Origin of the sequence: Vibrio sp. V30_P3S12P165, from assembly GCF_009904905.1 — a bacterium.
Classification (GTDB): Bacteria; Pseudomonadota; Gammaproteobacteria; order Enterobacterales; family Vibrionaceae; genus Vibrio; species Vibrio fujianensis.
Window position 1 is genome coordinate 1 of the sequence record NZ_WXWH01000076.1, and the last position, 57,671, is coordinate 57,671.

Here is a 57,671-nt window from a genome sequence, read left to right on the forward strand (position 1 = left end):
ATAAGAAAAGAAAAAGATCGTCTCAATGACTTTACACAAGTCTCATCAGATTGGTTATGGGAAACAGATTGTGACGGTATGCTTGTCTTTGCTTCTGATAGCATGAAAAAAACACTACAAATGGATAGTAATGAGACTGTGTCTTTATTTGATATTTGTAAAAAATTTAATTTTAATCATTTAGAGGAAAACTTAAAGAAAAATAAACCCTTTAATTTATGTGAAGAAAAATTAGCCAGTGACAATATATCTGGGTCTCTTATCCTTATTTTTCAAGCTGTAATAAAAAATGATATCAATCATCAATTTTTAGGTTATCGAGGAACCGCGATTGACGTCACTGATCTCTATTTGGCGCAACATCAACTTAAAGAAATTAATCAAAATTTAGAGAAAAAAGTGACAGAACGCACCTTGGAATTAAAGCATAATCTAGAACAATTACAAAAAGCACAAACTCAACTCATTGAAACTGAAAAGTTAGCTGCATTAGGTAGTTTGGTGGCTGGCGTAGCACACGAAGTTAACACACCTCTCGGTGTTGCTGTTACCTCTAACTCAATTATTCAAGAAACGATTAATGACTTAAAAAGTCAATTTGAAACACAAACCCTTACTGCCGATCAGTTCAGCATACTGATAAACGAAATACAAGATGCAACTCAACTTCAAGAACATAATCTTAATCGCGCAGCCAAATTAATCAAAGATTTCAAACAAACCGCGGTTGATCAAGTTTCGGAGGTTAAAACTGAATATGTTATTTTCCAAGTTTTACAATCATTAATTAATAGTTTGCATTCTGAAACTAAAAAAGTTCCGGTTAGCCCCAAGCTTGATGGCGATCATCATCTAGTAATGTATGGTTTCCCTGGTATTCTTAGCCAAATATTTTCGAATTTAATTATGAATAGCATAAAGCATGCATTTAATATGCAAAAATCACCAGAAATATCGATCCGATTTTATCAAGAAGATAATGAGATCATCTTTATTTATCAAGATAATGGTTCCGGTGTAGCGCCTAAATTACATGAAAAGATTTTCGAACCATTCTATACAACACAACGCGCTCAAGGTGGCTCAGGGCTTGGGTTAAATATTGTTTATAACTTGATTAAAAAACAGTTAAAAGGTGACCTTAAATTTGACTCGGATATCGATCAAGGAGTGACTTACACCATTATATTGCCAAAATTATTATCTTAATTGTTTCTGTTTATATCCAAACAACTTGGAGTTGCAGGTAGGCGGCAAGTGAGTGAATCCCCATGAGCATAGACAGGCTATGTGATTGGGGTGGATGAACCTAGCCAACACTGCTACACCTTCAAGTAAGAAGAGCATCGATTGATGATTCAATCAGGATATTTATCTCTGATTGCAACAAACTCAGACCAATGTTCGATTAATAGATCAACGAGTAACGGCTCAAAATGTAGCCCTTTTTGTTTCACTATTTCAGTTTTAATATCGTCTTCAGACCAAGGCTCTTTATAACTACGCTTCGATCCTAACGCATCAAAAACATCCGCTAACGCAGTAATACGTCCACTAATAGGAATGCCTTGACCTTGCAAGCCATTTGGATAACCACTTCCATCCCATTTCTCATGATGCGTTCCTGCAATTTCTTTCGCTTTAATAATCAGTGGCCGGGTCGATTTACTGAGGATTTGCACGCCATAGTCCACATGTTTTTTCATTATTTCCCATTCATCAGCATCGAGCTTAGCGGGTTTATGTAAAATAGCATCAGGAATTGCAACTTTACCAATATCATGCAATGGTGAAGCATGTTGAATCATATAAGCTTCTTCTTCAGGTAATCCATACAATAAAGCGAGCTTTTCACAAAATAAGGAAACCCGCTGTACATGTGCTCCGGTTTCTTTGCTTCGAGCCTCAACCGCATTGGCTAAATTATGCACTAATTCACGGGAGGTTTCTCTGATATCAAGCTGCAAATTTAAATTATTAAAAGTCAAAGCGATATTTTGCATATAAATATCAAGTAAGTTTTTTGAGGCCTCATCTAAGGGTTCAATAAGATTAATATAAAGTAAATTCTCGTAGCCTCGGCTATCTAGCATATACAGTAGTGTTGCATCAGGATACGTTTGCGATTTTTTTTCCTTTAATACATCTTGGCATCGCTCAGCGACAAGTTTAGGTAAGTGATTAAAATTACACTCTGTATGTAAATCGACAAAACCACCAATAGCGGCAAGAGTTAAAGATGAAGCGCTATTGCTATCGTAAGAAGGTTTTACAACACAATAAAAACCGGATGCCGGTAAATGCAACAAGGAAGTCAATTGATGCAGAACCGCCTCGGCATAGTTTTTTAAGGTGGTAGTATTCTGAACATTGGCGGATGCTTCGATGACCCTTTTTAGCCCTTGTTTTTGCTCCTCAATCAGGCATAAATCACGATAAGCACGTAGCATAGAATACATTAAGGTACGTAATTTTTGAGTCGTCAATTCGGTTTTTTCTTTATAATCATCAATATCATATTGTTGAATGACTTTATCTTCCGGAGCTTGCCCAGCTTGGCCGGTCCGAAGTACTAAGCGGATATTATGATTATGATGAGAGTTACGAATATACTCAACTAACTCTAGGCCCGCATGCTCGGTTTCCATCACCACGTCAATCAACGCTAAAGCAATATCAGTATGGTCATCGAGTATTTTTTTTGCTTCTAGGCCAGACATTGCCGACAGTAATTCCAACTTTCGATGTTGAAATGTAAATCCCCTCAAGGCCATTTTGGTGACCAAATGAACTTGTTCATCATCATCGACTAACAGCACTTTCCAAGGCTTCAAAGCATATTTGAACGTGGTACCGTTTTCGGGATTATCCTCGGGAAGAGCTGGCTTAGTATCGGCAAAAAAATCCATAAATTTGGGCACTTAAATGATTTCACTTACTATAGTTGTAATACAAAAAGTACCATCTATACAACTTTCTGTATCCAAAATTGCTAACAGCTAATCAGATTTTTATGGTGAATCGCTCAGGTGACAACTTGATGACATTGAGGTGCATATCCATCATTTGTCACTCCATTCATGCATTAATAATCTATACCCAAACAACTTGGCGTTGCAGGTAGGCAGCAAGTGAGTGAATCGCCATGAGCATAGGCAAGCTATGGACTCTCGGCATGACTGACTTGCTCCCTCTACAACTCCTTGCTGTTTGAATATGCTTACATCAGTGACTTGCGTGTTACGGTGCCATATCCACTTCAACGGGCAAATAATGCTTTGGCTCTAAATGCAGCCACTCTGGCAAGACCGTACCAATCGAAATCGATGACCATGTCCCAGAAATAATGCCAATAAACATCGCAATGGCAAACCCTTCCAAAGGTTCCCCTCCCATCATCCATAACGCCGCCACGGTCAACAGTGTCGTCCCTGAGGTGACCATTGTGCGTGAGAAAGTCGCAATAACAGCTTGATCGTTAATCATGGCTGTTGGGCTTGTTTGTTTGGCTATCAAGAGTTCGCGGATCCGATCAGCAATAATAATCGAATCATTCAATGAATAGCCTAAAATGGCCAGTATTGCGGCAAATACCGTTAGATTAAATTCCATTTGTGTGATGGCAAAAAATCCGAGCACTAGCACAACATCATGGGCTAGGGCAAATAACGCACCGCTCGCTAATCGCCATTCAAAACGGAAGGACAGATAGCCTAAAATCGCTAAACAACAAATCAATAATGCTAATGCCCCTTGATCAACGAGGTCATCCCCCACTTGTGAGCCAACCATACTGTTACTAATCACTTGTACTGAAGAGGAGACCGTTTTGAGCAGCGCTTGTATATCTGGAGTGGTCTGAGATACCTCTATAAGTGGATAGCGAATCACCCAGCGTCCTTCTTCTCCTGACGGAGTGATCAGGGTTGAATCACCCAACACGGGCTTAACGACCTTAAGCAATTGCTCATGAGTGAGTGTTTTTTCGATCTTGACTTCGGTGACCATTCCGCCAGTAAAGTCGAGACCAAGATTTAAGCCTTTGATTAGAAATGCGCTTAAAGCCAGCAGTGTCAGAGCGATGGAAACAAAACTGGTGATATATCGAATTCGGCGAATGTGTGTTTTTAAATAGTTCAGCATGATTAAACCCTCACATCTCGGCGAGTATCTCGCCCCCAAACTAAATTAATTAGTGCCCTTGATGCAAAGACCCCAGTAAACATGCTCGTAAGCAACCCTAATCCAAGTGTGAGTGCAAATCCTTGAATCGGCCCATTACCAATACAGTACAACACGACCGCTGTAATCATGGTCGTAATATTGGCATCTAAAATGGTACTCAATGCACTACTAAATCCGCTATCGATCGCTTGGGCGAAACTTCGCCCTTCAGTTAATTTATCTCGAATACGTTCAAAAATAAGGACATTGGTATCTACCGCCATTCCGACCGTTAGCACCAATCCTGCAATGCCAGGTAAGGTTAAAACCGCTCCCGGTAGCAGTGCGATCAACCCAAGTAAGCAACCCATGTTGGTAATCAATGCGACGTTGGCAATCCAACCTAGGCGACGATACCACAATGCCATAAACGTCAGCGTCATCGCCATACCGAGGGCTAATGCAGCAAAACCATTTGCAATATTTTCCGCTCCGAGTGATGCACCGATCGTCCTTTCTTCCACAATAGTCACGGGCGCGGTTAATGAACCCGCACGAAGTAAAAGCGCAAGTTGTTGAGCTTCTTGATTAGAGCCCGCTCCCGTAATTCTAAATTGGCTGCCTAGCTGGGATTGAATCGTCGCCACGCTGATCACTCGTTCACTACGTTCGGTTTCCCCGCGCGCATTGGTTTTATATTCTCGATACACCGTCGCCATTGGTTTACCAATATGTTTTGCGGAAAAATCACTCATCACTTTTCCACCCGTGTGATCGAGCGAAATATTGACTTCCGAAAAGCCCATTTTATCCATCCCTGCACGGGCATTAATAATATGATCGCCGGTTAAGACGGGACGTTTATTTAAAATAACAGCGTGTCCGGCGTTATCATTTAAGATGATATCTTCTCGGGAAGCGATCGTTTTTACTTCATAAAACGCGAGACTTGCGGTAGCGCCAATCACATTTTTTGCTTGGGACGGATCTTGTACGCCAGGGAGTTCGATACGAATGCTATGCTCACCTTGACGCTGAACAAGTGCTTCTGTAATCCCCAGTTCTTCAATACGATCACGCATGATCTTTAAATTTTGTTGTAAAGTCGCGGATTGAAAGTCCAGTTTATTTTGTTGGCTCGGCTGAACCGTCACTCGATTTGACGCAACCTTGACTTCCCATCCCGCATAGTTTTCTTTAACAAACTTTTGGATTTTACTCAGTGAGGCATTGGAATTGACTGACACCATAAATCCATCATTTCCAACAGGCTGAATACTAGCCCCTCGAATCGATTCATTACGCAGCATATCGCGTAATTCATCGGTTAGCGCATCACGCTGCTCTTGAAAAGCCTTATCCACATCAACATTCAGGAGGAATTGCACTCCACCACGTAGATCTAACCCTAATTTAATTGGATGAAATCCTAACTCGCTCAGCCATCTCGGTGCCATTGAGACATAAGAAAAAGTAATACTTTCTCCTTCTTTAATCATGGGATCCAAAACTTGGCGAGCTTGCGCTTGTTCGGTCTCGTTACTAAAAACCAAAGTCAATGTATTCTCTTGTTGACGGATCTCTTGTGCCTGAAGCCCTTTTTCTTTAAGTATCCGGTTAAGGTTAACTATATTATTTAGTTGCTGGTTAGCGGATGAATATTGAATCTGAATCGATGGTTGTTCACCATACCAAGTCGGGATGGCACTTAAGATCAAGATAGCAACCGTCACCACCAGAATCAGGTATTTCCACATCGAATAATGATTGATTAGACGAGCGGATGCTTTACTACTTTTTTTCTGCATAACTCTCTCCTCGAGCTGAACGTCGAGTTAAAATAAATAAGAAGTGACAAGGTCACTGATAGAGAAATTAGACAGTAAAAAATTGGCTGTTAAGCGCCACATACATGGCATTAGTTTCTTTCCAACCGGAAAGACGATAGGAGGTATGAAAATGTTGATAGGGTGTAGCCAATAATGCAGCCGAGATTAATCGACATGAACCATTCAGGCAAGGAACGACATCTAATCCAGAGCCATCAATATCGCTGTCTTCATCGTCTTGCCAGAGCGTTTCACCCACACTCCAACGTGAAGAATAGATAATACCATGCTGCTGCGTCAGTTGAGGTATTTCAGTGATAGGAGAAGAAATCCCCTCCGATAAAGACTTTTCTGTTTTAGAATCAAGCTGCAATGGATTAAATAAAACAGATGCAGACTGCTCTATTTCACTGCTTATCGGTTGACCAAGTGGTGTATTGGATGCAGCAGAAAGGCTCTGCATAGGCAGCAGCGCACTTATTAACACCAACCAAAACAGACCCGTCAAACGACTAACCATAACAACACCACAAAAACAGACTGGCTCAGTTTAGGGCCGGGTGTGCAAGTACTCAAGTAAAATCTTTGCACTCAAGATAAAATCACTACTATTTTCGTTTAAGTCACTGTAAATCAATCATAACGCCCGTTACGGGTTTACTGATAAAAAATATCCCCACTTTGTACATTCAAATAAATTTTATTCGATTGATTTAAACCACCGCAATAGACAAAATAAACATCTCTATCTTGATAACGTACCGATCGAATCCACCCGCCTAACTCTTTAAAATCGACTGGAGAACACGAACCATCGGTTAACAGTTGCTCTGTTTTTTCAATAAATATTTCTTCAAATAAATCTAAATCATCGGAATCAGCAATATAGCTTAGTACGGTGTTATACCGTTCTTCAGCGGTAATACTCGGTGCTTGCTCACTCAACCCTTGTAAAGGGATCCATTCGGCGACCTCTGGCCCGCCATCTTGATAAACAAAATAGGGAGAAATCCGCCCCCAACCCGATTTCTTTTCATAAAGATAAACTTTTTCACCGCGATACAATAAACGATGAACAAATGCATTTATTTCCGGCGACTCACGAACCCCTATCGTTGTTGCGTCGACATAATAATCCATCACTTCAGGTAAAATAGGTACGTTCAGATCGTCACTCTGAGCCTTGGTTTCCTCTAACAGCATCGGGTCATCTTTCGGCAAATTTTCCTTCTGGGCCAGCTCATGCTGAGGTTTATAATAAAACAGGTAATAACCTGCACCAGCACCTGCTAGCCCCAACATTAGAATGAAGAGCATGAGTGTTTTTTTCATGATGGCCCGCTCCCTATCTGAGTAAACAATCCGTTACCGTTATAGTGCTCCATCGGCAGCCTACCCCCTTCTGACTTGCCGCCTACCGACAACACCAAGTCGTTTAGGTATAGCTCCTCTTTTTATAACGACCTTGATCCAATGAACTTTAACTGAGGAACTTTCACTGATGAACTTTAACTATAGTTGAAACGACAGCCAGGTTAAGCATGGGGCCCCATAACATAGCCAATCTACGTTGATCGGCACTCATTCACTGGCCGTCTACGACAATACCAGCTCATTTGACGGTAACCATTGGGCTTGAGAACTTATCTTATTAAGCCGATAATTTTGAAGCTAACCCTATATCATAACTAGAATTTACAATGTAAATTGTTATTCGTCATCTAAATATAAACTCACTTCCACGCTCTTTTCACTTTTGCACTTATGCTGTGCAAATGCCACTCTCATTGCACCTTACTTGGATGCCAACACTTTTGTGCTACCCGTCATTTTTGCTCAAGCTGGCCTCTATTTTTCTTATAACTGGCTAATATCAAATATAATAAGATCGAAAAACACATTCTGCGCCGATAACTTGGCGCAAAACTTGTACAGTTAAACCAGCGATTGCACAAAAACAGGGAGAGATAAGATGCAAGAAACGTTAGCCATTGTACTAGCCGGAGGTGTCGGCTCACGCTTATCACCTCTGACCGATAATCGAACAAAACCCGCCGTTCCTTTCGGTGGCAAATATCGCATCATTGACTTTACTCTCACCAATTGCCTGCATTCAGGGCTACGGCGGATTTTGGTTCTCACCCAGTACAAATCTCATTCACTGCAAAAACACCTGCGTGATGGATGGTCAATTTTTAATCCTGAGCTAGGCGAATATGTCACTGCAGTTCCACCTCAAATGCGCAAAGGTGGAAAATGGTATGAAGGAACCGCCGATGCGCTTTATCACAATATGTGGTTACTTTCTCGCAGTGATGCGAAATACGTTGTTGTTCTTTCTGGCGACCACATCTATCGAATGGATTATGCGGCAATGCTTGAGGAACATATTGAAAATAAAGCAATTTTAACAATTGCCTCAATGAAAGTTAGCCAACCCGAGGCGCACGCTTTTGGGGTGCTCGCGATAGATCATCACCATCGAGTTCACAACTTTGTAGAAAAACCAATACAACCGGCCAGCCTGCCGGATGATCCTGATCACAGCTTAGTATCCATGGGAGTCTATATTTTTAATATGGCAACACTGCAGCAAGCTCTCATTGACGATGCCGCTTTAGATTCATCAAGTCACGACTTTGGGCATGATATTATCCCTAAGCTCATACCAACCGAACGGGTGTTTGCTTATTCTTTTGGCAATGAAAAAGGCCGAGTAGCAAAAGACTGTTACTGGCGCGATGTCGGCACGTTAGATTCATTTTACCAAGCAAATATGGATTTGCTCGATCCTGTACCGCCAATGAATCTTTATCAAAAAAACTGGGCTATTCGTACTTATGAACCTCAATTACCGCCAGCCAGAACGGTATCTTCGGCAACAGGAAATGAAGGCATTTTTATTAATTCCATGATCGCCAGCGGAGTAATTAATTCTGGCGGTTCTGTACAACGTTCGATTATTTCCTCTGGTGTACGGATTAATGATGGCGCAACGGTAATGGACAGCATTTTATTTGATGGTGTAGAAGTTGGAGCAGGATGCCAATTAGTACGTTGTATTATTGATAAACAAGTTAAAATCCCGCCACATACGCACATTGGCGTCAACCCTAACGAGGATAAACAACGTTTTACCCTTTCGGATAAAGGCATTGTTATCGTTCCAGAAAATTATCAGTTTTGAGCAATGTTCATGACCAAAAGACCGCATAAAAGCGGTCTTTTTAGTAAGATTGCCTCGCTTAGCGGTTTACGGACAAGTCACTTCAGTCCAAAACCAGTTGCTCTGAGTGGGTGATTCCCATACTCCCGGGTTATTTTGAGCAATGAAACATTTATTGTTATACAGTACCGTCGTGCCATTAGCGACTTGGCCCACTCCCGGCTGCCATTGAATAACCGTACCGGGCTGAGTCTCGCCACCATCAGCTGGGTTATCTTCCCCAGTTCCGGACGAAAGATCGGCAAGAGGAAGATCTGGCTGTTCTGATTTAAAAGCATACTCTACCCCATTAATACGCACGGTATAATTAGCCGGCCCAGAAATCGGTAAATAATAAACCATATCCAATTCATAGCTTGCTCCGGCGGGTAACGCTTTCCATGTCGGTAATGAGAACGCGACTCGGTGCATCGTGCCATCAAGCCCACCAATATTATCAGCACGAGTATGACCAGATGCGATGACAGACAGTCCGCCACCCGATTGATCTTTCGCATTGTCAGGCGCTGAAACAGGAATATCGAACTGGAACTCAGTGCCCCCCGGAAGATCAACCGCCGTCTGGTTAGTAAACGTTAATGTCGGATTGATAGGATAGTTTTGATCGCCCACTTTAAAGCCATCAATCGAAACACCAATATCAACCGCTTCTAACGGTGTGGCTCCAGTCGCTAATTTATTGCCGTAAGGTGAGGCCGACTTAAATTTATCGAACATGGCTTTAGTCATGGTATTCCCCATATGATATTCACCATGACCACTGGCACAAGCTCGCTCTGACAGATCCACTTCGGTACGTTGACCATTTTCATCAAGAATATAGCAGTTATAGTCACCAGCTAGTTCCCAGAACATAATGCCGCCGATCTCTTTATCGATGACATAATCCGCTTTGATATCAATTGACTGCTGATCTTCTGTGGATAGGAATACACGTTTGTCAGCGTTCCATAGCCAAGGCGCAACAGCTACGCTATCAAAATGGCGTTGATATTGACCAACCCAAGGTGCATTGTCTGGATTAAGCCCATAAGCGGCTAGGTACGAACCCCAAATACCTTTTTCAAGGTTTTTCGCATGCCACATGGGGTTAGAACCGGCTCCCATTTCATTGCCATTTACGTCTAAGTCATGCCACATGTTCTCTAAACCGGTGGCACCATATCCGCAATTATTTTTTTCACCTTCCCCAGTTCCGGCTGGGCATTCGCTTTGATTTGGCAATGCCGCCCGTCCCCAAAGCCCATTTTCACCGCCCGTTACTCCTTGCCAGCCACGGGTATAATAAGGCACACCAATATTAATCCGGCCTGCGGGCATGGAGCCGCGGAAGTAGTGGAAAGCCCAGTCGGTATTGAGATAACCAATGCCGCCATATTGAGAGGTGGTATAAACGCCCCATTGCGCTAGCTCTGAGTCCTTGCCTGTATCATAAAGTGCAGCGTTATGACCGACATGATCATTCCATGCTCCGTGCAAGTCATAACTCATGATATTGACGTAATCGAGATACTTGGTGACTTCCATGGTTTCCATGCCGCGCAATAGATAAGCTGACGAAGGGGCGGCAATGGTTAACATATAATGAACCCCATCTTGTTCACTGGCGACATCTAACCGCTCACGTAATACACGCATCAGTTCATGATAGGATCGCATTAAATGAGGGCGACGAGACTCCGCAAAATCTTTATCATCTGGATTGCCCGCTCCGGCCATCGATGTGGGATATTCATAATCAATGTCGAGTCCATCAAAACGATACTGACGCATCATTTGAATGGCAGAATCAACAAAGGTTGCTATCGCTTGATGATTAATCGAGCCATCGGCATTGGTTGTCATGGTATAAAAACCACCGTCTGCTACGCGCTGGCCATTGTCATCAAAATGCCCGCCGGTTTCAGCCCAACCGCCGATCGAGATCAACGTCTTCACTCCATAACGTTCTTTATAGGTTGCCAACGCACCAAAATGGCCTTTAAACCCTAATGCAGGATCAACCTCAACGCCATCCCACTCTTTCCCTACCGCAGGATTTTCTGGGTCATTCACATTGCCAATGTTAACTTTACCATCAGAGCCAATACTGACAAAAGCGTAGTTAATATGGGTTAGATGCTGCCAAGGAATGTCTTTAACCAAGTACGAGGTTTGTGGATCATCACCAGAGCGCCAACTGGTAAAGTAACCAATCACACGTCTTGGTTGGCCTCCAGCCATGATTTCACGCCCCTCCTCATCATAAATCGTACAATAAGGAACGTTTACCCCTTCGGTTTGATATAATCCATCCGGTCGACAAGTACTAGCGACTGGCGCACGCTTGACTGTCAACGTCATTGAGGCTGAAGTGCTCACCGCCCCGTGATCATCGGTCGCTTTCGCTAACACGGCTAAAGCACCCGCACGTTCAGCGGTATAATCATACGTATAAGGCGCTTCAGTTAAGCTTGCAACAAGGCTTCCGCCGACAAAAAATTCCACTTTCTCGACTTGTCCATCCGCATCATCTGCATCGGCAGAGAGCGTCACCACTTCACCTTGCTCAATCGTATTGGTAGATAAAGCAATCTCTACTGTTGGTGCTTGATTACCCGGTTGTGATGATGCTTCAACATCAACCGTCACGCTGCTGGCTTCACTAGCAAGATCTTTATTATCATAAGCAATGGCACTAATGGTATGTAAGCCACCAATAGCCAGCCATGTAGCCTGATAAGGCGCTTGTGTCGCGCGCTCTACAACCACGCCGTCGACCAGAAAATCAACTCGTGCAATCTCGCCATCAGTGTCGCTAGCGTCGGCCGCCAGTTTCACCGCTTGGTTTACGACAATCGATAGGCTAGCGGAAGGAGAAGTCAAAGAAACGGTTGGAGCAAAATTGCTAACCTCTCCGGTTGCACAAGTATCTAGGATCCGCCACTGAGCATGATCACCCGAAAATTGGTCTGGACTGTTATTTTGCGTCCAATAATTGGCTTGATAAACGATACCTTGGTACTGAACTTGGTCACCACCGTGATACACCGTGCCAGACTGCCAAGGGTTTAAATTTTCGCAATCCATGGCGGCATAGCTGTTAAACGCCATTAAACACGATGCGGTGAGCGTGCTAAGCGTCAATACACTCTTAGGCACGGTTGCTTGCTTTAAGCGCATAATATTTTCCTTAAGTTGTTGTTTCCACGTTATTAAAACCATCAGTCCTTACTCTGACAGTGTTAAATTTTGTGTAATACCACTGTAGAACAGCGCCACAATTTGGCATCTGATAATGTGTAAAACTTAAGAATCACTCGCAAACTACAGCCACGAATCAACAATGATCACAGGTTAATTTGGCAGCAAACACTAACTTATTGATGATAAAGTCAGCAAAAAAAATGCCCGTTATAAAAACGAGCAATAAATATAAGCATATATACCCAAATAACTTGGCGTTGCAGGTCGGCAAGTCAGTGACAAATTTGTCTGGAACAAATTTGAACAGCCGTAGGCTGGCCTTTGATGAGAGCCACGAATGGCTCTCATACCCCTTGCGCATAGACAGGCTATGGGATTGGGGTAAACGAACGTAGCCACCCCCCTGCAACTTCAAGTAGGAAGAGTATAAACAATGCCTATAGGGGGAAAGCCATTATCAAATAAGAGTAAGAAAACAAAAAGAGTAAATGTCTTGCTTTCTCTTTCCTCTTTTGCCTCAACAGTTCAGCACGCGCTGTACCATTCATCCTGACGAACGATCAGAATCACACATGAGGTAACGTGCCTCGCGGAGTTTGATTAAAATGACGTTTATACTCACGGCTAAACTGTGACGGACTGGTGTATCCAACCAGCCGAGCGGCATCACTGACTCTTTTTCCCTCCACTTGAATCAGCTCCTTTGCCTTATTCAGACGAACTTTTTTAAGATATTGCAAAGGAGAGGCTAAGGTAACATCACGAAAAGCTTGATGGAAAGCAGAAACACTCATGCTCGCCTCTTCCGCTAAAGTATGTACCGTCAGACGAGTAGCGTAATCTCGATGCACGCGGCTTAATGCTTTGGCAATGCGTGCATAATGTCCTTCTTGGTGAGCCAACTCAAAAAGCACATGCCCCTCCGAACTGGTTAGAGCACGAAAGACCATCTCTTCTAACAAAGAAGCGCCTAATAGTTGAGCTTCTAAACCGTTTAATAAAGCAGCAATCAGCCTTTTACTACTGGCCAGCATCGCGTCATTCATTTTTACGCATTGGAGACCGCATGCGTTATCTCTTGAGTTGGCATTAGGCTCAAAGCCATACTGCTCAAGCGCGGCCACCTGTTTGAGCAACAAGGAATGATCAATATCTATCGTTAGCCCTAATAGTGGCTGATTGTTTTTTGCTATCGCCTCGCATTCCAAAGGCATTGGAACCCCTACCACCAAATAATCGTTTGGGCCATACTCCACTGAAGTCGCTCCCAAGTGAACCTGCTTATAACCTTGCCCGAGAATAATAATGCCGGATTGATAAATAAAAGGCTGTCGTTCATTACCTTGACGACTTCGGTAAAACCATACCCCCGGTATCGCAGTTTCAATGCATCCCTCAAGTTGTTCAAGTTGGTATTTTTCCACATATCGTTGCATTAACGATGCAAGATCGTCCATATCAACATCTTGCGTCATTCTCCACCTCCTATTGAGGATATTGTAGGAATAGGCAATAAATTTACAGGAATTGCGCTATAAGTACGACCATTACTCGACTATTATGCATATAACAATCACATCCCCACCATCATTACAATCCGAATTAACGGTCGCTCTCTGGGTGGTTATCCTAACAATAAGAGGTAAAAGGAATGAAATTTACTTATGTTAATCCGACTCGAATTTATTTTGGTCAGCAACAGATTGCAGCAATAGAACATGCCATTGCACAAGATAAAAAAGTACTGGTCATTTATGGTGGCGGGTCGATTAAACGTAACGGTGTATATGATCAAGTCGTCGATGCACTGAAACATCATACTTGGTTAGAATTTTCTGGCGTGGAAGCAAATCCAACAAAAGAAACTTTGGATAAAGCGATTACTCTCGCTAAACAACAAGATATCGACTTTATCCTTGCGGTTGGTGGTGGTTCGGTCATTGATGGTGCAAAATATGTTGCCGCCGCCGCTAAATATGACGGTGACGGCTGGGATATTATGCTGGGTAAACATACGGTCATCGATGCAACGCCAATCGGCGTAATTTTAACGCTGCCAGCCACAGGCTCAGAGTCCAACTCTGGCGCAGTGATTACCAAAGCAGAAACCGCGGACAAGCTGGCATTTTTATCGCCACATGTGCAACCTCAATTTGCCGTCATGGATCCGGATGTGATGAAAACACTCCCCGATCGGCAGCTGATTAATGGCTTAGTGGATGCTTGGGTTCACACTTGCGAACAATATCTGACGATGCCAACTCAAGCCATGGTTCAAGAGGGCTATGCCGAGGTGTTACTGAAAAATTTATTAATACTGGGTCGCGACTTTTCCAAGCGCGATGATGACGCATGGCGCGCCAATTTAATGTGGACAGCAAACCAAGCATTGAACGGCTTAATTGGTAGTGGTGTACCACAAGACTGGGCAACCCATATGATAGGCCATGAATTAACGGCGTTATGGCATGTTGATCACGCTCGCTCACTTGCCATTATTCAGCCTTCTTTATTGCGTAACCAATTAGCGGTAAAAAAAGCCAAATTAGAGCAAATGGGGCAACATGTTTTTAGCCTCACTCCCGGAGAAGATCTCGCCCTTCGTACCATTGATGCCATCGAAGCGTTTTATCATCAGTTAGGCGTCGACACTCAATTCTCTGCACCGAATGTAACCCGTGAACAAGCCGTGGAAATGGTCATTAATCAGTTGCAAGCTCACGGCATGGTTGCCCTTGGCGAGCATCAAGCCATTCAATTACAGCAATCACGAGAGATTCTTTCTCAAGCATTGGTCTAAATTTTCTTCCGAGCGGCGCGAAAGCGCTGCTCTATATCTCGCCCTAAACAGCCCTTCTCTTAATATCATTTAATTTACTCGTTTTAGATCTCAGTTAGAGTTTCCACTCAAAGTGATTGAATAAGCGTATACTTTTCGTTATGAAAGAAAAGTAACTAAATATTAGGAACGATTGTTATGAAGAAAATTACACGCACCATGGCGGCCCAAAAACACGTCGCTTTAGTTGCTCACGATAACTATAAAGGTGAGCTGCTACGTTGGGTGATAGAAAATAAAGAAAAATTACAACATCATCAATTATATGCAACAGGCACAACAGGCCATATGCTAACCAAAGAAACAGGGCTTCCCATCACCAGTATGATCAGCGGCCCAATGGGAGGGGATCAACAACTGGGAGCAAAAATTGCCGAAGGGCTGATTGATGTCTTGATCTTCTTCTGGGATCCGTTGAACTCCGTTCCCCATGATCCTGATGTTAAAGCACTACTTCGTATTGCCAGTGTCTGGAATATTCCGGTTGCCACCAACCGTGCCACCGCAAAGTTCTTATTCAATTCCGTTTTAATGGAACAAGATGTTGATATCGAAATTCCTGACTATCATGCTTATCTTACCGACCGCACTTAATCTCCCCTCCCCAAAGGTATTTTAGCGGCGTGGATATAAGAGGGCAGACAAGCCTCATATTAAAATGGCAGCGATATAACCAAACGTTGCCATTGCTAAATTGAAAGTGCCCCATTCCGTATTGACTCCGATGACTGAAAGTACATCGGCAACCTATTTTAATCATAAATAAACTAATGGTTAGGCACAAGACTATAGACTTAGTTCCTTTTCTGTCTTGGCTCTAGCTCTAGGTTCGCCGCTTATTTAGATAGATCCACTCAACTTGAAGATGCAGGTTTTAATATTTGAAAATTATCCGTAATTCTAGATACGAGTACTTTTGCCACCTCTGGTAGTAGATGACGAGAAACCGTCGATTCGTGAATACGTAGCGCTTAAGAAATCATTGTCTAACTCCCGCTTACAGAAGTGAGCAAAACCGCTTTATTACGGTTGCGCATTCGACCATCACGAGTTGGATCGTGCATTTGGTCGAGGTGCTACTTCTGTTGGGGAGTCAGTATTATTTTCATAGTACGTAGAAACTTTTCTTTTAGGAATTAGCTTTTTTCAATTTAAACTCAGAAATGTCTTCTTTCAATAACTCTGATAATTCACTAATTTTTAACATTGAATCTCTATTTTCTTCCGAAATATCAGCTGCTCTCTTACCACTTTCTGTCAGTTTACTTATATTTTCTGCCACATCTTCAGAAACAACCCTTTGCTCTTCAATTGCGCTGGCTAAGGAAGTCATACGGTCTGATATGTCTGTAAAGCGTTCTAAAACTCCTTCGATGTCCTGTGATGTCTGTTTAGCTTGATTCGAAGCCTTACCTGCTAACCTTTGGGATTCATCACTTAACTTTGATGATAACTTGATTTGTTGAAAAAGCTGTGTGGTCATATTATTGATTTCATTTGCAGATACTTGGGTTCTACTTGCTAATTGTCGAACTTCGTCAGCGACGACCGCAAAACCTCTCCCGTATTCACCTGCTCTAGCTGCCTCTATTGCAGCATTTAGGGCTAATAAATTAGTTTGATCTGCTACATCGGTGATAACCTTTAAAAATTGATCAATCTGAGATGCGCTCTTTTCTACAATATCGAAAGTACTGTTTGATTCATTGACAGCATCAACTAAATCGTTTAGTTCACCCATCATATCGTCTAAAGCATTCTGAGAATTTTTAGCTCCCTTATTAATTAAATCAGATAAAGAGCTTACCTCCTGGACATCTTCGGCAATTGAAGCAACCGTATTAGACATTTCTTCAATAGCAGTAGCAATAGTCTCAATTTTTTCTGTTTGGTCTTCTACGATTTCAGCAGAACGTATAGCTTTTTTTTCTGACTTATCAGTGAAATCATCCAAGATAGTTGCTGCTTTATCTATATTACTTATAGTTTTATTTAGTTTATCAATCGATCTAGAGAAGTTCTTATACAGAGGGTAGAATTCATCTTTGTCATAAGCAGAGATCTGGTAAGTAAAATCACCATTCCCGAGCGCATTGAGAGCTGTAGTCAAATTATTACAAAGTAAATGAAGTTTTTTATGAACGAAATAGTTGTAAAATAAAGTAAATAATATAATTGTGCTACATGCAGCGATTTGACTAGTTAAGCTGTTGTCTAGTACTAAAATAATAGTTGCTATACTGACAAAAAACATAAAGACAATAGTAGCAACTTTAACGGAAACTCTGTTCATACTTTCTCCATGTAAAAACATGATTACATTACAATCAACACCATAAGTTAAGGTAATGGTCTTGTGAGTAGACTTATGGACGGTGCTTTACGTACCAACATGAGTATCATTCCTGAACGCATAAGATACGGATTGCTTAGTTACAAAGTTCGATGTCTATTCATTGAACCACTCATTTAGTATAGTAATGATTTTTTTGTTGTGGAAATTACTATTCTTATTTAATAAATTTCTATCACGTCACAAGTACGCTCTGTAATCACCCTCCGAACGACATACGATCAAACATTCAACCACTGGGGAGGTTCTAAATAGCAAAAGAATCTGTCTAATTCACTTCGGCACCGACTTTTCGATACTTACACTAATTTATGAGTTACTAAATTAGCAAAGCCACTAACACGTTTTTGTCCAAAAACAAGTTAAGTTGACAATAAAGCTCTATCCGCTCATACCAATTTAAGTAGGAAAAGAAGCGTTTCATTTTTCAAAAAAACGCTTCTTTTTGTGGTTGTCTAATACACTTTTTGTAAAAAAGAGGATGATACCGTCAACTGACAACCGGCCGCTTGCATGGTGCTCCAAGCCGCTTGAACATCACCGTCATGGAGATTAACCCCTCGGCAAGCATCTTGGATCACCCATGTTTTAAAGCCTAATGAAATCGCATCCAAAACCGTATACTTAACACAATAATCGGTTGCTAGCCCGACAATATAAAGCTCTGTTACTGCTATTTTATGTAGGTAATCCGCCAGACCTGTCGCTTGATAACGCTGGTTATCAAAAAAACCACTATAGCTATCGATCTCAGGGTGAGTCCCTTTATATATCACCCGTTCAATCGCATCGAGATTGAGCCCAGCTATAAACTCAGCCCCGTGAGTTTCTTGCACGCAATGATCCGGCCAAAGGATCTGCTCAATGCCAGCCAGTATCATCTGCTCTCCCGGTTGTTTTCCCTGCGTTGAGGCAAAACTGGCGTGCCCTTCTGGGTGCCAATCTTTGGTGGCAATCACATGGTCAAAATGGGGCATCAAAAGATTAATCACAGGCACAATCGCGCCACCATCAGGAACAGGTAATGCACCATCGGGCGAAAAATCATTTTGCACATCAACTAAAATTAACGCTTTGCTCATCGGTTCCTTCCTTTATACATCATAAGGTTACTTATATTTGATCACCGGATAGTCATCATCGGCTAATAACTCTTGAACAAAGCAAGAACCATTACCACTGTAGGTTACCCAAACTTTTTCTTTTGCTCTGGTCATTGCAACATAAAATAAGCGTCGTTCCTCTGCATAAGGGAAGGCCTTTTCTGGCTGGTTAAGCGCGCTATCGAGATGAAGGCTTTTCACTCGTGCAGGGAATTGACCTTCATTCACTGCCAGTATAATGACATAATCCGCTTCTTTTCCTTTACTGGCATGACAAGTCATAAACTCCAATTGCAGCGATAAATAGCGCTGCTGCCAATCTGATAAGTGCTCTGGTCGATGATAATGGTTACGACCGAGTAATAAAACACGTTTGGGTGTTTTGGTTTTTCGATTGAGCTGATCCAATACTTTCTCAACCTGAGCACTCTCGCTAAGATACACCGCTGGTTGTTTTTGTTTTTTAAAACTATTGAGCGTTTTCGGTAATTGGTGGGGATTTTTTTGCACAAATCGATTGGCCACAGCACCGATCTGATCATTAAACCGATAGGTTGTGTCTAGATGATGAATCGTTGAATGTGGAAAACGGGCCGAAAATTCCGTCGTTAAATTAACATCGGATCCTGCAAATTGATAAATAGATTGCCAATCATCGCCCACAGCAAATAAGTTCGGGCGAATTGGTTCTTGTTCACACAAAGCTTGGATCAACTCGAGCCGTTGCGGCGAAATATCTTGATATTCATCCACCATGATATATTTCCAAGGTACAGAAAATTTACCTTTACGCACATATTCAGCAGCTCGGCTGATCATGATATTAAAATCGATTTGGTTGCTGTCTTTTAGTGTCTGTTGCCACGCTTGAAAACAGGGCCAACATAATGCTAACTCACTATTTAGACGAGCATAGTCAGGGTGATCAACCAATTGCTGTTGAATGGCTTTTTTGCTAAGAGCTAACTGTGCAAGGAGATCAAGCTGCCTCTCTAACCAAGCGATCAATTTAGGGTCTTCAACATGGCTTCCTAGCTCATCGTCACCAGCAAGATAAGCGATGGGCCATTGGGCTAAATGTTTTTGCCACCGTTTAAAATGAGTCGGTGTCATCCAGTGACGCTTCAGCCAATCGACACACCATGCTTTTTTTAGTTTCTCATTTAGAGCCAGTGGAGAAATCGTCACCTCATGCGTTTCAACTTGGTTGATAATAAATAATCCCAACTGATGAAAAGTATTCACGCGTAGATGATCAGCTACTGATCCTAATGTATTTTTTACCCGCTGTGCCATCTCATTCGCTGCATCTTTACCAAAAGCGATCAGCAGCATCTCTTCGGCTTGAGCAAGCTGACTCTGTAGTAAATAAGCCGTCCGAGCCGTCAGAACACTTGTTTTACCAGACCCCGCGCCTGCTAACACTAAGTTATGATCATCATTCAGCAACACCGCTTGTTGCTGAGAAGTATTCAATGGGGAAGACTCTAATTGGTCAAATAATACGTGCCAACGGTGTCGTTCAGCTTCTAACCACTGTTGATTACGAGCAAGTAGCACTTGGTTGGTTTCTAATAGCCAAGGGGTTAACGGAGCCATTGCTTCGGGCAAATGATGGCAAGCTTCCGCTAAACTCATTCCCATGTCAGAAAGGTCGGCAAAGACTTGATTGACCCATTGTTCAATGTGAGAGTGGGATAAAAAAGTCGCTGAATCGACTCGTTCATGTAACCTCTGTTGCCAGACGGGTAAGTGGCTCGATAACGCAACACATTGGCGATTAAACCAAGCCTGATAAGCCGTAACAAGCTGATGAGCAAACTGACGCGCCTGAGGCCAAGGTAACCCTTGAACCAACCATGATCGTTGAATTGCTTGTTCTGGATGAGCAAAAAATTGCAGTTCTGCCCATAACAAACCTCGACGAACTTTGACTTGTCCATTCCATACCGTAAAAGGAATACGTTCTTCACTCTGTAATGAGGTTAATACCAGACGTTCGTTTTCTAGGCTAATTTGATGGTATTCATTAGCAATAAAAAACTGTGCAGTTTTGCTTGCACCTAGCTGCATATTGACGGCCCTGTAATTTCATCAGTTAAATATCATAACCTAAACCATCATTGCAATGAAAAATTAATGTCAATAATGAAGTTATATTAAGCGATTTTCTTATTTTTGATCAGACCCTTAGCATTAAATTCTGCTACACTAAGCGTTTTATTTCTTGTATTGATGATTCCCGTGAAAAGACTCCACCGAATCCGGCTTTATTGGGCAAATAAAACCATTAATTATTGCCTACTGATCCTTATCACTTTATTAGGTGTCGTCATTCCTGCATGGCATTACAACCTGAATACTTGGATTACACCACTGATTTTAGGGGTGATTGCCGCCGCGCTCGCTGAACGAGATGACCGTTTCTCAGGGCGCTTAAAATCTATTCTATTAACTTTTATCTGCTTTGCGATCGCTGCTTTTTCGATTGAGATTTTATTTAATACCCCATTACTGTTTGCGATTGGGCTGTTCATTTCAACCTTTGGTTTTATCATGCTCGGGGCTATGGGAGCACGCTATGCGAGTATTGCTTTTGGCTCCCTGTTGATCGCCATCTATACCATGTTAGGTGCTCATCAAAGTACCAATATTTGGTTTCAACCCTTGTTACTGCTTAGTGGCAGCGCTTGGTATTATCTCTTATCGATGGTGTGGCATGCCTTTTGGCCGATGCAGCCTGTACAACAAAATTTAGCCACGGTTTTTCTTCAATTAGCCAATTATCTCGATGCTAAATCACAGCTTTTTTATCCCGTGTCTAACTTAGTGCCACAGCCCTATCGAATTGCAGAAGCTAATTTAAATGCCGCAACCGTCAATGCGCTTAATCAATGTAAGGCGACCTTATTAACTCGTTCCAAGCGAGGCCATGTTGATAGTGCCAGTGACCGTTTCTTAAGCCTCTATTTCTTAGCCCAAGATATTCATGAACGGGCCAGTTCAAGCCATTATCGATATCAAGAGTTAGCCGAGCATTTTGGCCGGACCGATGTGCTGTTTCGTTTTAAATATTTGCTGCATACTCAAGCACAGGCCTGTCGTGATATCGCACTTTCGATTCGTTTAGGACAGCCTTATCAACATCGTGATCATTCTATCCTCGCGCTGGATGAAGTGTTTCTATCACTTACCCATTTACAAGAGCAACAACGTCCTGAATGGAAAAGCTTATTAACTCAATTAGGTTATCTTTTCAATAATTTAGCAACGGTAGAAAAACAGCTTAATAATGTCAGTAACCCAGATGTGCATAAATCTGAAGATGATGTGCTCCACGATACCGAAGCCCATTCTCTCAAATCGATGTGGCAACGGCTCACCGCTAATTTCAACTCGGATTCTCTGCTCTTTCGGCATGCGATTCGAATGTCTATCGCGCTCACCACCGGCTATGCCATCTTACAAGGGTTAGGGTTAGAACGGGGATATTGGATTTTATTGACCACGTTGTTCGTTTGTCAGCCAAACTATGCCGCAACACGGCAAAAACTGGTATCACGGATCATCGGTACGTTAGCCGGTCTATTGATCGGGGTTCTTTTACTGACGTTATTCCCATCACAAGAGAGTCAACTGGTCTTTATTGTCATCTCTGGGGTGATGTTTTTTGCTTTTCGCCTTAATAACTACGGCTACGCGACTGGGTTTATCACGCTATTGGTTCTCTTTTGCTTTAACCAATTAGGAGAGGGTTACGCCGTTGTACTCCCTCGCCTTGCTGATACCTTAATTGGTTGTATTTTAGCCGTATTAGCGGTGATTTTTATTTTACCTGACTGGCAATCTAAGCGACTACATAAAGTCATGGCGGAGGCAATTGATGCCAACAAACACTATTTGGCACAAATCATTGGCCAGTACCGCATCGGCAAAAAGGATAATCTAAGTTATCGAATCGCTCGGCGCAATGCACATAATCAAGATGCCGCCTTGTCTGCAGCGGTGAGTAATATGTTAGCGGAACCAGGGAAATACCGAGCAGCAACTGATGAAAGCTTTCGATTTTTAACGCTCAATCACGCGCTATTAAGTTATGTCTCCGCTTTGGGTGCCCACCGGACAAGGATCGATGATGAACAGATCCATCAATTAGTACTGGATTCTCATCGCGTGATCCACCAACACTTAGACATACTGTACCAGCAATTATTCAATCATTGTGACGAATGTGACACTCGTAATATTGACGAAATGAATCTTGAGACAAGATTGGCTGAATGGCGAGAAGAAGATGATAGCTCGGCACGCATGGTGCTGCAGCAGTTGCATCTTATTTACCGAATGCTACCAGAGCTGCATTCATTAGCCAGTAAGTTTGCGGTTCGAGTCAACTGATGTACATGGATGCCTCTCAATCCTCTCGAAGCATCCACGTTATGACACTAAAGCACTTTTGACGTTCTTTGCTGTGGTTAACCTTGCACATCAAGGAAGATAGACATAAGATTAATTAAACAGTGCGGAGAAAAACGATGTCTATTTCAGCCATTTCTTCTGGATATCCCATCATTCAGCAATCGTCCAAGATGGCTGAAGAAGCCGCACTGGATATTCAAAAAAACCAAGCAGAAAACGCTAAGCCAAGCCCACTCTCTTTTAATCAGGTTGATGATCAACCAATCGAAAAAAAAGCACCAGCTCCGGTTGATAATACCCAAGCCATGGTTAACCTCAATCAGGCTCAGCAATACCATCGTGTCGGAACCAGTGTCATTCAGCGAGAGCAGGCCATGATCGGTAGCCTGCTAGATATTCGTATATAAATCCAACGATTCTTCTTACTGCTGGTAAAAAGTCACATTTATACTATATGGAATCGGTTAACAATGGCTCAAAGTAATATCTCGCTGAGCGACGCTCACCCCCTTGATCTGAGCATAAACCGATGATCCTACGCTAAGTTGTAGATCGTCTAATGCCCACTCCGTAATCGTTGACCATAAAAAACAGTTTTCCGCTAACGCCAATTGCAACGCCACACTTTTTCTATTTTCTCCCTGTTGGAGGTGCTCAATAGCCCTTACCTTCGCAGGTAATATATTGCGAATAGAGGTTTTCTGCGGCTTTTGTAATGTGACGGACACATCCGTGGCTCGTATTTTTAATCGAATGGCGGCATTAAGCTCACCGTCAACCTGTTGTACCCAGATCCCCACGTCATCGGCCAGCATAATACAACTCAAACCATATTCTGTTTGGTGCTGAGCAATATAACCTGAGAGTAAGGTACTTTGTTCACTAAAGGCTTGCCAAGGCCGCATCACAGCAGACGACCAAACCGGTTCAACCGGCCCTGAAATTAATTCTTGTCCGTTGTCTAAAACCACTAAATAATCAGCAAGGCGTAAAACCTCATTCATACTATGGGTAACGTATAAAACAGGAATATTAACCGATAGTGTCAATTGTTCCAGAAAAGGCATCACTTCACGCTTGCGAGGAATATCAAGCGAAGCCAACGGCTCATCCATCAATAACAAATCCGGTTTACTTAGTAAGGCTCGCCCAATAGAAACACGTTGTTTCTCGCCACCAGATAAAGCATGGGGATAACGTTCTAATAATGGTTGTAATGCTAAAAGTTGTACGACTTGGTGGAAATAGGCAGGGTCGTTGTCAGTGACACCATAGAGTAAGTTGCCACGAACGCGGTAGTGAGGAAATAATCGCGCATCTTGAAATACATAACCAATTTTTCTTTTTTCAACTGGCACATTTATTTTTTGCTGAGCATGAAACAAGACCCGATGAGGAAGCTCAATTTTTCCATCATCGGGAGTGGTTAACCCACTAATTAAATTAATTAATGAAGTTTTTCCAGAGCCAGAACGACCAAAAATAGCGGTTATGCCGGTTGCGGGTAAATGTAAATCGACACTCAGTGCCATCGACCCAAGCTGTTTATTCACTTGAATATGCAACGAATTCATGCGCTATGTACTCCTAAACGACGTTGCATACGTCGGTTTACCCATTCAGATACAAATAATGATAGCAACGCAATGATGATAGAAATCAGACATAGACGAGCCGCTTCCATCTCTGCCCCTGGCGTTTCTAAAAAGTTGTACATCGCTAAAGGTAAAGTTTGTGTTTCACCCGGAATATTAGAGACAAAACTAATGGTTGCACCAAACTCACCTAAACTACGCGCAAATGAAAGCATGGTACCGGTAATAATCCCCGGTAATATCAAGGGAAGCGTAATGGTAACAAACACTTTCGCTTGCGAAGCACCTAAAGTTCGAGCGGCTTGTTCTAGCTTAGGATCTACGTTTTCGATACTTAAACGAATGGCTCGAACCATCAAAGGTAACGCGATAACCACACAAGCTAAAACTGCACCCCGCCAACTAAAACTAAACGACAAACCCAACCAAGCCGCAAACCATTGGCCGATAAAACCTTGGCTCCCCATTGAAATTAACAACAGATAGCCAACCACAATCGGTGGCAAGACCAATGGAAGGTGAATCACACTATCTAGCAAAGACTTACCGATAAAGGTTTTGCGAGCCAGTACCCACGCAAGGAATACACCAATCGGCAGTAACCATAATACGGTATAACCTGCCACTTTTAAGCTCAGTTGTAAGGCCATCCACTCATAGTCACTGAGCAAATTGTTCATGCGCTATATCCGTATTAAAACCATAAGAGGTTAAGATGCCTTTTGCATCAGAAGAAGTTAAAAAGGTCATGAATGAAGCACTGCTTGGTTTATTATTCAATTGAGCCACCGGATAGTGGATTGGAGAATGTAAAGCGCTGTCAAACTCTAGCACAATCGCAACCTTGTTACTCGTCAACGCGTCGGTTTTATATACCATGCCTAGCGGAGCTTCTCCCCGTTCAACTAAAGCTAACGCCAAACGAACATTATTTGTTTGCGCCAACCGTGAGCGCACGGTATCCCAAACACCTAGGGTTGTAAGTACCTGTTTAGAATAAATACCAATCGGAACGGCATCTGTATTACCAACAGCCAAACGTTCCCCAGTTAAACGTTGTGTCCATTGCTGAGAGTCTGCCACATCAAACGCCGTTAAATTTAAATTAGCCGGCTGGATCAAGACCACTTGATTACTGGCTAATAACGCCACCTGCGCTTCCTGCACCTTATTTTTTCCTATAAGGTACGTCATCCAGTCATCATTTGCGGAGAGAAACACGTCAGCTGGCGCGCCATGTTCAATTTGTCGAGCCAAAGATGAAGACCCCCCAAATACCGCAACAACTTTAGTATCATGGTGCGATTGATAAAGACGAATAAGATCATTAACCGCATTGGTCATTGAGGACGCAGCATAAATATGGACGGTTTCTTGTGCCCAAACCATCGGGCTAAGAAGCAAGGCGATGAGCATGTAAATTCGTTTTTTCATTGTTTACTCGTATCGTGCAATTAATATGTATTGGCGTTGTTATAAACAGAACACAACCACCAGTCGTGCCTATTTTAACCCTAATCTCTGTGATAAAATGGAATAATTTACAGAAATGGCCTGAAATTGGCATAACATTGTTGTATCTTTACGCTTTCCTCGTTTTAGGATGAATCTAATATGCTCAAAATAACCTCTTTAGCTGGTGTTTTACTTTTATCGACGCTTCTTCCCACCACCGCTTCAGCGAATAATTTTGACTACAATTTCTTTGAAGTAAGAACCGCCTTAAATCCTGAATCGATGGGGGCAGAATTCAACACCTATTTTACAGAAAACTCGCACGTTATTGCTCGGATTGATTCTCGCTTTGAAGGTGATTGGGATGCCGCTGGCGGTATTGGCTTTAATGGCCCGATCAATCCATTTGCTGATATCTATGGTCAAATGCTAGTCCATAGTGTCCGTAGCAGTAACGATGAAGGCAATAAAAATGATCTGATGATGGAACTCAACATCGGCACTCGAGTTTGGCTCACCAACCAAATTGAAGGCCACCTGCGTATTGGTCGAAATGAAGACAGATCCGTGTTTATCGGCGGGCTACGCTTCCATTCAACTCAACAGATGACGATTTCAGCAGAAGCGCGCAATGCTGGATTGTGGGGGCCACAGATCAGCATGGGAGTCCGCTTTCAATTTTAGGTTATGATAAATCAATTAAGGTGATAAACCGATGAGAGTTACTCTCATCACCTTACTGATCCGAAAGTCAATTTGCTTTAGCGTACCCCAAACAACTTGGAATTGCAGGTAGACGGCCAGTGAGTGACACATTTGTCTGGAATAAATTTGAACAGCCGTAGACTGGCCTTTGGTGAGAGCCACGAATGGCTCTCATAATCCCCATGAACATAGACAGACGATGCGATTAGGGTGAACGGCATGTATAGGTAAACGAACGAAGCCAACACCGCTGCAATTTCAAGTAGAAGGAGTATAAGTTAATTGATCCAGAGAGCAAGTTCCGGCAACTAGGCTCTCTTTGTCCTTTTTATTCAAACGCTTAATCTGATATTCCAACTGCAACGCTTGGCTCTTATTGGAGCCAACCTCATACTGCCACACTAAAGTCAGTGGCCCCTTGCCTCTTAATGCTTTAGCGCCTTGTCCTTGCTGATGTTGCTTCAAACGGCGCTCAGTGTCCGTACTAATGCCACAATATAAGGCATTTCCGGAAGTCCGAATCAAATACACCCACCAACACGGGCCAGCAGCCGTCAACGAATTCACCACCTTTTAGTGCTGGCGTTCAATCAGTGCCCGTAGCTCTGCGACTTCTTCACGCAAAGCAGCCACTTCTAATGCTAATGTTTCAACTTGAGAAGAGGCGGGTTCAGCCACAGAGCTTGCTGAAAAACTGGCCAGATCAACCTCACCACAAAACAAGTGATGGTATCGAGACTCTCGTTTGCCAGGCTCACGCGGCAATTTCACCACGAGATCTCGTTCAACTAACTGATCTAAGGTGGCTTCGGTTTGCTTAACATCACTAAAGCTGCATAAACGATTGGTGCGAGTTCTCAATTCACCAGGGGTTTGAGGCCCTCGCAGTAATAAACAGCACACTAATGCAAGTTCTTGTTCATCTAGTTTTAAATCACCAAATTCTGTATTACAAAAGCGGTGCTGGTATTTACGAGTGCGGCTATTAAAACTACTTTCATCACTAACTAAACGACGTGCAATGAGCGCTTCAACCGTATCTTGCACCTCTGCTTCTGACAATGAGAGAACAGGATCACGGTTACTTTTCTGATTACAAGCTGTCGTTAAACTATTAAGCGTTAGCGGGTAGTGATCCGGAGTGGTAATGGCTTTTTCAATCAAACAGCCAATAACTCTAGCTTCTAAGTGGGAAAGTTCATTCTGCATTTCTGTTTCCTTATTATCTAAGAGCGTCACGGCCCTAAAATTAACTTTTGGGGTCACGACTTTTCATCTTGCTCAGGCATCAGTACTCACTAATGCTTAATGCTCTAGAATGCAGGCTAGACCAATTAACCGGCCATATTGATCGAGCATGACAATACTAGCGCGGTTTAATTCTATTTCGTGTAGGGCAATGTTTTGCCGTTCATCTAGATAGGCTTGGCAAAATTTCTGTTGTTGCTCAGTCAGGCAAGACTTCGCTTTTGAGCTTGGAACAACAATTTGTGAGCATGACATAATTAAATTAGTTGTTTCATGTTTCATAAAATACATGATATAGCGCCTTCTGATTGATGTACACTAGCACTATATCTAAGGCCCTCAAAAACCACACATTCTGGTGATTTATTCAGCAATATGTCATGAGGTTTGATCTTAGGTCTGTTATGCGTCTTAACGATGTGCTTTAATCTCTGGTAGTGGTATTTATGATAGGAAAAGGGATCTATGAACAGCGTATTTGAAATTGTGAGCTTAGCTCGTCGTAAAAACAAACTGAAACGTGAATTGCTCGATAACGAAAAGAAAGTTCGTGATAACCGTAAACGTGTAGATCTACTAGAAAATTTAGTCGACTACATTAAACCAGACATGACTCAAGAAGAGATCATCGAAATTGTCAAAAAAATGAAATCAGACTACGAAGATCGTGTCGATGACCACATCATTAAAAGTGCTGAAATTTCTAAAGAGCGTCGTGAACTTAGCCGCCGAATTCGTGAACTCACTGAGCAAGATAAGCTCATGACTCAAGGCGGTAAAAAATAAACTCACCTCTGAGTACTTCTTTGTCGATATAAGTCCGCAATAAGCGGACTTTCTTTTTCGAGACAACTTCTCTGAATAGTTCAACAGATAACGTAATAACAAAACTATTATTAGCGTTAATCGTTTGCGTAATCGCTAACCTTCTCCGAAGCTCTTTTTAACGGTTTTACCTCAGATTAACCATTGTTATAGTTTCGATTAGAAAAATTAATTTCGCCCTTTCGGTAAGGCTTTGTCCATTTTCATCATGAAAAACAGCGTGCCACTACTGACCCGGTTTGGGCCAACAGCAAGAGGATAAATAATGGATGTGATTGAAATCATGGGCTACGCTGCCTCAATTATGGTCGCTATCTCCTTAACGATGAAAGACATCGTTAAACTAAGAATATTAAACTTTATCGGTTGTGCTTTATTCGTTGTTTACGGATTAATGATTGATGCTTGGCCTGTCGTGGCAACCAATGCCTTTATCGCTTGTGTTAATGTCTACTTTTTAGTGAAGATGCAACAAGCAAAAAAGGCTGAAGGCGTACAAAGCGCCGCCTAAATACCCCAAGCAAGATAGCAGAGTCGGTGGTAAAGATTCAGTGAACCCGATGCACCATAAAAACGATGCAAGTGGAGCAAACCAATACAGCCAATAGCACTGCTATCTTCAAATAAAAAAACGATAGCCCGACGCTCTGCCGGGCTTAGTCATCATGAGCCATTATTACTCGTCTTCGTAATGTAATTCAGCCCAAGACTGAGCGCATTTCACGGCACGTTTCCAACCGCGATAGCGACGTTGACGCTTCTCTTCATCTTGATGTGGCATAAATGAACGATCAATTTCTGCTTTATTCTGCAGCTCTTCTAACCCATCCCAGAAACCAACGGCAATCCCCGCTAAGTAAGCGGCTCCCAATGCGGTCACCTCTGTAACTTTAGGACGATGAACTTCCGTATCAAGCACATCGGATTGGAACTGCATTAAAAAGTTATTGGCTACCGCCCCTCCGTCGACACGCAGCGCCGCCAATTTAATACCAGAATCCGCCTGCATCGCATCCAACACATCACGCGTTTGGTAAGCAATGCTTTCTAATGTCGCACGGATAATATGGTTAGCATTCACGCCACGTGTTAATCCAACAATGGTACCGCGCGCGTACGCATCCCAGTAAGGCGCACCAAGCCCAGTAAAGGCAGGAACAACGTACACGCCATTCGACGTGTCGACTTTTGTTGAAAAATATTCTGAATCATGAGCATCGGAGATCAATTTCAATTCATCACGCAGCCACTGGATAGAGGCTCCCCCCATAAAGACCGCACCTTCTAATGCATAAGCTGGTTCGCCTTTCGGGCCACAGGCTAATGTGGTGAGCAAGCCATTTTTAGAGATCACTTTTTCTTGCCCAGTATTCATTAACAAGAAACAACCTGTACCATAAGTATTTTTCGCCTGCCCCGCTTGCACACACATTTGACCGTATAAAGCCGCTTGTTGATCACCGGCAATACCCGCAATAGGGATCCGTGTTCCTCCCTTGCCTCCAATGTTAGTTTGGCCATAAATTTCAGAAGAAGATCTCACTTCTGGCATCATATTAAGCGGAATATCAAATTCTTTTAATATTTTCTCATCCCAGTGTAATTTATTGATGTTAAATAACATGGTTCGAGATGCATTGGTATAATCCGTCACATGAACTCGGCCTTGAGTCATCTTCCAGACCAACCAAGTATCCACGGTTCCAAACAATAACTTACCCGCTTCGGCATCTTCGCGTGCCCCTGGCACATTATCCAGAATCCATTTGATTTTGGTGCCTGAGAAATAAGGGTCAAGCAATAGTCCAGTATTTTCTCGAATATAGGCTTCTAGCCCTTCACGCATCTTCAATGTTTCGCAAATTTCGGCCGTACGACGGCATTGCCACACGATGGCGTTGTAAACCGGCTTTCCTGTTTCTTTATTCCAAACAATCGTTGTTTCACGTTGGTTAGTAATCCCGATTGCCGCAACTTCATCGCTACGAATACCAGATTTACCCAACACTTCAACCAAGGTTGACGTTTGAGTTGCGTAAATTTCCATTGGATCGTGTTCAACCCATCCCGCTTGAGGATAAATTTGAGTAAATTCACGCTGAGAAACGCTGACAATATTGGCATCATGATCCAGTACAACGGCTCGAGAACTGGTGGTGCCTTGATCAAGGGCAACGACATATTTTTGCTCAGTCATGGTGTGTTCCTTATTATTTCACGTTCGAATAAATCGACTAAATAGCATAATGTGTGGCATTTATACGTGTGCTTGCTCGCTTTCTTCTGCTTTATCACACTGATTAGGAATCGTACATCCTGTCCCCACTTTCGGAAGATAAACCGCAATAAATTTCGGATACGCCCAACCACCAAAACAGGCACCAGCGATCGGTGCGACAATCGGGACAATAAAGTAAGGAATATCTTTAGCACCGCTCAAGGCATAATCCCAGCCAGCAAAATAAGCAAATAGCTTAGGCCCAAAATCTCGCGCTGGATTCATCGCAAAACCTGTCAATGGGCCAAGCGACCCACCGATAATCGCGATTAACACACCGATCAGAAGTGGATTTAATGCGTTACGGTGCGCACCATTGTTTTCATCTCCTAGAGCCAAGATGCCAAACATCAACACCGCGGTAATGACAAACTCTACCGCCATGGCACCAGAAAAAGAAAGAGACGCATGCGAATAGGTAGAAAAAACCCCCGCAGTAGCAAGTGCTTCTTGGCTATTGCGGGTGAAATTATGAGCGATTTCGTAATCAACAAAAAGGTTACTGTATAGACTGTAGACTAACGCCGCTGCACAAAAAGCGCCGAGTGTTTGTGCAATGATGTAAGGGATTACTTTCGCTTTATCAAAGCCGTGAAATGCGGCCAGGGCTACCGTCACGGCAGGGTTAATATGAGCCCCGGAAACGCCTGCGGTGCAATAAATAGCAATCGCGACTCCGAGCCCCCAAATGATACTGATTTCCCATTGGCCAAACTGAGCATTGGTTAAAACTAATGCCGCAACGCAGCCGACCCCAAAAAAAATGAGCAAACCCGTACCGATAAATTCTGCGATACACTCTCCTAATAGAGTATGTTGTTTTGTTCGCGCCATAGTAAGCATCCTTGTGTTTATTTACAGCTTGAGTGGTTTACACGTTGTTTGTGTGCAGCACAATCTGCCACAGAACCATCAACTCGCAAATAAACAAAGATTACTAATGAGCGTTCGAGCACATAAATGTTAATGTTAAACTCGTTTTTTGTTAAACAACGCAATTTTTTGATCAACCCATTGCATGAATCACTCATAAAAAACAACGCTAAATAAAGTAAAAACACAACCGCATAGAAATCATCTTTTAGTGTTACACCTTTTTAAATCAATCCCATTGTCAAGCGTCAGCAACATTTTGCTAGACAAGACTTTTACCACTTCAAATGTAATCAAAAGGTTACACAGACTACTATCGCCATTCTAAAGTGTTGCTACATTTCACCATCACACGCTAAAAATGAACTTTCCCTTTGGTTGTTTGTTTCGTTCGAGCTTTTGTGAGCAAGGTTACGAACACAAAGTTATAAAAATGACACAATAACTATTAGTACAACGAATAACGATCAGCATAACGGATAAAAATAGGGTAACGGTCATGACGGCAAAGCAACGAATGGAAACTGACGTAGTCATCATCGGAGGTGGCGCAACGGGTACGGGAATTATGCGCGATTGCGCATTACGAGGTATCCCGTGCATTCTTTTGGAAAAAGACGATATTGCTTCTGGTACGACAGGCCGAAATCACGGCTTGCTCCACTCAGGCGCTCGTTATGCAGTCACAGATCCTGAATCAGCTAAAGAGTGTATCCAAGAAAATCAGATTCTCAAAAAAATTGCCAAACACTGTGTAGAAGCAACCGACGGCTTATTTATTACCTTGCCGGAAGATGACTTAGCTTTTCAAGCACGTTTTATCGATGCCTGTACTCAGGCTGGAATCGAAACTTCCCGCTTAACACCCAAGCAAGCATTGGCATTAGAGCCAAATGTCAACCCTGCTTTGGTCGGTGCTATTAAAGTTCCCGATGGAACGATCGATCCTTTTCGTCTCTGTGCATCCAATGTCTTGGATGCCAAAGAGCGGGGAGCACAAATCATTAATCGCACCATCGTCACTGGCCTTATCCGCCAAGGTGACACTATCTTAGGTGTCCACTGCCTACAACTAAGCACTCATCAATCGTTTGATATTTATGCAAAACAAGTCATTAATGCGGCGGGAATCTGGGGACAAAATATCTGCGAATACGCCGATCTGAATATCAAAATGTTTCCAGCAAAAGGCTCTTTGCTGATTCTGGATTATCGAATTAACAACCTTGTGATCAATCGCTGCCGAAAACCGTCGGATGCCGATATTTTAGTCCCTGGGGATACCATTTCGTTAATTGGCACCACCTCAGAACACATCGATTATGACCAAATCGATCACTTACACGTCACCGATCACGAAGTGGATGTATTACTCAAAGAAGGAGCAAAGTTAGCTCCAATTATGGCAAATACACGCGTTTTACGTGCTTATGCTGGCGTACGACCTTTAGTTTCAGTCGATGATGATGGAAGTGGACGCAATATCAGCCGAGGAATTGTACTGTTAGATCATCAAGAACGAGATGGTTTGAATGGGTTAACGACCATTACCGGCGGCAAATTAATGACCTACCGATTAATGGCTGAATGGGCAACTGATCTCATCGCAAAAAAACTGGGGAATCAGCAACCTTGTACGACGCATCTACAGCCACTTCCTGGTTCAAATGAAACCCCAAAAGAGGTCAAAAAAACCGCCAGTATCGCCAAACCCGTTTATGAGTCGGCCATTTATCGTCATGGGGAAAGAGCAAAAGCCTTCTTAACCGATGAGATGAAAAACCAAGCCATTATTTGCGAATGTGAAATGGTCACTGCCGGAGAGATTGAATACGCGATTACCCAGCTCGATGTGAATAACTTGGTCGACTTACGCCGTCGAACTCGTCTTGGAATGGGGCCTTGTCAGGGAGAGTTGTGCAGCTACCGAGCTGCGACCCTCTTTTCAGAATATGGCCACTGTACAGGTCAGCAGTCTAGCCAATTACTTACCGAATTTCTTGAAGAGCGCTGGAAAGGAATTAAACCCATTTTTTGGGGAGATGCTCTACGAGAAGCCGAATTTAGTTACTGGATTTATGATGGGCTACTCGGCGCAGGAGAGCTGAATCAAGCCAATAATCATAAGGAGAATAACCAATGATGCACTATGATATTGTGGTGATCGGCGGCGGAATTGCAGGATATACGGCGGCAATTCGTAGCTTACAAGCAGGAAAGAAAACCTTATTGATCAACCAAGGGCAAAGTGCGTTACATTTTTCTTCCGGCTCAATTGATGTACTCGCCAAACTCCCGGATGGTAGCCCTGTGACTCATCCTTTTGAGGCACTCAACCAACTGAAACAGCAAAATGACCAACATCCTTACCACCTTGTAGGACAACCATTATTAATGGAGGGGCTGGACTGGTTCAAACGTACCATTACGGATGCTGGGCTCCCAATGCTCCATCACCCACAAGGAGCGAATCATCAACGCATCACTCCGTTAGGTACATTGAAAGCCACTTGGCTTTCCCAGCCGTTCGTTTATCAACACCATGATGCCCTCCCTTTTAAACGTATTGTGGTTATCGCTATCGACGGTTACCGAGATTTCCATCCACAAATGTTGCAGGATAATCTTCGCCAACACGTTGATTTTGCCAATACACACATTGAACATAAAACCATTACCTTACCCGGCTTTGATGCGTATCGGCGTAATCCAAATGAGCTTCGGTCGATTGATATAGCGCGTTTTCTCAAACAACAAAGTGCATGGGATCACCTGTGTCACGCATTAACTGCGCTCGCAACACCTGATGATTTGGTGATCCTACCAGCCATTATGGGCAACGGTGATGGGCTAATCTTGATGAATAAGCTACGTGAGGCAACACAATTACATTTTCATGAAGTACCCACGATGCCGCCCTCTCTGCTTGGTATTCGGATTGAAGAAACGCTTAACCGTATCTTTATTCAACTGGGAGGCACTCAGTTGAAAGGAGATAAAGTCGTTCGCGGCACATTTACTAACGGTCAGTTAAACGAAATTTATACCCAAAATCTACGAGATATCCCAGTACAAGCACCATACTTTATCATGGCGACAGGAAGTTATTTCAGCCAAGGATTGGCAGCCACGCAAGATCAGATCTCTGAACCAATCTTTGGGCTGAAGGTCAGCTATCCTCAACAGCGGACGTTATGGCGAAATAGGAACTTTTTTGCACCTAAGGCTCATCCATTTATGACCTTTGGCGTACAAACCAATGCACAGCTGAATCCTTATCAACAAGACATCGCGATCAAAAATCTATATTGCTGTGGTTCGATGCTATCTGGCTACGATCCGGTATTTGAAGGTAGCGGTGGCGGAGTAGCGATTGCAACAGCTTACTATGCCATTAAACAAGCGCTACAAATTGATTCTACTATTTATTCGACTCTGGAGGCGCGAGTATGAACACCCCCTTCTCTCAAGCAGCTCCTCAAAACACCAGTTTTGATCAATGTATTAAGTGCACCGTGTGTACCGTTTATTGCCCTGTAGCAAAAGCTAACCCCGATTATCCGGGCCCCAAACAATGTGGCCCAGATGGTGAACGTTTACGTATTAAAAGCCCTGAATACTATGATGAAGCCTTAAAATATTGTACCAACTGCAAACGCTGTGAAACGGCGTGTCCTTCTGGAGTCAAGATCGGTGATTTGATTGCTGTCGCTCGCGGTAAATATGGTAAAAAACCGCTAAATCCCAAACTTGTCCGGGACTATGTATTGAGTCACACCGATTTATTTGGCTCTCTTGCCACACCGTTTGCTCCTGTGGTCAATTTCGCAACAGCTTTACCCGTGGTAAAAAAGATCATGCACAAAACCATTGGCGTACATGATCATAAAGCACTCCCTAAATATTCACAGGGTACTTTTCGTCGCTGGTTTAAACAAAACTGTACCCGTCAACCACTGTATCAACGGCAAGTAACTTACTTCCACGGCTGTTATGTGAATTATAACCACCCCCAATTAGGCAAAGATTTAGTACGCGTTCTCAATGCTATGAATATTGGGGTGCGCTTACTCGAAAATGAAAAATGTTGTGGTGTACCTTTAATCGCCAACGGCTTTCACGACAAAGCTCGAAAAAATGCTTTGCTCAATATCAAACATATTGAATCCGCAGTTGAAGATTACCAAACCAAAATCATCTCTACATCATCGACTTGTTCTTTCACCCTTCAGCAAGAATATCCTCATGTACTCGGAGTGGATAACAGTAAAGTGGTCAATGAGATTGAATATGTCACTCGCTTTTTACTCAAAGAATTTATGAGTGGGAATGCTCCAGCAATGAAACCGCTTCATTTAAAAGTGGTCTATCACACCCCTTGTCATTTAGAACGAAGCGGTAATGTAATGTTTACTATCGAGTTGCTGCGTATGATCCCTGGGCTGGAGTTGATCGTGTTAGAGAGTGAATGTTGTGGATTAGCCGGTACGTATGGGTTTAAAGAAGAAAACTACGACGTATCGATGAAAATTGGCAACCATTTATTTAGCGCCATTAATCATTCCGAGGCAGATTTTGCAGTCACAGATTGTGAAACATGTAAATGGCAAATAGAGGAAAACACCCAACAAGAGTGCCTACATCCCATTAGCTTGCTTGCCATGGCGCTTGCTTAACCCATTAGCCTATTTCAAGCAAGCCGACTTTTCGAGCTGGTTTTTGTCGCTGTTTGAGGCTTCTTTCTACACGGCTGAGGCTTTGAAATATAGTGGCTCTACATAAGTAGTGGCTCTATATGATAAGTCGATAACGCCGTAGAAAGAAGCCATCTCGGCTCCTTACAATCATTTATTCTATTGATGTGATAGGGGCCGTTTTTGACAATGTTCAATGGCTTGTTGCAATAAAGCTAACGCTGTTTGTTCACAAGGAGGTAATTGTGCATCACTCTTGGCCAGTGGGGTTACACGTTCACCCCATTTTATATGGCCTGCTCCCCAAGTGAGTCCAGCGCCAAAGGCGGCAACTAGCAGATCATCGCCAGCCGCCACTCGTCCTTGTTCGAGTGCTTCACATAACGCAATAGGAACGGTCGCTGCTGAGGTATTGCCATAGTGTTGAATATTCACAAATGCTTTGCTTTGATCAATGCCTGCTAGATCACACAAGGTGTGAATAATACGGATATTAGCTTGATGTGGAACCATCACATCAATATCTTGCTGAGCCAGCCCACTACGAGCTAAGACTTGCTGTACTGCTGCCCCCATACCTTTAACCGCCCGCTTAAAGATCTCTTTACCAACAAAATCAAATGCCCAATAACCATTATCAGCAGCGAAGCGATCCATCGAACTGCCAAACTTAGGTACCGCAAGAATATCTCGCCCTTGAGCATCGCAGCCAATTTGAGTGTGTTGTAGCCCTAACGGTTGCTCCGTTTTACTCAATACCACCGCACCAGCACCATCACCAAATAAAACGGCGGTATCTCGCTTAGTCCAATCAATGTAAAAAGAGAGGTGCTCGGCACCAATCACCAATGCATGGCGATAGTAACTGGCTTGCATCAAACGAGTCGCCGTTTCAAGCCCGTAAATAAACCCAGTGCAAGCGGCATTCAAATCAAAAGCAGCAGCGTTATCAATCATCAAGTTTTGTTGAATTTTGGACGCAATATTAGGAATTAATGAATCTGGAGAACAGGTCGCAACAATAATTAAATCGATATCTTGAGCATTAATACCAGCACAAGCGATGGCGTGTTGGGCCGCAACGGTTGCTAAATCAGAGGTATCCACATGACTGATACGGCGCGCTTCAATCCCCGTTCGAGTCCGGATCCACTCGTCACTGGTGTCAAGAAACGTACTTAAATCTTCATTAGAGAGCGAGGCGGGAGGTAAACATTTACCCCAACCAGTAATTTCAGCATAATATTGAGTCATTATCGTCCTGCTTTGTTGTTGTCATTTTTCAGGGGGAGTCAACTGATGTCGTAATCTACGCCATTCATACCCCGCCCTTGATACAGAAAATAGCGATTTTTTGTTAAAATCGTGCATAAAGTTCTCAGTATACGCCGATTTAACCGCTCAAGTTAAGTCTGAGTCACTCACAATGATGATAAAGAGGAAGTTATGTCAACATTCACCACTCGTTGCTCTGCCTGCCATGGGCTAAATAGAATCCCATCAGATCGCGTTTCCGAAAGCCCTCGATGTGGCAAATGCCAAACCCCATTATTAGATGGTGCCCCGATTGAAGGAACCTTAGCCAATTTCGATACGCTTCTAAAAAGTGCTCAACCCGTCGTCGTCGATTTTTGGGCCCCTTGGTGCCACCCTTGTGTTGGATTTGCCCCCATTTTTGCAGAAGAAGCCAAAAAGCAACAAGGCCGCCTCCGGTTTATTAAAATCGATACCGAAGCACAGCCCGAATTGGCGAAAAGATATCAAATTCGCAGCATTCCAACCATTATGGTGTTTAAACATGGCCAAAAAATAAATATGATCAATGGTGCACTAGCAAAAGGACAATTTAATCAATGGATAAATCAAACTACTGAACAATAATTCATTCAATAAAACGAGCGGTAAAGTTGGTCTATCCCCTGCAATTAGTCCAACTTTATCGTTGTTTATTCACAAGGAATGATTGATAGATTTATTTTATCGTCAAGAGCATTATTTTTCATTTTACCTTTCTAGCTTAAAGTCTCATATTCGCCGCGAATCTCTTCCACCATCCACATCCTGTGAGGCGAAAACTATGAACATGCATCCAACTTCCGTTCATCGTATTTCTGTACCGGTTATTGCGTTAACTCTTTATGCGGTCGCCTCCGGATATTTGATGAGCGTCATTCCGCTCATGCTTTCCCACTATGGGTTAGAATCCTCGCTCGCCAGTTGGTTAGCCAGTGTTTTCTATGCGGGTCTATTGCTGGGGGCGCTATTTATGGAACCGCTGGTGAATCGCTTTGGTCACCGCAATGCTTTTATTGGCTGCTTGCTTCTTTTGCTCGCTTCTATTGTGATTTTGCCAATCAATCACCACAGCCTAGTTTGGCTAACTGCACGCTTTATTGCGGGAATTGCTGTGGCGGGCGTATTTGTGGTGGTGGAATCTTGGCTACTACATGGTAACGAGTCAGGCCGAGCAAAAAGACTCGGTATTTATATGGCATCACTTTATGGCGGAACGGCCATTGGACAATTGGGCATTGGTTTTCTCGGTGTCGCGGGCTCAATGCCTTTTATCGCAATTTGTTCACTCTTGATACTCGCAACCGTGGTATTGATTTATGGTAAGTCAGATCAACCCTCAACAGAAGCCGGGCAAAGCCTGTCATGGAAACAAATAACCAAACTCAGTCACGCCGCAGTGATAGGTTGCTTAGTTTCTGGTTTAGTGTTGGGAGCGATTTATGGCTTGATGCCCGTCGAGCTAGCCGAACGTGGGATCAGTCACACAGAGGTTGGTCGCTTAATGGCTTTAGTCATCCTTGGCGCAATGGCGGTACAACCTCTGGTTCCTTGGTTATCAAAACACCTAGGACGAACTCTGCTTATGGCACTGTTTTGCTTGTTAGGTGCAACGTCAGCGGTACTGCCATTATTGGATAACCAAATGGGCACACTGGCCGTTAGCTTGTTTATGCTTGGCATGGCGACTTTTGCACTCTATCCGATTGCGATTAACCTAGGCTGTGACAAGCTCGATGCTCACTATATTGTGTCTGCGACTCAAGTGATGCTATTTAGCTATAGCATTGGATCCGTCGCTGGCCCAGTTCTGGCTGATTGGTTTCTTCAAACCAACCAAAGCTTACTGGGTTATCTATTTGTCACCTTGCTAGCAACCTGCTTGTACATGCTCGCTGCCAGCCTAAAAACCAAACGCCAATGGGTGGCCGGAGAGTAACACTTAAAAAGGGTAACTGAGGTTACCCTTTTTTGTTATTCACTTTCAATCGCTCTGCTGACGACAAGCTGTATTGACCATACTGCGACTATTTTATCGTCGGTTAATCCCTTGTCGCTAAGTATTTTTCATCCATCCTTACGAATAGATTGAGTTGAACGATAAAAACTCGTAAGCTCACCATCCACGACTTAAGCGGCTAGTCACTCACATGAACCGTAAAAAACGAATTAATCAAATTTTAAAATCTAAGCAGAAGAAGCAAAATGCCAAGCTACATAAAAGTGGCAAGCCTCGTTATATTGCTAAGGCTGAGCGAGAACAAACCGCACTATCACCATCCGATGAAATAGAAGGCCAAGAAACTTCCCTTACCGATTTAGAGCGGTCATAAAACCGCCAAAATGCGTTCCCCCACCGCCAACACCAACGAATGGCAAACGCTAGAGCAATAGAGGCAGCTCGATTGCTTGATACTCATCTGCCACCTCGATTAAGTTTTTAGCGGTTAACCCCGGCACACCATACACGATCACCCGAGTGCCAAAGCGACGTTGAATTCGTTCAACCAACAACTCAAAATCACCATCACCTGAGACTAAAATCAAGGTATCCACTTGTGAAGCTAGCTCATAAGCATCCAGCGCAATGCCAACATCCCAATCACCTTTAGTACTGCCATCTCCACGTTGAATAAACGGTTTTAATACCACTTCAAAACCAATTCCGCGCAGAATATGGTGAAACTGTCGTTGACGAGTATCGTGCGTAGCAATCGCATAGGCATTGGCTTTTACTACCTGTCGCGTTGCTGTCGCCATTGACCAAAATTGATTGTAGTTAAAGTGCCGCCCGTAACGTTCGCGGCAGGTGTAATAAACGTTTTGTACATCGACCAATATGGCGATCTTTTCCATCAGTATCTTCTATTCAATTGAAATTAACTCATGCCTTCGGATTCAATCACCCAATGAGTAAAGAGAAAGATACTTTAACACACTCTAGTTCTGACCCACTATCCTTTGCTGAATTCTCTTACTCATAGTCGCACCTCATTGAGCGAAATCGTGTTACCACTTAAGCAAAAAACCAAGCAAAAACCTTTCGTACACATACCTTTAATTATAAGAAAAAACAAACAAAAAAAGTAAAACACTTACCGAGTATGACAAAAATTAAAAAAGCGGTATGATTAGCCCGTAAAAATAATTTGCACTCTAATTATTTAATTCACTTTTAACGCATTCATCACTTCTCTAACTGTAGAAAAGTGACGAATGCGATACTGATCGAGTCATACGATGGAAGACGCATTAAAAAAATACAGTATAGAAACCACCGACTACCGAGTGGGACAAGATAACGTTCAGAAATGGGGGTTTGATGTTCATAACCCTGTTTTTGGCATCAGTGCCGGATTAATCATTTTCTTTTTAATTTCAATTATCTGGGTTGGCCCAACGACAGCGAAAGAGGTGCTCGACACCCTAAAGAACAGCATTATTCAAGAATTTGATGTTTTCTTTATGTGGATAACGAACTTCTTTTTATGCTTTGCTTTAATCTTGATGATCTCTCCACTGGGTAAAATTCGCCTAGGTGGAAAAGATGCCACCCCGGATCACTCTCGTCCCTCATGGCTCTCGATGCTTTTTGCCGCAGGAATGGGCATCGGCTTACTATTCTGGAGTGTGGCTGAACCGACCGCTTACTATACCAATTGGTGGGGAACTCCTTTTAATGTCGCAGCCAATACTCCTGAAGCGAAATCATTAGCCATGGGCGCGACCCTATTCCACTGGGGAATTCATGGCTGGTCCATTTATGCCATCGTCGCTTTATCGCTCGGATTTTTTACCTTCAATAAAGGTCTCCCTTTATCCATTCGTTCAGTGTTCTATCCCATTTTTGGTGATCGCGCTTGGGGATGGCTAGGCCATGTTATTGATATTATGGCTGTATTAGCAACCTTATTCGGGCTGGCGACTTCATTAGGTTTAGGCGCTCAGCAAGCCACAAGTGGCATTAACTATATCTTTGGAACGAATGGCGGCATCGGTATGCAATTTACCGTTATCATTTTTGTTACGCTTATTGCCATCATCTCCGTATTTCGAGGGATCAATGGTGGTGTCAAAGTGCTTAGTAATATTAATATGCTGTTTGCTTTTGCACTGTTGATTTTTATGATCATCGTCAGCTTTACTATCACTTTACAGTCGATCCCTGATACCTTCATGGCGTATGTTGAAAATATTCTTCCGCTAAGTAATCCTCATGGGCGGGAAGATGAAATCTGGATGCATGGTTGGACTGTATTCTATTGGGCATGGTGGATTTCATGGTCACCTTTTGTCGGCATGTTTATCGCACGAGTGTCAAGAGGGCGAACGGTTCGTGAGTTTATCCTTGCGGTGGTCTTTATTCCTACGTTATTAATTTTAATTTGGATGTCTGTTTTTGGCGGTGTTGCGCTCGATCAAGTTGCCAATCACATCGGTGAACTAGGAGCCAATGGACTGACGGATATTTCATTAACATTGTTCCATGTTTATGAACAATTACCGTTTGGCAGCGTTATTTCTCTCATTTCTATTGGATTGATTTTAATTTTCTTTATTACCTCAGCCGACTCAGGATCACTTGTTATTGATAGTATTACCGCTGGTGGTAAAGTCGATGCGCCCGTTCTACAACGTATTTTTTGGGCTATTATTGGTGGGGCGATTGCTGCGGTCATGCTTTGGGTTGGCGGCCCAGAGGCACTACAGGCCCTGCAATCTGGAGTAGTCGCTACAGCGTTGCCATTCAGCTTTGTGCTACTCTTAATGTGTTTCAGTTTGATCCAAGGGTTAAGAACTGAACAAACCTTATATCGTTAATACATGCATAATTAATACAAGGCCAGCGATTGTTGGCCTTTTTTGATTATCCCCTTGCTACTTGAAGCTGCAAGAGCGTTGGTGACGTTCGTTCACCCCAATCACATCGCCTATCAATGCCGTAATTCTGAATGCTCACCATTAACCGCCATCATTGATACGATAGCAAAGTAATGGTAAAGGTGACCTTCGGATAGAAAAAGCAACGTTGCTGCTTACGAAAGATTCTAGCAGTGAAAGTGAAGCTAGGTTGAATAGAGGGCGAATTTATTCACATAAGTGAAATAAATCAACGGATACACCGGCAACCGCCTTGCCAATTAGATTAAGAGAAAGGCTAAAACAAAAAAACCAGCTCAATGCTGGTTACGATTAATAACAGAGATTGATAGTAATGGAGGCGCGTCCCGGAGTCGAACCGAGGTCCACGGATTTGCAATCCGCTGCATGGCCACTCTGCCAACGCGCCTTTACTGTCTTTCGATAGATGGTGCCCCGGGCCGGACTTGAACCGGCACGACTCGAAAGTCGAGGGATTTTAAATCCCTTGTGTCTACCAATTTCACCACCAGGGCAACGCGCATTACGCTAGGCTCACACTATCTATTCCCGTTTCGCCTTGGGAACGAGACGTACTTTAACGTATTCAGCCATAAGGTCAATAAAAAAATCACTAAAATCAATCAAATGGTTAATAAACACCCCAAGCAGTATAGATAGGCATCAAATAGGATGATTCTCAAACAGCTTTGTGCAATAACGTTATCTGCTCACACAAATTAAACTCCGGATGTATGACGAAGAACTCACCATCATTTATTAATACCTCCGCTTGATCCTTAAGTCAAAACGACATTAAAACCAACCAGCAAAGAAGCGCTTAATGCTATCGAACAGACGTTTAAACCAGTTCCCTTCTTCCACTGTTTCCAAAGCCACTAGCGCGGCTTCTCCAACTTGATGTCCATCAACTTGATAAATCACTTTGCCAATCACCTCGCCCTGTTTCAGTGGCGCTTCCAGCTCCTTATCTAATTCAATAACACCGCTGAGTTTTGCTAATTCACCTTTAATAAGCGTTAAATAAGTCGTGTGTGCAACCCCGACCGCAACTTGATCTTGCTTCCCGCTCCAAATTCTGACGCTCTCTAGCACTTCATTGTTTTGATGGGGTGAGATGGTTTCAAAAAACCTAAAGCCATAGCTGAGTAATTGTTTACTTTCTGATTCTCGTGATTTTTGGCTATTTGCTCCCATGACAACCGAAATTAAACGCATATCACCATCGGTTGCTGAGGTTGCTAAGCTGTAACCAGCTCCGCTGGTAAAGCCGGTTTTCATTCCATCGACATTCAAACTGCGATCACGTAACAGTCCATTACGGTTGTATTGAGTAATGCCGTTATACGAGAATGACGTTTCGCTATAAAGCGGGTAGATTTCCGGTAAATCACGAATAATCGCTTGGGCGAGTTTGGCTATATCATAAGGCGTGCTGTATAGCCCCTCACTATCGAGGCCATGAGGATTGGTAAATGAGGTGTTTTCTAACCCCAGTTTTTGGGCCCATAAATTCATTAGATCCACAAAAGCACTTTCTGAACCTGCAACATGCTCAGCAATGGCAACGCTAGCATCATTGCCAGACTGCACAATAAGCCCTCGATATAAGTCCATCATGTTGACTTGCTTTCCAACCTCGATAAACATCTTTGAAGAATCTGGAAAGTTTTTAGCCCAAGCTTTATGGCTAATGGTCACTTGATCAGCTGCGCTAATTTTACCTTGCTTAAGACCTTGTCCCGCCACATAGGAGGTCATCAATTTTGTTAAGCTAGCAGGGTTTAGCCGCTCATGAGCATGATGTTGAACCAATACCCTTCCCGTGTGGTAATCCATCAACACATACCCTTTCGCCGAAAGTTGAGGCGGATTCGGCACGACAATGGGTGTAGAATGACCCAGACTTGGCAAAAGAGACAATCCGATCGTAGACAACACGATTGACTTGATATTTTTCATAATCTATATCCCAAAAAATCATGCAAAAATAAATCACTGGCTTTAGATTACCTTGTTTCGAGATCGGTATTAAGACCGTTATGTAAACGAACGTAACAAACCGATTCATTTCCTACGCTTGATTAAAAGTTAGGTAATTTTGGACATTAAAAACTGATAAAAAAACCGAGCGTACACAAGCTCGGTTTCCATCAGCAGCTAACGTCTAGTTATTCTATTTCTTGACGAGATGCCCACACATAAAGCAGCTCCAAGGCAATCGTTGCTCCCGCTAAAGCGGTCACATCACTCTGATCATAAGGAGGAGACACCTCTACGACATCCATCCCAACCAAATTGATGCCTTTGAGTGCCCGAATAATTTTTAAAATTTTATCGGAATTTAAACCACCACACACCGGGGTACCGGTACCGGGAGCAAACGCAGGATCTAAACAATCGATGTCAAACGTCAAATAGACCGGCTTATCGGCAACAATCTGACGAATTCGCTCAACAATCTCCTCAACTGGCATGTCATTGGCTTGCATCGCATTAATCACATTAAAACCGTGTCCTTGCTGTTTATACTCGGTTCGAATACCAATTTGGACCGAATGTTTCGGTGAAATCAATCCTTCTTTGGGAGCATGATAAAACATCGTCCCATGATCATAAGCACTGCCATTAGCATAAGTATCAGTATGCGCATCAAAATGAATCAATGCCATTTCACCGACATGCTTGGCATAAGCACGTAAGATCGGCAAAGTAATAAAATGATCGCCCCCTAATGCAAGTAACGTTTTACCACTTTTGACGATTTCATTTGCGGCCGCCTCTAGACGATAAGTAAAATCTTCCGCATCACCGCAATCAAACACTAGATCACCGGCGTCAATCACCTTGGTTTGCTCAAATAAATTGAACTCCCAAGGAAATTTTTTGCCTTCCCACGCTAAATTCACCGATGCACGACGAATCGCATCCGGCCCCATTCTAGCTCCCGGGCGACCCGATGTAGCCATATCAAGCGGAACCCCAAGTACAACGACATCGGCTTCAGTATCGACTGGGTTTCTCACATACGGGCGACGGACAAAAGTCATCGCATTGGAGTAGAGTGAATAATCAGTTTTCGTAAACAAATCATTCATTTAAAAATCCTCTAAATAAGTATAACCACTCAGGCCTTGTTCTAACTCTTCCAGCACGGTTGCCTGCTCTTGCTCTGCCACTCGCTGACTGACTAGCTGACGATAATTGGCACGAATTGCATCGACATCAATATGAACATAACGCATCATATCCGCAACCGTATCGCCTTCATTGATAAAGGTAATTTCTGACTCACCTTGATCATTGATATGCACAACCACGCTATGAGTATCGCCAAATAAGTTATGCATATCACCTAAAATTTCCTGATAGGCTCCAACTAGGAAAAATCCCATCAGATAGGGCGTATCTTTCGACCAAGCAGGAACGGGTAAGGTGGTTTCAATACCCTGTCCTTCGACATATTGCTCTATTGCGCCATCTGAGTCGCATGTAATATCCAACATCACCGCTCGCCGATCGTCGACATGCTCTAACCCCGACAAGGGCAATACGGGAAATACTTGATCAATTCCCCATGCATCTGGTAAGGATTGAAAAAGTGAAAAGTTGACAAAAAATTTATCAGCCAACCGTTCTTGTAACTCATCTAAAATGGGGCGATGGAAACGGTTTTTCGTACTCATTTTTAAACGTAGTTCATGATAAATACGTAACGAAAGTTGTTCGATCCATGCGCGATGGGGTAAGTTAATCACCCCGGACGCAAAGAGCGTGTGCGCCTCGGATAAATCACTCTGGGTATCATTGTAAATCTCAATTAACGCTCGAGCATCGGTTCCTTCTCGTAATGTTTCCCAACTACGCCACATATTTTGCATCAATAACGGAGCATCGGCATCCGGCTCACTGATCGTTTCAGGGCTATAAATCTCTGTTCCAATCACATTGGTAATTAATACCGCATGATGAGCAGTAATTGAACGGCCCGATTCAGAAATAATGATCGGTTTCGGTTGTTGATAAAGAGTGCACATATCCGCAACAACACTGACAATATTGCGTGCATACTCTTGCAGACCATAGTTCATAGAATTGGAAGACTGGCTGCGCGTGCCATCATAATCGACCGCCAAACCTCCGCCTACATCAAAATAGTCAATTTGTGCCCCCAGCTCTCTTAGTTCACAATAAAAACGAGCGGCTTCATTGACGCCATTTCTGACGTCACGGATATTGGCCATTTGTGAACCAAGATGAAAATGCACCAGTTGTAACGTATCTAACTGTTGCTCTACTTTTAAACGCTCAATCACTGTTAATACTTGTGCCGCCGCTAAACCAAATTTTGATTTTTCGCCACCACTCGACTGCCACTTTCCTGCTCCCTGCGAAGCTAAACGGATGCGCAAACCCAAGCGCGGTTGTACGCCAAGGCTCTTGGCTTCTTTGAGCACAAGCTCCAACTCTGACAGTTTTTCTAATACAATAAAAACTTTATGCCCAAGCTTTTCACCAATTAGTGCTAACCGAATGTATTCTCTATCTTTATAACCATTACATACAATCACCGAACTGGCTTGCTGAGCCATAGCAAGAACGGCCAAAAGTTCAGGTTTACTTCCGGCCTCAAGCCCTAGCTGCTTTGTTTCTAACTTAGCTTGGCTAGCCAGTATTTCATCTACCACTTCTTTTTGTTGATTCACTTTTATCGGATACACCAACAAATATTGGTTGGGATAATCACATTCTTCTATTGCTTGGTTAAAAGCATCACAAATATTATGAACTCGTTGGTGCAAAATTTGTGGGAAACGCACAAGGACGGGTAAATTGAGATTACGAGCCTCCAACTGTTGAACAATCGAACTCAAGGCCGTTGAATAGGCTCGATCTTTACGAGGAGAAACATACACTTCACCTTGATCATTAATGCCATAAAATCCTTGGCTCCAGTAATGAACGTTATAATCCGCACGAACGCGATCCAATTTGGATGATTTTTCCACTTGATATCTCACAAAAACAAAGAGAATGTAGTGGCGACTCAATACAAGTCGCCCTCCCCGACACCCTGAGGGTCTCGCGCTTTATCCGCGAAAAACCAAGGTGTGTCTAATGATAATAATTTGTCGTTAAGACAACACTTCGTTATGCGTTAAACAGCTCGGCCTATCCCCAAATAACTTGGCGTTGCAGGTCGGCGGCAAGTGAGTGACAAATTTGTCTGGAACAATTTGAACAGCCGTAGGCTGGCCTTTGAATGAACGTAGCCAACACCCCTGCAGATTCAAGTAACAAGGGGATATACCATAATCATAAAAAATTAACTGATATTACCGCTAATTAACGCATCAAAACGTTTATTGCCATATAAAGATTCAAAGTCAGGCTCATCAGCAATCAATTCTCGCAACGAAGGGCTGATATCCGTAGCTCGCTGAATATCTTCCAACGCCTGTTCTTCAGCCCCTAAACGAGCATAAGCACAAGCTCGCTGATACAGTGCAGGGCCATTACTTTCATCCAACTCGAGCACTCGATTACATAAGCTCATTGCCCAATGGTACTCCTGCATCTCCATGACCGCATCAGCTTTATAAGTTAATGCTTCTAGATCGCCTGGGCGAATCTTAAGAATTTCATCATACACTTCGATTCGTTGCTCGGCTGTTTGTACATTCTGCGAACGCAACCACAAATTATGAATCTCATTGATAATTTCAATTTCTCTGTTATTTTCACTGATGATGCTACTTTTGCGTTTAAGATCACGCTCTAACGCGACAAATTTCCGCTCATATTCTTGAGCTATTTTATTAAGTTTTTTATCGGCCATTTCTCGAGTGTTATGCTTTACCTCTCTTAATGATTGCCAACCAATTAAGGCGACCAGTGAAGCGACCCCCGCAATTACATAGAAAAAATAGGTCACGGTGACATTAGAATAATTGAGAGATTTGTCAGCAACAGCCAACTCTCGATCCGTGATCTGAATCGTCAAACGCCGTTCTAGATCCTGTTGATCCTGACGTAACGCTTTTAACTCATCTAAAATATACCGTTCCACTAAGGGCCTATCTAATATCGGTGATTCCGAGTAAGGCACGGCTTGTTGCTCTTGAGCAAAAAGGTTTGTCGTACTGCCCAACAGCAAAACCACTCCATATAGCACCATCCAAAATTGTCGCACGCGTTACGCTCCTCAATTACATCAATTTCACCGTCACATCATACCGCTAAATCAGTTTATATGCAGGCGCAGTGAGAAAAAACCACCCCACCCAAAACATTCTACCTCAAATTAAAACACTTTTTTTTGTATTTTTTATTTTCTTTAAAAAACAACATGTTAACTAAAATTACACACTAGCAGCACCAATAAAAACTTGAAAAGCCATAAAACAATGTTTAGTGTTCTATGCATATTTTCTATTTTCATTGTGTCATATTGACAAAGATAAAGGATATAAAGATGTCAACTATGCTGGAAGTGAAGAACCTTTATAAGGTGTTTGGAGAGACACCAGATGAAGCGTTCCCTCTCATCGAAAAAGGCCTGAATAAAGATCAAATCTTTGAAAAAACAGGCCTGACCGTTGGGGTTAAAGATGTGTCATTATCGATTAATGAAGGGGAGATTTTTGTGATCATGGGGCTTTCAGGCTCCGGAAAATCGACCCTTGTTCGATTATTAAACCGTTTGATTGAACCGACCCGAGGGAGCGTTTTACTCAAAGGAAACGACATTGCCACAATTTCTGACCAAGCGTTAAGAACCGTTCGTCGTCAAAGTATCTCCATGGTGTTTCAAAACTTTGCCCTCATGCCACACATGACCGTGATAGAGAACACGGCTTTTGGCCTTGAATTAGCAGGTGTTGATGAGAAAGAGCGCCACCAAATCGCCCGTCAAGCGCTTGAGCGAGTCGGGTTAGAAGCTTACTGTGATTCCTACCCTGATGAACTTTCTGGTGGTATGAAACAACGCGTTGGGCTCGCCAGAGCGCTCAGCAATGATCCCGATATTTTATTAATGGATGAGGCTTTCTCCGCCCTTGACCCTTTGATTCGTAGTGAAATGCAAGACGAACTGATTCGTCTACAAAATGATGACAAGCGCACTATTGTTTTTATTTCTCATGATTTAGATGAAGCGATGCGCATCGGGGATCGCATCGCTATTATGCAGGATGGTGTGGTGGTACAAGTCGGCACTCCGGATGAAATACTGCATCAACCAGCAAATGATTATGTCAGTTCCTTTTTCCGCGGCGTCAATATCGCTAGCGTGTTCAGTGCAAAAGATATCGCGCGTAAAAAACCTGCGGCGGTCTTTAAAAAACATGATAACGATGGCCCAGCAACCGCCCTGCAATTGCTACTAGATAATGAGCGAGAATTTGGCATTGTGGTTGATCGCACCAATAAATACACCGGTATTGTTTCACTTGACTCGCTAAAAGCCGCCAAAAAAGAGCAACGCTCTCTTAACAGCGCTTTATTATCAGACACGGTGACCATTCACCCTGATGTTTCCGTCGGCGACTTAATTAGCCAAGTGGCCAGTGTGCCTTATGCTGTTCCTGTTGTGGATGAACAAGGGAAATATTTTGGCGTCATCACAAAATCACGATTACTGCAAACTTTAGATAGAGAATAATTATGACCACGGAAACAAGTCATGCCGCGGCAAACGCCGCAGATCCTTGGGGAGCAGCGACTCAAACGGTCAGCAGCGACCCATGGTCAACCACCTCAAGTGCCACCGCCGCTAATGATTGGCTCAATGCCGCACCAGTCACCACCGAACCGTTTGATTGGTTACACCCATTTAAAGAGGCCCATATCCCTTTTGATCACTGGGTAGAAACCGCCATTAATGGACTGGTTCAGCATGGTCGGCCATTATTTCAAGCCATTCGTGTGCCTATTGATTTCATACTCAGTTCATTCCAAACCACACTGATTTCAACACCAGCTCCACTTATGCTGTTGATTGTATTACTGATTACTTGGCAGCTTGCTGGGCGACGTTTGGGTATCGCCTCTTTCGTCTCATTGCTTGTCATTGGTCTTATTGGTGCTTGGGATGAGGCAATGGTCACTCTAGCCTTAGTCATGACCTCAGTTTTTTTCTGCCTTCTTATTGGCCTTCCCACGGGGATATGGCTCGCTCGTAGTGAAACTTCAGCTAAGATCATTCGGCCCATGCTAGATGCCATGCAGACAACGCCTGCCTTTGTCTACTTAGTTCCGATTGTCATGCTGTTTGGTATTGGGAATGTTCCGGGTGTCGTCGTCACCATTATCTTTGCACTGCCTCCGATTGTTCGTTTAACCATCTTAGGTATTCAACAAGTTCCTGAAGAGCTGATTGAAGCTGGGCACGCTTTTGGGGCTAGCCCAAAACAAATGCTCTACCGAATTCAACTGCCACTGGCTATGCCAACGATAATGGCGGGGGTCAACCAAACCTTGATGCTTTCACTCTCTATGGTCGTGATTGCCTCAATGATAGCGGTCGGCGGTTTAGGACAAATGGTGTTACGCGGCATTGGTCGTCTCGATATGGGTCTCGCGGCTGTCGGTGGCTTAGGCATTGTTATCCTCGCCATTTTACTCGACAGACTTACTCAGACGATCGGCATCAACAGTCGAGATAAGAAAATACGTTGGTACGAAAAAGGCCCGGCCTTACTCGTGTACCGACTTAAGCCAAAAAAATAACTTGATATAAATCAATTACTAGGAGAATAGAAATGAATAACGCATGGAAGACGCTGCTCACGACTGGGCTCACCGTCAGCGCAACCTTATCTGGCTCTGCTTGGGCTAAACTTCCCGGCGAAGGGATTACTGTACAGCCAATACAATCCACCGTTGCAGAAGAAACCTTCCAAACTTTAATTGTCAATAAAGCCATGGAAGCTTTGGGTTATCACGTACTGCCTACCAAAGAAGTTGACTACAACGTAGGCTATACCTCAATTGCAGAAGGTGATGCGACCTACTTGGCGGTGAATTGGCAGCCATTGCATGATGATAAATACCTCGCCTCTGGTGGTGATGACAAATTCTATCGTCAAGGCACATATATCTCCGGAGCCGCTCAAGGTTACTTGATTGATAAAAAAACCGCTGAGAAATATCACATTACCAACATCGGTCAGCTCAAAGATCCCAAAATTGCAAAACTCTTTGATGCCAATGGTAACGGAAAAGCCGACTTAACCGGTTGTAATCCAGGCTGGGGATGTGAAAGTGTGGTTGAATACCAACTCGATACTTTTGGCCTACGTGATACGGTAACCCACAATCAAGGCAACTACGCAGCTATTATTGCTGATACCATCTCTCGCTATAAAAAAGGCGATCCGATTATTTACTACACATGGACACCTTACTGGGTGAGTGGTGTTTTAGTTCCAGGAAAAGATGTGGTGTGGCTAGAAGTGCCATTTTCAGCGCTACCAGGGAATCAAAAGGGAATTGATACGACGCTACCAAATGGTAAAAACTACGGTTTCCCAATTAACTCGATGAATATTATCGCCAATAAACAATTTGCTATGGAAAACCCAGCAGCAGCGAAATTGTTTGAAATCATGAAATTAAGCATCAACGATATCAGTGCACAAAATATGCTGATGAGTCAGGGTAAAAATTCAGCACGAGATATTGAATCTCATGCCAATGGTTGGATCAAAGCTAACCAAGCATTGTTTAACTCATGGATAGCAGCTGCCACACAAGCAGCGCAATAACTCGGTGATCGTTAATAGAGGCTGCTTGAGCAGCCTCTTCCTTATGGAGGAAAAATTGGATATTCACGAAGAAGTACTCGTATCAGTGCGACAAATTATTCGCGCGATTGATCTACATTCAAAACAGTTGAATAAAACGTTTGGCCTAACGAGCCCACAACTGTTATTGATGCGAGCCATTAATAACTCGCCTAATATGACCATTCGCCAACTGTCAATAGCAACCAATATGAGCCAAGCAACAGCGACCAGTATTTTAGACCGCTTAGAGAAACGGCAGCTTGTCCTGCGTACACGAGATACTGATGATAAAAGAAAGGTACATGCGATGCTCACGACCACTGGACAAACCTTGCTACAAACTGCACCACAGCTTATGCAACAAGACTTTATTCAACGATTTCAATCATTAGCTGGTTGGGAACAAACTCTACTGCTCTCTTCACTACAACGCCTCTCTAAAATGATGAATACCTCTGATTTAACTGATGATCCATCGCAACGGACATTAAATAAACCCGCTTTGCCGCCGCCTAATCACCGTTAGCATCATGGTTTTTTTAAGTAACCCCAGCCAACAAACTTTCTTGATCGTTTCAATGATCAAGAGAGCAAGCTTCATTTATGCGGTGACAAAGTGATGAACCTTATCTCGCAGCTCACCAGAGGCTTGGCTCAACATTTCGCTCACTTCTCGAGCCTGCTTTGCCTGCTGCTCTAAATCCTGTGTATCGCCACTTAAGCTATGGATACTTTGCTTCGTTTGCTGAGCAACCAAAGCCTGCTGCTCACTGGCCGTGGTGATCGAACGATTCACTTGTGCTACATCTTCAAATGCTTGCCGAATATGATTTAAAACTTGTTCCGATTGATTAGAAAAATCGACACTTTCTAGTGCTTGTTGATTCGCAGACTGCATGGCGTTCACCGCATTATCCGCGCCTTGTTGTAAACGCGACAAAACATCACTAATCGAGCGAGTCGCTTTTTCTGTGTTACCCGACAAATTACGCACTTCATCAGCGACAACCGCAAATCCTCGTCCGGCCTCGCCAGCACGTGCGGCTTCTATCGCAGCATTAAGCGCTAATAAGTTGGTTTGCTCAGCAATATTTTGTATCACACCCAACACTTGGGTAATTTCTGTCGACTCTTGATGTAAGTGCCGAATAATTTGAGCAGAATGATCTATTGCACTGGCTAAGTTTTTTATCCGCATACTGGCTTGTTGAACGGTATTTGCACCTTGTAAACTAAGCTCATCAGCTTGTGTTACCACCGTTTGTGCATATTGAGTATGTTGACTTACCGCACTAATCGCTTGGCCCATTTCTTCCATAGCTTGGGTCACGGACTCGGTTTGTAAAGATTGGTTATTCGATTTTTCTTCTACGGTTTCGCTAACCAACAACATACGCTTGGCATTTTTTCTTAGTTCAACACTCTTATTCTCTATCTCAATAATCAAGTGACAAAAGTGATTTACCATTCTATTTAATGCTTGTGCCGTTTGAGCGATTTCATCTCGACCTTGTACAACGACTTGCGTGGTCAGATCAGAAGAGTTGGCTAATCGTTGTATGCCTGCACGTAACTGATGCAGTGGCCGTTGAATAGAATGCTGAATTAACCAACCGAGTAACATTAATAAGCTAATCCAAATCGCTCCACCAAACAGATAAAATTGGACCATGGTATGAGTAAGGCTAGCCGCCTCGGTCTGTACTTCCCCAGCCATACCAATCTGCTGTGCGACCAGTTGATTTAACGTCTCACCCAGTGGAACAAGAGTATGATTAATCTCGTTATTAAAAGTCGATTCATTCAGGATTCGCACAGTAATTGCATCACTCCCTGCGCGAGATATCCATTGCTGATAGAGTTGAATGGCGCTCTCTAATTGTTGATCAGCCAATTGGTTGAGCGGATCAACAGCCTCTCCCCTTTGTTGTTGATAAGCTCTCCAGTGTTCTCCAACTTGAGCTAATAAGCTTTCAATCTTATCTATCGTTTCATTTTGGCCAGCCCACCCGGTTCGATAACGCCTTAAATCATCAAGGCCAGTTTGTCTGAGCAATGAATGAGTCGCAAGGATTTCACTTAGAGGCAGTAGGTGTTGCTGGTAAAGACGATCAAATAAACGATCTTTTTGTTGTGTCACTTGAAAAGAGAGGAAAAGTGCCACCAGTAAACTGATGATAGGGAGCGCGCTTAAGCAAAATAAGCGCGTACTGATTTTGACTTGGTTGAATCTGAACATGCCGATAATCGCTCTGAAAAACAGAAAAGTCGGCGATATATACCAAACAATATGAAATGGCCGTATCAAGTAACTCACCGCCGAACCGTACCCAAAGACGGAACCGGAACCCAATCACTCAGCCAACGTCATACAGAAGAAGTATTTCAGATCGCTCGCTATAAGCCACGCAAGCAATCCATACCGCCTTAGTGTGATGGTATGGATTATTCCTAAAGACTATGACAAGAGCGTTACAATGTATTCAACATCCTCAAACAGTAGGGTTTGCGAACACCGATTGGCATACAAACAATAATGCAAAGATAATCTTCTTCATATTTAAATCCATTTTAGTAAAGATGAGTATTGTTTATGTAACCGATAGTGTGGTTTTTAGGGACATATACCTCTGTCCATTGACTTCCAGAGGACAACACATAAACACGCTGACCTTGTGGCAATGTCAGCAGCTCTTCACTGTCAAAATTGCCTTCTTTATAAACTGAAGCTTTTTTGATCTGGACAGTTTTAGTTTTAAGCTTATTCAGTATTTCATTAAGATAAGATTGTGCTTTTTTATGATTTTGTTGTGCGGACTTTGCGTACCAGAACGCAGCTAGCTGATTACTTTGTCTTACACCTTTTCCAATTTCATACCTTAATCCCAGATTATATTGGCCAACATCATCACCTTGTCTAGCGGCTTTTTCATACCACTTAACCGCTTGATAATCGTCTTTTTCTACTCCATTGCCCTCTGCATACATAACACCTAGGTTGTTCTGAGCTGCAACTGAACCTTGTTCGGCTGCTTTCTGATACCATTGAAATGCCCTTCTCGAGTTTGCCGTACCCCCTTCGCCCTCACTTAGCATCCAACCTAGCCTAAATTGAGCGTCAACAACCCCTGCATTTGCTGCTTTTTCAAACCAATTGTACGCTTGAGTGTAGCTCTTCTCTTTACCATAACCATAATAGTAATGATTACCTATAAAGTAGTCAGACCAAGAATGATTTTGTTTGCTTGCTTTTAAAAAATATTCATAAGATTTTTTGTAGTCTTGCTCTATACCATCACCATAGTAATACATTCTTGCCAGATGATAGGACGCATATTTCGTATGTGGTACAGCCTCGTTTAGAAGAGAGAATGCTTTAGCTGTATCCTTTTCTGTCCCTATACCATAGAGGTAGTACCTGCCGAGTTCTGCTTGTCCAAGCCAAAGCGTTTCCGCAGCCTTTTTCATCCAGTAAACAGCTTTCTTTTTGTCTATGTGTACTCCCTTTCCATCTTCATAGATCCAAGCTAAGTTTCTTGCTGACGGACCATAACCCTGCTCAGCAGACTTAGTGTACCAGTAGATAGATTTTTCATAATTTTGAGAAACTCCATATCCATAATCAAAAGCCAACCCTATGTAAAAGGAACAACTTTTATAGCTATCAACGCATCGCTCATACCACTTTAAGGATTGGTCATAATCTTTGCTTGACCAATAATATTCCCCAAGTTTTTTGATCGCCCCAGCATCATTATTTTCTGCTTTTAGCCACAATGGGAACAATTCTTTATTCTGTTCTAAAACTTTAGATGCTCGGTCTTGTTTATTTTCCGATGCTTTAGTTAAATATTCTTGTGCTTCTTTAAATTTTTCTTGTTCAAGTAAATACATAGCAAAGTCATATTGAGCGTCTGCTAAGTCGGCATGTGCTGCTTTTTCAAGCCAATCAATATCCTCTTGTGATGGGCGATTTGTTGACGTATAGAGTCGATACATTGAACGACTATCACCGTCTAAAGCCAGTTTCTGCCAAGACTCTCTCGCTTGCGCATATTCACCATCTTGATAAGCTTTTTCTGCTGATTCATATGTTGCTGCACAACCTGACAGCATCAACGTCACCAAAGCACTAGCTAACCACTTACGTTTTAACATTATCTTTTACCTTAACGTCTTGTAAAAATTTGTAATTATCAGTAACAATGCTACAAAACTCACTTTTCTCTTTCAAGCAATTAAAAATGAACTGTTGTGAACTATCCCTATTTTTAACACTAACCTCGCTAACTTGGGGTAACAAAAATAAACTGAGCAAGTCAATATCGTGAGCAATAGCTGTACGGCCATGCGCATGCTTAGCGATGGACAATTCAACATAAAAAATCAAAAAAAAGCGAGCACTAAGCTCGCCTTTAACTACCTGTGTTTAATTTAAATTACAATAACTCAACCGATTGTTTGGCGATCACGAATTCTTCGTTGGTTGGGATCACCAATGCCAATTTTGAATCTGAGCAAGTGATGCTACCCGACTGACCAAAACGCGCCTCTGCATTACCTTTCGGATCTTCTTTATAGCCAAAAACAGAGAGGTAACTTAAAATCTCACTGCGAATCGGTAGTGAATTTTCACCAATACCTCCAGTAAAGACAATCGCATCAACGGCTTCACCAATTGCGACCATATAAGAGCCAATGTATTTGGCAACGCGATACGTAAAAATATCAAAGGCAAGTTTGGCTCGAGGGTTGCCATTGTCCATCGCTTCTAATACACCGCGAGCATCACTGGTGACTCCAGATACCCCTAAGAACCCTGATTTTTTATTCAGCATTTCAAAGAGTTCTTCTTGTTTCCAACCTTTACGGAATAAAAACTCAATCACACTCGGATCGAGATCGCCACAACGCGTC

The 57,671-nt window shown here is 42.9% G+C and carries 46 protein-coding genes, 2 tRNA genes and 2 pseudogenes (1 of these 50 running past the window's edge); 20 read left to right on the forward strand and 30 right to left on the reverse strand.

The window, feature by feature from the left end:
* A partial coding sequence (locus CAG57_RS14200; RefSeq protein WP_161439543.1) for a PAS domain-containing sensor histidine kinase occupies positions 1–1,209 on the forward strand: 1,209 nt, incomplete at its 5' end.
* Between the two features lie 149 nt (positions 1,210–1,358).
* On the opposite strand, the gene CAG57_RS14205 is transcribed toward CAG57_RS14200, so the two are convergent.
* From CAG57_RS14205 to CAG57_RS14220, 5 genes are all read right to left on the reverse strand, one after another.
* Positions 1,359–2,909, reverse strand: coding sequence for a DUF3369 domain-containing protein (locus CAG57_RS14205; protein WP_161433850.1), 1,551 nt, complete (start codon positions 2,907–2,909; stop codon positions 1,359–1,361).
* 331 nt (positions 2,910–3,240) lie between these two features.
* Positions 3,241–4,143, reverse strand: a complete 903-nt coding sequence (gene secF / locus CAG57_RS14210; RefSeq protein WP_161428247.1) for a protein translocase subunit SecF — start codon at positions 4,141–4,143, stop codon at positions 3,241–3,243.
* A 2-nt stretch (positions 4,144–4,145) separates the two neighbouring features.
* The gene (gene secD, locus CAG57_RS14215) at positions 4,146–5,972 is read right to left on the reverse strand and encodes a protein translocase subunit SecD (RefSeq protein ID WP_161428246.1); all 1,827 of its coding nucleotides are present in this window, start codon (positions 5,970–5,972) and stop codon (positions 4,146–4,148) included.
* 67 nt (positions 5,973–6,039) lie between these two features.
* Positions 6,040–6,513 (reverse strand): hypothetical protein, encoded by a 474-nt coding sequence (locus CAG57_RS16075; RefSeq protein ID WP_099611106.1) that lies wholly within the window; start codon positions 6,511–6,513, stop codon positions 6,040–6,042.
* 137 nt (positions 6,514–6,650) lie between these two features.
* Positions 6,651–7,325: a hypothetical protein gene (locus tag CAG57_RS14220; RefSeq protein WP_161433852.1), complete on the reverse strand. Its 675-nt coding sequence runs from the start codon at positions 7,323–7,325 to the stop codon at positions 6,651–6,653.
* A gap of 634 nt (positions 7,326–7,959) precedes the next feature.
* Between CAG57_RS14220 and glgC the strand changes: the two are divergent.
* Positions 7,960–9,180, forward strand: a pseudogene (glgC, locus tag CAG57_RS14225) (glucose-1-phosphate adenylyltransferase); the annotation flags it as partial.
* Positions 9,181–9,246: 66 nt separating this feature from the next.
* Here glgC and CAG57_RS14230 read toward each other — a convergent pair.
* On the reverse strand, positions 9,247–12,381 hold the full coding sequence (locus CAG57_RS14230) for a chitinase C-terminal domain-containing protein (RefSeq protein WP_161427805.1): 3,135 nt from the start codon (positions 12,379–12,381) through the stop codon (positions 9,247–9,249).
* A 590-nt stretch (positions 12,382–12,971) separates the two neighbouring features.
* Positions 12,972–13,862, reverse strand: a complete 891-nt coding sequence (locus CAG57_RS14235) for an AraC family transcriptional regulator (protein WP_099611333.1) — start codon at positions 13,860–13,862, stop codon at positions 12,972–12,974.
* 194 nt (positions 13,863–14,056) lie between these two features.
* On the opposite strand from CAG57_RS14235, the gene CAG57_RS14240 reads away from it, so the two are divergent.
* On the forward strand, positions 14,057–15,205 hold the full coding sequence (locus CAG57_RS14240) for an iron-containing alcohol dehydrogenase (protein ID WP_161427312.1): 1,149 nt from the start codon (positions 14,057–14,059) through the stop codon (positions 15,203–15,205).
* A 177-nt stretch (positions 15,206–15,382) separates the two neighbouring features.
* Positions 15,383–15,838, forward strand: a complete 456-nt coding sequence (locus CAG57_RS14245) for a methylglyoxal synthase (RefSeq protein WP_099611101.1) — start codon at positions 15,383–15,385, stop codon at positions 15,836–15,838.
* A gap of 395 nt (positions 15,839–16,233) precedes the next feature.
* Here CAG57_RS14245 and CAG57_RS16175 read toward each other — a convergent pair.
* The 4 genes and pseudogenes from CAG57_RS16175 to helD form a co-directional block, all read right to left on the reverse strand.
* Positions 16,234–16,353 (reverse strand): annotated as a pseudogene (locus CAG57_RS16175) (IS630 family transposase); the annotation flags it as partial.
* A 20-nt stretch (positions 16,354–16,373) separates the two neighbouring features.
* Positions 16,374–17,537: a methyl-accepting chemotaxis protein gene (locus tag CAG57_RS14250; protein ID WP_161439544.1), complete on the reverse strand. Its 1,164-nt coding sequence runs from the start codon at positions 17,535–17,537 to the stop codon at positions 16,374–16,376.
* A gap of 515 nt (positions 17,538–18,052) precedes the next feature.
* The gene (gene pncA / locus CAG57_RS14255; RefSeq protein WP_161426918.1) at positions 18,053–18,679 is read right to left on the reverse strand and encodes a bifunctional nicotinamidase/pyrazinamidase; all 627 of its coding nucleotides are present in this window, start codon (positions 18,677–18,679) and stop codon (positions 18,053–18,055) included.
* A 27-nt stretch (positions 18,680–18,706) separates the two neighbouring features.
* Positions 18,707–20,773, reverse strand: coding sequence for a DNA helicase IV (gene helD / locus CAG57_RS14260; RefSeq protein ID WP_161426919.1), 2,067 nt, complete (start codon positions 20,771–20,773; stop codon positions 18,707–18,709).
* 162 nt (positions 20,774–20,935) lie between these two features.
* On the opposite strand from helD, the gene yccS reads away from it, so the two are divergent.
* Positions 20,936–23,098, forward strand: a complete 2,163-nt coding sequence (yccS, locus tag CAG57_RS14265) for a YccS family putative transporter (RefSeq protein WP_202597844.1) — start codon at positions 20,936–20,938, stop codon at positions 23,096–23,098.
* A gap of 137 nt (positions 23,099–23,235) precedes the next feature.
* Positions 23,236–23,526, forward strand: a complete 291-nt coding sequence (locus CAG57_RS14270) for a hypothetical protein (protein ID WP_099610127.1) — start codon at positions 23,236–23,238, stop codon at positions 23,524–23,526.
* A 57-nt stretch (positions 23,527–23,583) separates the two neighbouring features.
* Here CAG57_RS14270 and modC read toward each other — a convergent pair whose 3' ends face one another.
* The 3 genes from modC to modA are packed head-to-tail and all read right to left on the reverse strand — an operon-like array spanning position 23,584 to position 26,148.
* On the reverse strand, positions 23,584–24,693 hold the full coding sequence (modC, locus tag CAG57_RS14275; protein WP_161433834.1) for a molybdenum ABC transporter ATP-binding protein ModC: 1,110 nt from the start codon (positions 24,691–24,693) through the stop codon (positions 23,584–23,586).
* On the reverse strand, positions 24,690–25,394 hold the full coding sequence (gene modB, locus CAG57_RS14280) for a molybdate ABC transporter permease subunit (protein ID WP_202597800.1): 705 nt from the start codon (positions 25,392–25,394) through the stop codon (positions 24,690–24,692). Before modB ends, modC begins: the two co-directional genes overlap by 4 nt.
* A complete protein-coding gene (gene modA, locus CAG57_RS14285; RefSeq protein WP_099610125.1) occupies positions 25,375–26,148 on the reverse strand; it encodes a molybdate ABC transporter substrate-binding protein in 774 nt (257 codons plus the stop codon). The genes modB and modA overlap by 20 nt, the downstream gene beginning before the upstream one ends.
* 180 nt (positions 26,149–26,328) lie before the next feature.
* On the opposite strand from modA, the gene CAG57_RS14290 reads away from it, so the two are divergent.
* A complete protein-coding gene (locus CAG57_RS14290) occupies positions 26,329–26,853 on the forward strand; it encodes a hypothetical protein (RefSeq protein ID WP_161427102.1) in 525 nt (174 codons plus the stop codon).
* A gap of 279 nt (positions 26,854–27,132) precedes the next feature.
* Here the strand turns inward: CAG57_RS14290 and CAG57_RS14295 are convergent, their stop codons facing one another.
* The 3 genes from CAG57_RS14295 to CAG57_RS14305 form a co-directional block, all read right to left on the reverse strand.
* Positions 27,133–27,441 carry a GIY-YIG nuclease family protein gene (locus CAG57_RS14295; RefSeq protein WP_337247056.1) on the reverse strand — a complete coding sequence of 103 codons (309 nt, stop codon included), beginning with the start codon at positions 27,439–27,441 and terminating at the stop codon, positions 27,133–27,135.
* A 6-nt stretch (positions 27,442–27,447) separates the two neighbouring features.
* A complete protein-coding gene (locus CAG57_RS14300; protein WP_161427101.1) occupies positions 27,448–28,083 on the reverse strand; it encodes a YceH family protein in 636 nt (211 codons plus the stop codon).
* 96 nt (positions 28,084–28,179) lie between these two features.
* Positions 28,180–28,413 carry a hypothetical protein gene (locus CAG57_RS14305; RefSeq protein WP_161427100.1) on the reverse strand — a complete coding sequence of 78 codons (234 nt, stop codon included), beginning with the start codon at positions 28,411–28,413 and terminating at the stop codon, positions 28,180–28,182.
* 174 nt (positions 28,414–28,587) lie between these two features.
* Here CAG57_RS14305 and CAG57_RS14310 point away from each other — a divergent pair, with 174 nt between their 5' ends.
* Both CAG57_RS14310 and CAG57_RS14315 read left to right on the forward strand, forming a co-directional pair.
* Positions 28,588–28,908 (forward strand): DUF496 family protein, encoded by a 321-nt coding sequence (locus tag CAG57_RS14310; RefSeq protein WP_161427099.1) that lies wholly within the window; start codon positions 28,588–28,590, stop codon positions 28,906–28,908.
* Between the two features lie 304 nt (positions 28,909–29,212).
* A complete protein-coding gene (locus CAG57_RS14315; RefSeq protein ID WP_099610121.1) occupies positions 29,213–29,458 on the forward strand; it encodes a YgjV family protein in 246 nt (81 codons plus the stop codon).
* Positions 29,459–29,623: 165 nt separating this feature from the next.
* Here the strand turns inward: CAG57_RS14315 and glpK are convergent, their stop codons facing one another.
* Together glpK and CAG57_RS14325 are read right to left on the reverse strand one after the other, a co-directional pair.
* Positions 29,624–31,144 carry a glycerol kinase GlpK gene (gene glpK, locus CAG57_RS14320; RefSeq protein ID WP_161427641.1) on the reverse strand — a complete coding sequence of 507 codons (1,521 nt, stop codon included), beginning with the start codon at positions 31,142–31,144 and terminating at the stop codon, positions 29,624–29,626.
* 60 nt (positions 31,145–31,204) lie between these two features.
* Entirely contained in the window at positions 31,205–32,059 is an 855-nt protein-coding gene (locus CAG57_RS14325; RefSeq protein WP_099610120.1) for an MIP/aquaporin family protein, read from the reverse strand.
* A 538-nt stretch (positions 32,060–32,597) separates the two neighbouring features.
* Here CAG57_RS14325 and glpA point away from each other — a divergent pair.
* Genes glpA through glpC form a run of 3 tightly spaced genes read left to right on the forward strand, consistent with a single transcriptional unit; the run spans position 32,598 to position 36,774 of the window.
* Positions 32,598–34,241: an anaerobic glycerol-3-phosphate dehydrogenase subunit A gene (gene glpA / locus CAG57_RS14330; protein ID WP_099610118.1), complete on the forward strand. Its 1,644-nt coding sequence runs from the start codon at positions 32,598–32,600 to the stop codon at positions 34,239–34,241.
* Positions 34,238–35,551, forward strand: a complete 1,314-nt coding sequence (glpB, locus tag CAG57_RS14335; RefSeq protein ID WP_161427640.1) for a glycerol-3-phosphate dehydrogenase subunit GlpB — start codon at positions 34,238–34,240, stop codon at positions 35,549–35,551. The genes glpA and glpB overlap by 4 nt, the downstream gene beginning before the upstream one ends.
* Positions 35,548–36,774 (forward strand): anaerobic glycerol-3-phosphate dehydrogenase subunit GlpC, encoded by a 1,227-nt coding sequence (gene glpC / locus CAG57_RS14340; RefSeq protein ID WP_099610116.1) that lies wholly within the window; start codon positions 35,548–35,550, stop codon positions 36,772–36,774. The genes glpB and glpC overlap by 4 nt, the downstream gene beginning before the upstream one ends.
* Before the next feature lie 177 nt (positions 36,775–36,951).
* On the opposite strand, the gene CAG57_RS14345 is transcribed toward glpC, so the two are convergent.
* Entirely contained in the window at positions 36,952–38,046 is a 1,095-nt protein-coding gene (locus tag CAG57_RS14345; protein WP_099610115.1) for a ketoacyl-ACP synthase III, read from the reverse strand.
* A gap of 192 nt (positions 38,047–38,238) precedes the next feature.
* On the opposite strand from CAG57_RS14345, the gene trxC reads away from it, so the two are divergent.
* The 3 genes from trxC (at position 38,239) to CAG57_RS14360 (ending at position 40,418) form a co-directional block, all read left to right on the forward strand.
* A complete protein-coding gene (gene trxC, locus CAG57_RS14350; protein ID WP_099610114.1) occupies positions 38,239–38,673 on the forward strand; it encodes a thioredoxin TrxC in 435 nt (144 codons plus the stop codon).
* Between the two features lie 196 nt (positions 38,674–38,869).
* A complete protein-coding gene (locus CAG57_RS14355) occupies positions 38,870–40,024 on the forward strand; it encodes an MFS transporter (protein WP_099610113.1) in 1,155 nt (384 codons plus the stop codon).
* A gap of 211 nt (positions 40,025–40,235) precedes the next feature.
* Positions 40,236–40,418: a DUF2986 domain-containing protein gene (locus CAG57_RS14360; protein WP_099610112.1), complete on the forward strand. Its 183-nt coding sequence runs from the start codon at positions 40,236–40,238 to the stop codon at positions 40,416–40,418.
* Between the two features lie 49 nt (positions 40,419–40,467).
* On the opposite strand, the gene CAG57_RS14365 is transcribed toward CAG57_RS14360, so the two are convergent.
* Positions 40,468–40,941, reverse strand: a complete 474-nt coding sequence (locus CAG57_RS14365; protein ID WP_099610111.1) for a LabA-like NYN domain-containing protein — start codon at positions 40,939–40,941, stop codon at positions 40,468–40,470.
* A gap of 384 nt (positions 40,942–41,325) precedes the next feature.
* Between CAG57_RS14365 and CAG57_RS14370 the strand changes: the two genes are divergently transcribed.
* Positions 41,326–42,906 (forward strand): BCCT family transporter, encoded by a 1,581-nt coding sequence (locus CAG57_RS14370; protein ID WP_161433836.1) that lies wholly within the window; start codon positions 41,326–41,328, stop codon positions 42,904–42,906.
* Between the two features lie 395 nt (positions 42,907–43,301).
* Here the strand turns inward: CAG57_RS14370 and CAG57_RS14375 are convergent.
* The 6 genes from CAG57_RS14375 to CAG57_RS14400 all read right to left on the reverse strand — a co-directional run bounded on the left by CAG57_RS14375 (position 43,302) and on the right by CAG57_RS14400 (position 49,144).
* Positions 43,302–43,375, reverse strand: a tRNA-Cys gene (locus CAG57_RS14375).
* A gap of 19 nt (positions 43,376–43,394) precedes the next feature.
* Positions 43,395–43,481, reverse strand: a tRNA-Leu gene (locus CAG57_RS14380).
* Positions 43,482–43,761: 280 nt separating this feature from the next.
* Positions 43,762–44,928 carry a D-alanyl-D-alanine carboxypeptidase family protein gene (locus CAG57_RS14385; protein ID WP_099610110.1) on the reverse strand — a complete coding sequence of 389 codons (1,167 nt, stop codon included), beginning with the start codon at positions 44,926–44,928 and terminating at the stop codon, positions 43,762–43,764.
* A gap of 209 nt (positions 44,929–45,137) precedes the next feature.
* Positions 45,138–46,064: an agmatinase gene (gene speB / locus CAG57_RS14390; protein ID WP_099610109.1), complete on the reverse strand. Its 927-nt coding sequence runs from the start codon at positions 46,062–46,064 to the stop codon at positions 45,138–45,140.
* The gene (gene speA / locus CAG57_RS14395) at positions 46,065–47,975 is read right to left on the reverse strand and encodes an arginine decarboxylase (protein WP_161427594.1); all 1,911 of its coding nucleotides are present in this window, start codon (positions 47,973–47,975) and stop codon (positions 46,065–46,067) included.
* 317 nt (positions 47,976–48,292) lie between these two features.
* Complete coding sequence (locus tag CAG57_RS14400) at positions 48,293–49,144, reverse strand: tetratricopeptide repeat protein (RefSeq protein WP_161433839.1); 852 nt, start codon at positions 49,142–49,144, stop codon at positions 48,293–48,295.
* 297 nt (positions 49,145–49,441) lie between these two features.
* Here CAG57_RS14400 and proV point away from each other — a divergent pair, with 297 nt between their 5' ends.
* From proV to CAG57_RS14420, 4 genes are read left to right on the forward strand one after another with little or no spacing between them, the layout of a single operon-like run.
* Entirely contained in the window at positions 49,442–50,629 is a 1,188-nt protein-coding gene (gene proV / locus CAG57_RS14405; protein ID WP_161427945.1) for a glycine betaine/L-proline ABC transporter ATP-binding protein ProV, read from the forward strand.
* A 2-nt stretch (positions 50,630–50,631) separates the two neighbouring features.
* Positions 50,632–51,696, forward strand: coding sequence for a glycine betaine/L-proline ABC transporter permease ProW (gene proW, locus CAG57_RS14410; RefSeq protein ID WP_161427944.1), 1,065 nt, complete (start codon positions 50,632–50,634; stop codon positions 51,694–51,696).
* Between the two features lie 32 nt (positions 51,697–51,728).
* Complete coding sequence (gene proX / locus CAG57_RS14415) at positions 51,729–52,733, forward strand: glycine betaine/L-proline ABC transporter substrate-binding protein ProX (protein WP_161427943.1); 1,005 nt, start codon at positions 51,729–51,731, stop codon at positions 52,731–52,733.
* A 55-nt stretch (positions 52,734–52,788) separates the two neighbouring features.
* On the forward strand, positions 52,789–53,280 hold the full coding sequence (locus CAG57_RS14420) for a MarR family winged helix-turn-helix transcriptional regulator (protein ID WP_099610106.1): 492 nt from the start codon (positions 52,789–52,791) through the stop codon (positions 53,278–53,280).
* 75 nt (positions 53,281–53,355) lie between these two features.
* On the opposite strand, the gene CAG57_RS14425 is transcribed toward CAG57_RS14420, so the two are convergent.
* The 3 genes from CAG57_RS14425 to CAG57_RS14435 all read right to left on the reverse strand — a co-directional run.
* Positions 53,356–54,993: a methyl-accepting chemotaxis protein gene (locus CAG57_RS14425; protein WP_161427942.1), complete on the reverse strand. Its 1,638-nt coding sequence runs from the start codon at positions 54,991–54,993 to the stop codon at positions 53,356–53,358.
* Positions 54,994–55,325: 332 nt separating this feature from the next.
* Positions 55,326–56,912 carry an SEL1-like repeat protein gene (locus CAG57_RS14430; RefSeq protein ID WP_161433838.1) on the reverse strand — a complete coding sequence of 529 codons (1,587 nt, stop codon included), beginning with the start codon at positions 56,910–56,912 and terminating at the stop codon, positions 55,326–55,328.
* Between the two features lie 281 nt (positions 56,913–57,193).
* Positions 57,194–57,671, reverse strand: the final stretch of a protein-coding gene (locus tag CAG57_RS14435) for an acetate/propionate family kinase (protein WP_099611077.1). 713 nt of this gene lie beyond the right edge of the window; the window shows 478 of its 1,191 coding nt (coding positions 714–1,191); its start codon lies beyond the right edge, outside the window; it ends in the stop codon at positions 57,194–57,196.

Coding starts and splice junctions, on each gene's coding strand:
- pncA (WP_161426918.1), bottom strand. CDS start 18,679: ATGAGCAAAGCGTTAATTTTAGTTGATGTGCAAAATGATTTTTCGCCC.
- CAG57_RS14235 (WP_099611333.1), bottom strand. CDS start 13,862: ATGGACGATCTTGCATCGTTAATGCAACGATATGTGGAAAAATACCAA.
- proX (WP_161427943.1), top strand. CDS start 51,729: ATGAATAACGCATGGAAGACGCTGCTCACGACTGGGCTCACCGTCAGC.
- CAG57_RS14270 (WP_099610127.1), top strand. CDS start 23,236: ATGTCTATTTCAGCCATTTCTTCTGGATATCCCATCATTCAGCAATCG.
- secF (WP_161428247.1), bottom strand. CDS start 4,143: ATGCTGAACTATTTAAAAACACACATTCGCCGAATTCGATATATCACC.
- CAG57_RS14370 (WP_161433836.1), top strand. CDS start 41,326: ATGGAAGACGCATTAAAAAAATACAGTATAGAAACCACCGACTACCGA.
- CAG57_RS14205 (WP_161433850.1), bottom strand. CDS start 2,909: ATGGATTTTTTTGCCGATACTAAGCCAGCTCTTCCCGAGGATAATCCC.
- CAG57_RS14400 (WP_161433839.1), bottom strand. CDS start 49,144: ATGGTGCTATATGGAGTGGTTTTGCTGTTGGGCAGTACGACAAACCTT.
- modA (WP_099610125.1), bottom strand. CDS start 26,148: ATGAAAAAACGAATTTACATGCTCATCGCCTTGCTTCTTAGCCCGATG.
- CAG57_RS14325 (WP_099610120.1), bottom strand. CDS start 32,059: ATGGCGCGAACAAAACAACATACTCTATTAGGAGAGTGTATCGCAGAA.
- CAG57_RS14425 (WP_161427942.1), bottom strand. CDS start 54,993: ATGTTCAGATTCAACCAAGTCAAAATCAGTACGCGCTTATTTTGCTTA.
- CAG57_RS14245 (WP_099611101.1), top strand. CDS start 15,383: ATGAAGAAAATTACACGCACCATGGCGGCCCAAAAACACGTCGCTTTA.
- glpA (WP_099610118.1), top strand. CDS start 32,598: ATGACGGCAAAGCAACGAATGGAAACTGACGTAGTCATCATCGGAGGT.
- secD (WP_161428246.1), bottom strand. CDS start 5,972: ATGCAGAAAAAAAGTAGTAAAGCATCCGCTCGTCTAATCAATCATTAT.
- modB (WP_202597800.1), bottom strand. CDS start 25,394: ATGAACAATTTGCTCAGTGACTATGAGTGGATGGCCTTACAACTGAGC.
- CAG57_RS14220 (WP_161433852.1), bottom strand. CDS start 7,325: ATGAAAAAAACACTCATGCTCTTCATTCTAATGTTGGGGCTAGCAGGT.
- CAG57_RS14315 (WP_099610121.1), top strand. CDS start 29,213: ATGGATGTGATTGAAATCATGGGCTACGCTGCCTCAATTATGGTCGCT.
- CAG57_RS14290 (WP_161427102.1), top strand. CDS start 26,329: ATGCTCAAAATAACCTCTTTAGCTGGTGTTTTACTTTTATCGACGCTT.
- modC (WP_161433834.1), bottom strand. CDS start 24,693: ATGAATTCGTTGCATATTCAAGTGAATAAACAGCTTGGGTCGATGGCA.
- CAG57_RS16075 (WP_099611106.1), bottom strand. CDS start 6,513: ATGGTTAGTCGTTTGACGGGTCTGTTTTGGTTGGTGTTAATAAGTGCG.
- CAG57_RS14345 (WP_099610115.1), bottom strand. CDS start 38,046: ATGACTCAATATTATGCTGAAATTACTGGTTGGGGTAAATGTTTACCT.
- CAG57_RS14360 (WP_099610112.1), top strand. CDS start 40,236: ATGAACCGTAAAAAACGAATTAATCAAATTTTAAAATCTAAGCAGAAG.
- proW (WP_161427944.1), top strand. CDS start 50,632: ATGACCACGGAAACAAGTCATGCCGCGGCAAACGCCGCAGATCCTTGG.
- glpB (WP_161427640.1), top strand. CDS start 34,238: ATGATGCACTATGATATTGTGGTGATCGGCGGCGGAATTGCAGGATAT.
- helD (WP_161426919.1), bottom strand. CDS start 20,773: ATGCAGCTAGGTGCAAGCAAAACTGCACAGTTTTTTATTGCTAATGAA.
- CAG57_RS14250 (WP_161439544.1), bottom strand. CDS start 17,537: ATGAACAGAGTTTCCGTTAAAGTTGCTACTATTGTCTTTATGTTTTTT.
- CAG57_RS14300 (WP_161427101.1), bottom strand. CDS start 28,083: ATGCAGAATGAACTTTCCCACTTAGAAGCTAGAGTTATTGGCTGTTTG.
- glpK (WP_161427641.1), bottom strand. CDS start 31,144: ATGACTGAGCAAAAATATGTCGTTGCCCTTGATCAAGGCACCACCAGT.
- CAG57_RS14310 (WP_161427099.1), top strand. CDS start 28,588: ATGAACAGCGTATTTGAAATTGTGAGCTTAGCTCGTCGTAAAAACAAA.
- speB (WP_099610109.1), bottom strand. CDS start 46,064: ATGAATGATTTGTTTACGAAAACTGATTATTCACTCTACTCCAATGCG.
- CAG57_RS14230 (WP_161427805.1), bottom strand. CDS start 12,381: ATGCGCTTAAAGCAAGCAACCGTGCCTAAGAGTGTATTGACGCTTAGC.
- CAG57_RS14240 (WP_161427312.1), top strand. CDS start 14,057: ATGAAATTTACTTATGTTAATCCGACTCGAATTTATTTTGGTCAGCAA.
- CAG57_RS14355 (WP_099610113.1), top strand. CDS start 38,870: ATGAACATGCATCCAACTTCCGTTCATCGTATTTCTGTACCGGTTATT.
- CAG57_RS14385 (WP_099610110.1), bottom strand. CDS start 44,928: ATGAAAAATATCAAGTCAATCGTGTTGTCTACGATCGGATTGTCTCTT.
- yccS (WP_202597844.1), top strand. CDS start 20,936: ATGATTCCCGTGAAAAGACTCCACCGAATCCGGCTTTATTGGGCAAAT.
- proV (WP_161427945.1), top strand. CDS start 49,442: ATGTCAACTATGCTGGAAGTGAAGAACCTTTATAAGGTGTTTGGAGAG.
- glpC (WP_099610116.1), top strand. CDS start 35,548: ATGAACACCCCCTTCTCTCAAGCAGCTCCTCAAAACACCAGTTTTGAT.
- trxC (WP_099610114.1), top strand. CDS start 38,239: ATGTCAACATTCACCACTCGTTGCTCTGCCTGCCATGGGCTAAATAGA.
- CAG57_RS14305 (WP_161427100.1), bottom strand. CDS start 28,413: ATGTATTTTATGAAACATGAAACAACTAATTTAATTATGTCATGCTCA.
- CAG57_RS14365 (WP_099610111.1), bottom strand. CDS start 40,941: ATGGAAAAGATCGCCATATTGGTCGATGTACAAAACGTTTATTACACC.
- CAG57_RS14430 (WP_161433838.1), bottom strand. CDS start 56,912: ATGTTAAAACGTAAGTGGTTAGCTAGTGCTTTGGTGACGTTGATGCTG.